The sequence below is a fragment of the Nonomuraea sp. NPDC049709 genome, assembly GCF_040674815.1.
Taxonomy (GTDB): domain Bacteria; phylum Actinomycetota; class Actinomycetes; order Streptosporangiales; family Streptosporangiaceae; genus Nonomuraea.
On record NZ_JBFANM010000092.1, the window covers coordinates 1 to 43,207 of the forward strand.

39 protein-coding genes are annotated in these 43,207 nt (G+C 72.0%); 21 read left to right on the plus strand and 18 right to left on the minus strand.

The window, feature by feature from the left end; translation table 11 throughout:
• On the plus strand, positions 1 to 473 hold a 473-nt coding region (locus AB0J69_RS52415), incomplete at its 5' end, for a helix-turn-helix domain-containing protein (RefSeq protein ID WP_364134580.1).
• Positions 474 to 666: 193 nt separating this feature from the next.
• Here the strand turns inward: AB0J69_RS52415 and AB0J69_RS52420 are convergent.
• Positions 667 to 792, minus strand: a complete 126-nt coding sequence (locus AB0J69_RS52420) for a hypothetical protein (RefSeq protein ID WP_364134583.1) — start codon at positions 790 to 792, stop codon at positions 667 to 669.
• Positions 793 to 1,039: 247 nt separating this feature from the next.
• Positions 1,040 to 1,327 carry an STAS domain-containing protein gene (locus AB0J69_RS52425; RefSeq protein WP_364134586.1) on the minus strand — a complete coding sequence of 96 codons (288 nt, stop codon included), beginning with the start codon at positions 1,325 to 1,327 and terminating at the stop codon, positions 1,040 to 1,042.
• A 599-nt stretch (positions 1,328 to 1,926) separates the two neighbouring features.
• Between AB0J69_RS52425 and AB0J69_RS52430 the strand changes: the two genes are divergently transcribed.
• Both AB0J69_RS52430 and AB0J69_RS52435 read left to right on the plus strand, forming a co-directional pair.
• Entirely contained in the window at positions 1,927 to 2,133 is a 207-nt protein-coding gene (locus AB0J69_RS52430) for a cold-shock protein (RefSeq protein WP_364134589.1), read from the plus strand.
• A 285-nt stretch (positions 2,134 to 2,418) separates the two neighbouring features.
• Positions 2,419 to 3,642: a DUF5994 family protein gene (locus AB0J69_RS52435; protein ID WP_364134592.1), complete on the plus strand. Its 1,224-nt coding sequence runs from the start codon at positions 2,419 to 2,421 to the stop codon at positions 3,640 to 3,642.
• An 82-nt stretch (positions 3,643 to 3,724) separates the two neighbouring features.
• Here AB0J69_RS52435 and AB0J69_RS52440 read toward each other — a convergent pair whose 3' ends face one another.
• On the minus strand, positions 3,725 to 5,266 hold the full coding sequence (locus AB0J69_RS52440; protein ID WP_364134595.1) for an endonuclease/exonuclease/phosphatase family protein: 1,542 nt from the start codon (positions 5,264 to 5,266) through the stop codon (positions 3,725 to 3,727).
• 220 nt (positions 5,267 to 5,486) lie between these two features.
• Positions 5,487 to 6,554, minus strand: a complete 1,068-nt coding sequence (locus AB0J69_RS52445; RefSeq protein ID WP_364134598.1) for a hypothetical protein — start codon at positions 6,552 to 6,554, stop codon at positions 5,487 to 5,489.
• Positions 6,555 to 6,889: 335 nt separating this feature from the next.
• On the opposite strand from AB0J69_RS52445, the gene AB0J69_RS52450 reads away from it, so the two are divergent.
• Positions 6,890 to 9,463, plus strand: a complete 2,574-nt coding sequence (locus AB0J69_RS52450) for a tetratricopeptide repeat protein (RefSeq protein WP_364134601.1) — start codon at positions 6,890 to 6,892, stop codon at positions 9,461 to 9,463.
• Here AB0J69_RS52450 and AB0J69_RS52455 read toward each other — a convergent pair.
• On the minus strand, positions 9,382 to 10,758 hold the full coding sequence (locus tag AB0J69_RS52455; RefSeq protein WP_364134604.1) for a PP2C family protein-serine/threonine phosphatase: 1,377 nt from the start codon (positions 10,756 to 10,758) through the stop codon (positions 9,382 to 9,384). The two genes, AB0J69_RS52450 and AB0J69_RS52455, sit on opposite strands and share 82 nt — an antisense overlap.
• A gap of 137 nt (positions 10,759 to 10,895) precedes the next feature.
• Here AB0J69_RS52455 and AB0J69_RS52460 point away from each other — a divergent pair, with 137 nt between their 5' ends.
• Both AB0J69_RS52460 and AB0J69_RS52465 read left to right on the plus strand, forming a co-directional pair.
• Complete coding sequence (locus tag AB0J69_RS52460) at positions 10,896 to 12,014, plus strand: S1 family peptidase (RefSeq protein ID WP_364134606.1); 1,119 nt, start codon at positions 10,896 to 10,898, stop codon at positions 12,012 to 12,014.
• Positions 12,015 to 12,066: 52 nt separating this feature from the next.
• A complete protein-coding gene (locus tag AB0J69_RS52465; protein WP_364134609.1) occupies positions 12,067 to 12,624 on the plus strand; it encodes an ABATE domain-containing protein in 558 nt (185 codons plus the stop codon).
• A 10-nt stretch (positions 12,625 to 12,634) separates the two neighbouring features.
• On the opposite strand, the gene AB0J69_RS52470 is transcribed toward AB0J69_RS52465, so the two are convergent.
• Together AB0J69_RS52470 and AB0J69_RS52475 are read right to left on the minus strand one after the other, a co-directional pair.
• Positions 12,635 to 14,059 (minus strand): FAD-binding protein, encoded by a 1,425-nt coding sequence (locus AB0J69_RS52470; protein WP_364134612.1) that lies wholly within the window; start codon positions 14,057 to 14,059, stop codon positions 12,635 to 12,637.
• Positions 14,060 to 14,183: 124 nt separating this feature from the next.
• Entirely contained in the window at positions 14,184 to 15,536 is a 1,353-nt protein-coding gene (locus tag AB0J69_RS52475) for a family 43 glycosylhydrolase (RefSeq protein WP_364134614.1), read from the minus strand.
• 276 nt (positions 15,537 to 15,812) lie between these two features.
• Here AB0J69_RS52475 and AB0J69_RS52480 point away from each other — a divergent pair, with 276 nt between their 5' ends.
• A complete protein-coding gene (locus AB0J69_RS52480) occupies positions 15,813 to 16,775 on the plus strand; it encodes an endonuclease/exonuclease/phosphatase family protein (RefSeq protein ID WP_364134617.1) in 963 nt (320 codons plus the stop codon).
• Here AB0J69_RS52480 and AB0J69_RS52485 read toward each other — a convergent pair.
• Positions 16,765 to 17,451 (minus strand): FadR/GntR family transcriptional regulator, encoded by a 687-nt coding sequence (locus tag AB0J69_RS52485; RefSeq protein ID WP_364134620.1) that lies wholly within the window; start codon positions 17,449 to 17,451, stop codon positions 16,765 to 16,767. The genes AB0J69_RS52480 and AB0J69_RS52485 overlap by 11 nt on opposite strands.
• Positions 17,444 to 18,955 carry a malate dehydrogenase (quinone) gene (mqo, locus tag AB0J69_RS52490; protein WP_364134623.1) on the minus strand — a complete coding sequence of 504 codons (1,512 nt, stop codon included), beginning with the start codon at positions 18,953 to 18,955 and terminating at the stop codon, positions 17,444 to 17,446. The genes AB0J69_RS52485 and mqo overlap by 8 nt, the downstream gene beginning before the upstream one ends.
• A gap of 157 nt (positions 18,956 to 19,112) precedes the next feature.
• Between mqo and AB0J69_RS52495 the strand changes: the two genes are divergently transcribed.
• From AB0J69_RS52495 to AB0J69_RS52530, 8 genes are all read left to right on the plus strand, one after another.
• Positions 19,113 to 21,350 carry a glycoside hydrolase domain-containing protein gene (locus AB0J69_RS52495; RefSeq protein WP_364134691.1) on the plus strand — a complete coding sequence of 746 codons (2,238 nt, stop codon included), beginning with the start codon at positions 19,113 to 19,115 and terminating at the stop codon, positions 21,348 to 21,350.
• Entirely contained in the window at positions 21,347 to 22,621 is a 1,275-nt protein-coding gene (locus AB0J69_RS52500) for a glycosyltransferase (protein ID WP_364134626.1), read from the plus strand. The genes AB0J69_RS52495 and AB0J69_RS52500 overlap by 4 nt, the downstream gene beginning before the upstream one ends.
• Before the next feature lie 171 nt (positions 22,622 to 22,792).
• The gene (locus tag AB0J69_RS52505; RefSeq protein WP_364134629.1) at positions 22,793 to 23,935 is read left to right on the plus strand and encodes a DUF418 domain-containing protein; all 1,143 of its coding nucleotides are present in this window, start codon (positions 22,793 to 22,795) and stop codon (positions 23,933 to 23,935) included.
• 37 nt (positions 23,936 to 23,972) lie between these two features.
• On the plus strand, positions 23,973 to 25,199 hold the full coding sequence (locus AB0J69_RS52510; protein ID WP_364134632.1) for a sensor histidine kinase: 1,227 nt from the start codon (positions 23,973 to 23,975) through the stop codon (positions 25,197 to 25,199).
• Positions 25,196 to 25,831: a response regulator transcription factor gene (locus AB0J69_RS52515; RefSeq protein WP_364134635.1), complete on the plus strand. Its 636-nt coding sequence runs from the start codon at positions 25,196 to 25,198 to the stop codon at positions 25,829 to 25,831. The genes AB0J69_RS52510 and AB0J69_RS52515 overlap by 4 nt, the downstream gene beginning before the upstream one ends.
• A gap of 105 nt (positions 25,832 to 25,936) precedes the next feature.
• Positions 25,937 to 26,764 carry an SAM-dependent methyltransferase gene (locus tag AB0J69_RS52520; RefSeq protein WP_364134638.1) on the plus strand — a complete coding sequence of 276 codons (828 nt, stop codon included), beginning with the start codon at positions 25,937 to 25,939 and terminating at the stop codon, positions 26,762 to 26,764.
• A gap of 382 nt (positions 26,765 to 27,146) precedes the next feature.
• Complete coding sequence (locus AB0J69_RS52525; RefSeq protein ID WP_364134641.1) at positions 27,147 to 27,914, plus strand: hypothetical protein; 768 nt, start codon at positions 27,147 to 27,149, stop codon at positions 27,912 to 27,914.
• A gap of 151 nt (positions 27,915 to 28,065) precedes the next feature.
• On the plus strand, positions 28,066 to 28,611 hold the full coding sequence (locus tag AB0J69_RS52530; RefSeq protein ID WP_364134644.1) for a dihydrofolate reductase family protein: 546 nt from the start codon (positions 28,066 to 28,068) through the stop codon (positions 28,609 to 28,611).
• Positions 28,612 to 28,695: 84 nt separating this feature from the next.
• On the opposite strand, the gene AB0J69_RS52535 is transcribed toward AB0J69_RS52530, so the two are convergent.
• Positions 28,696 to 29,286 carry a helix-turn-helix domain-containing protein gene (locus tag AB0J69_RS52535; RefSeq protein WP_364134647.1) on the minus strand — a complete coding sequence of 197 codons (591 nt, stop codon included), beginning with the start codon at positions 29,284 to 29,286 and terminating at the stop codon, positions 28,696 to 28,698.
• 98 nt (positions 29,287 to 29,384) lie between these two features.
• Between AB0J69_RS52535 and AB0J69_RS52540 the strand changes: the two genes are divergently transcribed.
• Positions 29,385 to 30,116, plus strand: a complete 732-nt coding sequence (locus AB0J69_RS52540; protein ID WP_364134650.1) for an SDR family NAD(P)-dependent oxidoreductase — start codon at positions 29,385 to 29,387, stop codon at positions 30,114 to 30,116.
• Between the two features lie 60 nt (positions 30,117 to 30,176).
• On the opposite strand, the gene AB0J69_RS52545 is transcribed toward AB0J69_RS52540, so the two are convergent.
• Both AB0J69_RS52545 and AB0J69_RS52550 read right to left on the minus strand, forming a co-directional pair.
• Positions 30,177 to 30,647 carry a hypothetical protein gene (locus tag AB0J69_RS52545; RefSeq protein ID WP_364134653.1) on the minus strand — a complete coding sequence of 157 codons (471 nt, stop codon included), beginning with the start codon at positions 30,645 to 30,647 and terminating at the stop codon, positions 30,177 to 30,179.
• Positions 30,648 to 30,932: 285 nt separating this feature from the next.
• Complete coding sequence (locus AB0J69_RS52550) at positions 30,933 to 31,718, minus strand: MOSC N-terminal beta barrel domain-containing protein (RefSeq protein ID WP_364134656.1); 786 nt, start codon at positions 31,716 to 31,718, stop codon at positions 30,933 to 30,935.
• 79 nt (positions 31,719 to 31,797) lie between these two features.
• On the opposite strand from AB0J69_RS52550, the gene AB0J69_RS52555 reads away from it, so the two are divergent.
• Together AB0J69_RS52555 and AB0J69_RS52560 are read left to right on the plus strand one after the other, a co-directional pair.
• Positions 31,798 to 32,097, plus strand: a complete 300-nt coding sequence (locus AB0J69_RS52555) for a hypothetical protein (protein WP_364134659.1) — start codon at positions 31,798 to 31,800, stop codon at positions 32,095 to 32,097.
• Positions 32,094 to 33,821: an amidase gene (locus tag AB0J69_RS52560; RefSeq protein WP_364134662.1), complete on the plus strand. Its 1,728-nt coding sequence runs from the start codon at positions 32,094 to 32,096 to the stop codon at positions 33,819 to 33,821. Before AB0J69_RS52555 ends, AB0J69_RS52560 begins: the two co-directional genes overlap by 4 nt.
• 322 nt (positions 33,822 to 34,143) lie before the next feature.
• Here AB0J69_RS52560 and AB0J69_RS52565 read toward each other — a convergent pair whose 3' ends face one another.
• Positions 34,144 to 34,557 carry a DUF5713 family protein gene (locus tag AB0J69_RS52565; protein ID WP_364134665.1) on the minus strand — a complete coding sequence of 138 codons (414 nt, stop codon included), beginning with the start codon at positions 34,555 to 34,557 and terminating at the stop codon, positions 34,144 to 34,146.
• A complete protein-coding gene (locus tag AB0J69_RS52570) occupies positions 34,554 to 35,012 on the minus strand; it encodes a hypothetical protein (RefSeq protein WP_364134668.1) in 459 nt (152 codons plus the stop codon). The genes AB0J69_RS52565 and AB0J69_RS52570 overlap by 4 nt, the downstream gene beginning before the upstream one ends.
• 462 nt (positions 35,013 to 35,474) lie before the next feature.
• Here AB0J69_RS52570 and AB0J69_RS52575 point away from each other — a divergent pair, with 462 nt between their 5' ends.
• Positions 35,475 to 35,684 (plus strand): hypothetical protein, encoded by a 210-nt coding sequence (locus tag AB0J69_RS52575; RefSeq protein WP_364134671.1) that lies wholly within the window; start codon positions 35,475 to 35,477, stop codon positions 35,682 to 35,684.
• Here AB0J69_RS52575 and AB0J69_RS52580 read toward each other — a convergent pair.
• Positions 35,668 to 36,819: a low temperature requirement protein A gene (locus AB0J69_RS52580; protein ID WP_364134674.1), complete on the minus strand. Its 1,152-nt coding sequence runs from the start codon at positions 36,817 to 36,819 to the stop codon at positions 35,668 to 35,670. The genes AB0J69_RS52575 and AB0J69_RS52580 overlap by 17 nt on opposite strands.
• 292 nt (positions 36,820 to 37,111) lie before the next feature.
• On the opposite strand from AB0J69_RS52580, the gene AB0J69_RS52585 reads away from it, so the two are divergent.
• On the plus strand, positions 37,112 to 38,485 hold the full coding sequence (locus tag AB0J69_RS52585; RefSeq protein ID WP_364134677.1) for an alpha/beta hydrolase domain-containing protein: 1,374 nt from the start codon (positions 37,112 to 37,114) through the stop codon (positions 38,483 to 38,485).
• A gap of 4 nt (positions 38,486 to 38,489) precedes the next feature.
• Here the strand turns inward: AB0J69_RS52585 and AB0J69_RS52590 are convergent, their stop codons facing one another.
• The 3 genes from AB0J69_RS52590 to nhaC are packed head-to-tail and all read right to left on the minus strand — an operon-like array spanning position 38,490 to position 42,600.
• On the minus strand, positions 38,490 to 39,743 hold the full coding sequence (locus AB0J69_RS52590) for an arginine deiminase (protein WP_364134680.1): 1,254 nt from the start codon (positions 39,741 to 39,743) through the stop codon (positions 38,490 to 38,492).
• Positions 39,744 to 39,752: 9 nt separating this feature from the next.
• Positions 39,753 to 41,150 carry a basic amino acid/polyamine antiporter gene (locus tag AB0J69_RS52595; protein WP_364134683.1) on the minus strand — a complete coding sequence of 466 codons (1,398 nt, stop codon included), beginning with the start codon at positions 41,148 to 41,150 and terminating at the stop codon, positions 39,753 to 39,755.
• A complete protein-coding gene (gene nhaC, locus AB0J69_RS52600) occupies positions 41,134 to 42,600 on the minus strand; it encodes a Na+/H+ antiporter NhaC (protein ID WP_364134685.1) in 1,467 nt (488 codons plus the stop codon). Before nhaC ends, AB0J69_RS52595 begins: the two co-directional genes overlap by 17 nt.
• A 311-nt stretch (positions 42,601 to 42,911) precedes the next feature.
• Between nhaC and AB0J69_RS52605 the strand changes: the two genes are divergently transcribed.
• Positions 42,912 to 43,061, plus strand: coding sequence for a hypothetical protein (locus tag AB0J69_RS52605; protein ID WP_364134688.1), 150 nt, complete (start codon positions 42,912 to 42,914; stop codon positions 43,059 to 43,061).
• Positions 43,062 to 43,207 lie beyond the last annotated feature (146 nt).

Genomic DNA, 43,207 nt, shown 5'->3' on the forward strand with positions numbered 1-43,207 from the left:
CCCCGGCCGCCGGCGGCCGGGGCCGTGACCCGGAGGCGGTGCGCGACTTCGAGCGGCGCTTCGCCGGCATGATGATCCAGACCGGCGTGCCCGCGATGGTGGCCAGGGTGCTCGCCACGCTGTTCACCGCCGACGCGGGAAGCTGCACGGCCGCGGAGCTCGCCGCGCTGCTGCAGGTGAGCCCGGCCTCCATCTCCAAGGCCGTCGGCTGGCTGGCGGCGCGCGGCCTGATCAGGCGCGAGCGCGACGGCCGCCGTGAGCGCTACCTGGTCGACGACCACATCTGGTACCGGACGTGGCAGGCCAGCATCCAGTCGATGACCATGTGGCGGGACTTCTCCCAGGAAGGCGCCGAACTGCTCGGGGACAACAGCCCGGCCGGCGCCCGGCTGCGCACCACGAGTCAGGTGTTCCAGGTGCTCGCCCATGACATGGCCGAGTCGGCCGAGCACTGGCGGCGAACCCTGCGCTGAGCTCCACCTGGCCCGTATGGGGGGCGACGGCGGCCCGTGCGGCCTGCGTGCCGTCGTTCACCGTCACCCGCGAACGGGGCGAAAGGAGGAGGAATGAAGGGGTGACCTCGACTTCGCCGGCAGTTCCTCCTCGTTGCTCGCTTACGTGCCGGACCGCATCAGAGTGCCGGTCGGCGGGGTAGGGGCGCGATCGTCACAGCTTCACGAGCTTCGCGTAAGGTGCGACGATGCGGTACGTCTCCGAGCCGAAGTCGACGAGAATCGCAAGGTTCTGCTCCACGGCGATGACCCGGCCGAGGCCGTATTTGTCGTGGCTCACCTGGTCTCGCACCTCGTACTGCTCGACAGGAGGCGGAGGGGCTTCGGGGACGTTGAAGGGGCTTCCGGGGAGTCGGCGCCGGGACGCGGCTTGAGTAGGCCTCATTAGTGCAAGTATGCGCCCTATCTCCTAGTAAAGCGACCGTTGACGTGGGATGACATCGGGCTCCCGAGCCGGGACGGCGGGGGGAACACGTCGTCGCCAGCAGCAGCGTACAGCGCGGACCTGCGATCCGGCCGGGTGTTCGTCACCCTTCTATCAAGAAGCCTCTGCCCAGCCCGGTGATGCGCAGCATCGTGGACATGCGGGGGGACGGCGCGGTCAGGACGACGGTGATGCCCATGGATCGCGCGCGACGTTGCACCCCGACCAGCACGGCCAGCCCGGAGACGTCGCTGAACGCCAGGCCTGACACGTCCAGGACGAGGAACTCGCGGCTCCGGTCCAACTCGTCCATCAACCGGGTGCGCAGAGCCTTGCTGGTGAAGATGTCGATCTCGCCGGACAGGTGAACGGTGGTGCATGGCTCGACCATGCTGGGAGGCGTAGCGCCAAGGATCGTCATGGATGCTCCGATCGTAGGAGTGGAAGCCGGGGCGGCGACAGGATCGGGCATGTGGGTGTCGAACGCGCCTGCCCGCATGCGGATCGGGGTCGCGTGCCTCGCGCCTGAAGGTGGTGCCTGAGCCTCTGAGGGTGGTGGCTGAGCCGCACCACGGAATGGAGCCCGGAATGGAGCCCGGAATGGAGCATGGAGGACACGTGGCGGCTTGTGGTGGATGCGAGATGCCGGCGCCATGATCGCCCGCCCGTCCAGACCCCTGCGGGGCCACATGCTGTCTTTCGCCGTGGGCGACGCCAACCCGAATGCCAACGCACGAAGTGTCCTCGGTAGCCCCAGACTACCCCTCCAGGGTCCGCCTGTGGGTCTCATGTCGCGGTTCGCTGCGAGGGTGTGCTAGGCTGAAGGAGTTGCAGTTGTGGTACCCATAAAGACTTCGTGTGCGCCTGGGAGATTACAATCTTCTGGGCGCTTTTTGTTTGCCGGTCATTTCCGGATGGGCTCATCGCGGGCGACACGGGTTTCGCACGGTGCGAACCCTGTGCTTATGCACGTATCTGAAGGAGATAGACATGGCTACTGGAACCGTGAAGTGGTTCAACTCGGAAAAGGGCTTCGGCTTCATCGCGCAGGACGACGGCGGCGCCGACGTCTTCGCTCACTACTCCAACATCGTCGCCAACGGCGGCTACCGTGAGCTGGTCGAGGGGCAGAAGGTTTCCTTCGACGTCGTGCAGGGCCAGAAGGGCCCGCAGGCGGAGAACATCGTCACCGCCTGACACCGGCGCGTGGCATGAGATCGGGCCCGCATCCCTCCGGGGGTGCGGGCCTGACCCATGTCCGGGCGATCCCTCGCGCCGGGCGGGCAGGCGCGCCGCGCCCCCCGAGGCCCCATGGGACGGATCGGGCGGCGTAGGCTGAATTCACCTGGGATATTTTGCACGCCGGCAGCCGCGTCGGCGTCGCCTCAGGCCCAGCCGGCCCCTTCACGCCGGAGACAGGCGGCACACGAGATGCCGAACCACCAGCCATCGGTCATACCCATCGCTCTCCAGCCGGCCCGGGTGTTCCTGGAGCCCACGCTGACCAGGGATGGAACGCTCGACGGGGCCTGGTGGCCGTACTCCACCGACCTCCACCACGAACTTCCCGCTCTCATCCGCCTCCTGCAGGACCGGCTCGGCCCGATCCTCCGGGTCCGGCTCGACGTGGCGGCATGGGACGAGGTCCCGCTCCACCTGTTCGTCGATGGACGATTCCTGCGCATCAGCGGCCTGTCGGCGACCCCCAACACGATCAGGATGATCCGCGGCAACGAGGACGGATTCCTGCTCCTGGTGATCCCACCGGACACCGCCGTCCCCGTGGCGACCGCCGCGATGAGAAGCGCCGCCCGTACGGGCAACACGCTGTCCGCGCACGAGATCCTCACCAACTGCCGTCCGGCCTCCTCCGCAGGGGGCACGAGGATGCGCCGCTACCGCGACTCCGACGGGGAAGCCGTGCTCGCGCTGATCGACGCGGACCGCCTGCCCGGCCAGCCGGCCTGCACGCCCGCCGAGCTCGACGAGGCCATGGCCGGAACGTCCCGTCGTGACCCCGTTCCCTGGGCCGATCTCGAACACCCCAGAACCGACGTCCTGGTCGATCCGGACGGCCGCGTCATGGGTGCGGTCTCCCACACGGTGCACCGGGACGACGGCAGCGGGCAGATCCTGTGGTTGCACGGGCGGGAGATCCTCGACGTGGTGGACGAGCTCGTCGGCCACGCCCTGCGCGAACTCGACGCCAGGACCGTCGTCCACGCCTTCACCGCCGCGGTCGGACTGGGGGTCGCCGCGCTGCCGGTGGGCCGCCGGCCGATCACCACGAAGGTGCTGGAGCACGCCGGCTTCACGGGGCGGAACACCTGGCGATACCTGCGCCGCACCATGCCGCGCGACCCTGATGCCACGGCATCCCCGCTGGTGGAGGTGGTCAGGAGCGAGACGCCGCCCGGATGGTGGCTCAAGGCCCGGGGCGACGGCTGCTCGGCTGAGCTCGTCGTCCAGGAGCCCGTGGGAGGTCTCGGGATCCTGTGGTGGTTCGGCGCGGACGCGTGCCAGGCCGACGAGACGCTGGAGCACGATCTGCTCCAGGAGGCGGATCGCCTCCTCCGCGACCATGGCGCGTCAGAGACGATCCTGTACGTGGCCGGCACCCCCACCTGGCCTCTGTTCGAGGCCGCCGGCTTCGCGGAGATCGACCACCTCGTCTCCTACGTCCGCCGGACCGTCCCCACCGGCTGACCGCCCGGCCCGGTACGCCCCGACGGGCCCGTGCCGCATCGGGGCGCCTGCCGGCCCTGGCGACCTGACCGGGGAGACGTGGTCAGGAGGGGCGGAACGTGGTGAGCACGGCGGCGTGGTCGGAGGTCCAGTCGTTGCCCCGGTGGTCGGGTACGGCCGTCGGCGTGCCCTCGACCACGGCCTCGGAGCCGGTCACCCGCAGCGGGCCCGCGTAGTAGACGAAGTCGATCCGGTCCTGCGGCTCGGGCTCGCCCTTGTGCGAGTCGTGGCCGTAGCCGCCGGTGAACACCGGATAGATCGGCGACCAGGTGATCCCCGGCGCGGACACCGAGTCAGGGTTCGCCACCCGGTAGGAGTCCCGCAGCCCCGCCTGCGCGGGCAGCACCGAGGTCGGCCACGGGACCGTGGTGTAGCCGCACCGGCGCGTGGCCGCGGTCCAGTCAAGGTGGGACGGGGCGTTGAAGTCGCCCGTCAGCAGCACCGGCGTGCGCCCTGCCGCGGCCAGGTCCGGGCGCATCTCCTGCAACACAGCCTCGATCTGGGGCGTGCGGCCGGAGCGCTCCTCGTTGGCCAGCAGCTCTTCCTGGGTCATCTTGCCGAAGCACGCGTCGTAGGGGCCGTACGGGGTGTAGCCGAGGTGGACGTTCCACACCACCACGTCCTGGCGCTCGCCGATCCGCACCCGGACCTTCGTCGCCACCGACAGCGGGCCGCCGTCCACGGGCGCCTTGCGCTCGGTGATCGGGTACCGGCTGATCACGCCCAGGTCGGTGCCCGCCTGGTGGTAGTCCCAGCCCAGCGCTTCGGCCAGCTCGCGGGTGGAGGCGGCCGAGGTCTCCTGGAGACCCACGACGTCCACGTCGGACCGGAGCAGGAACCGCAGCTCCTTCTCCCGGCCGCCGTCGACCTGGCTGCCGCCGTGCCACAGGTTGAAGCTCATCGCCTTGAGCTCGGGCACCAGGTCCTCGCCGGGCCGGCGGACGTCGATGCCGATCGTGGCCGTGCTCGTCTCGGCGCGCGCGTTGCGGGCCTCGACGCGCAGCGGCTCCGGGCGCAGCGAGTCGCGTACGCGCGGCGTCCCGGTGACCTTCCCGTCGGCCGACACGGTGGCCCACTGCGGCCCGGCGATCTTGCGGAAGGTGAGGCCGTCGGTGTCCCCGCGGACCAGGCCGCCCACCGTCGCCTCGTACGGTTCGAGGGCGCGGGCGTTGCGCAGGCCGAAGGCGTCGGTGATGAAGTGCAGCGGGGCGTTGCTCATGATTCGTACCTTCACCGGTGTGGCGAGCCACTGGTAGCCGTCCTTCGCCAGGGCGAAGACGATGTAGTTGCCCGGCTCCAGCCCGTCGGTCGGCAGCGTGGCCGCACCGCTTCCGCCGGTGATGTAGGTCCAGCGCAGCGAGGGGCCGACGAACTTCTCGTCCACCGGGCCGTTGCCGGGGTCGGTGTAGAGGCCGAGCCAGTTGGTCGGGTCGGGGGTCGGGGTGGTGTACGTCGCCGTGATCGGCTCCCCGCTGCGTACGGCCGGTGAGGCGACCGTCAGCGTGCCGCCGGGCGATGCCGACGCGGGGATGACGTAAGTGAACAGGACGAGCATCGCTGATCCGAGCGACGTGAGCCAACGCATCCGTGCCTCCTTGACTGACATCGAGAAGCGTGGACCGGACTGGTGACGATCATGTGTACGGGCCGTGGCACGTCGTTTGCGCCCGGAGGAAACCATAGCTATGGCAGGGTCTGGGGTGAATCGTCCGGCTTCTGACGGACCCTGGCATGACCACGAGACCGACGAGACCGCCGGCCGAGCGACCCCGCCCCGGTCGTTCTCCGGGGCGAGGGTGTCGCGGTCAGCCGGGGGTCTGCGGCTTCCAGAGCACGACGCGCTGCTCGTTGCCGGGGTACGTCGCCGCTCCCACGATCTCGCCCCCGAGGTTGATGGCGTTGACGGCCGTCGCCGTGCCTCCCGCCGGGTCCGGCAGCCGGACCGGCGCCTGGGCGGGGTCGGTCCACACCGCCGGGTGCGCGGTGCCGGCCGGGTCGCAGGCGTGGGTTCCGACGACCACGCCGTCGTCGTTGATGGCCGTCGGCCGGGCCAGGCCGCCGCCGTCCTCGACGCGGCTCATGCCCGTCGCGCTGCTCCACACGAACCCGGCCTGGAGCACGCCGTCCGCGCCCAGCGCCGACTGGCCGACGACCTGGCCGCCGTTGTTGAGGCCGGTGGCCTGGCTCCAGATGCCGCCCAGCGTGCCGAGCTCCGTGACGGCGCCGTTCGCCCAGAGGAAGGCGCGCTGCGTCTGCTGGTTCGCGGGCAGGCCCGGCGTCTCCGTACGGCGATGGGTGCCGGCGATCTGACCGGCCGTGTTGACGTCCACGGCGCTGCTGCCCGTGACGACATTCAGGTCCGTCTTCACGCCGTTCTCGAATTTGAACGCCCTGGTACGCAGGACGCCATCGGGCCGCGTGGAGACATATTCCCCGACGACGACGCTCTGACTGACGTCCTTGGGCGAGGTGTACCCGCCGAAGCTGCCCAGATCCTGAATGACCCCGTCGTGCCACAGGAAGGCGTGTCCCTTTTCCTCGGTCGTGTAGCTGTTGCCGACGACCCGGCCGTCCTCGTCGATGGCCGAGGCGCCGCTCGTGGGGCCGCCGAGCGTGCCCACGTCGATGACCTGGCCGTCGTCCCAGACCATCGCCTGGGGGCGGCCGAGCACGTTCCTCGTCCAGCCGGTGATCTGCCCCTGGTCGTTGATGTCGAGCGCGGAGCCGGCCACGCCCAGGTCGATGGCCTGCCACTGGTCGGTGGTCACCGGGCAGGCGCTCGCCGCGGCCTGGCCCGGGTCGAGTGTCTGCCCTGCCGACGCCACGATGAGAGCGCCTGCCAGGACGGTGATGCTCTTGCGTGTGGATCCCATGATCACCCCGTTGGCGGAGGAACAAAGCGATCACAACGTAAATGCGCCACCGGTCTTCGCCAATACTCCGAATGCGCGAGAAATCTGTGAATAAAGGCACAGGACAAATGGGGTTGGCGGCATTTTGTCCGGGCAGAATTCGGGTTCTGCGGACAAGTATTAGCGGGTTGAAAGCGGAACGTCGCAATCCGCCTCGCCGGGCAGGGCCTCGGGGCGGATCGGTAGCGGCCGGATGATCGTTTGCGATATCGGTGTGTGCCGGTTCAGTTACTGACTCGTGAGCTGATGGCGTACGTACGGCTGGATGACGGGCGGGCGGCGGCGGGCGGCGGCCGATGAGGCGCCGGGTGTGGGTGCTGGACGCCGCCTCCGCGGTCCTGGTGGTGGCGATCGGGGTCGCGACCAACCAGGTGCTCAACGACGGTCAGTGGGCCTGGTGGTGGCTGGCCGGGGACCTGGTGCTGGCCGGGGTGGCCGCGGTGGTCACCCACAGGATCGCGGTCGCGCGGGGCGAGGGTGACGCTCCGGTGTTGTGGCCCGCCCTCGCCGGCCCCGACGGCAAGCCCAAGCCCCTGGACCAGGTGACCCCGCGCGACCTCGGGGTGCACGCCAGCCGCTTCGCCACGGACGGCCGGGCCGCCCCGTACATCCCGCGCGAGATCGACGGCGTGCTGGCGGCGGCGCTCACCGGCGGCGACGGCCGGCGCCTCCTCGTCGTACGCGGGCCACGGCTGGCCGGCACCACCGCCGCGCTGGCGCACGCGGTGCTGACCCACCTGCCCGGCCGCTACCGGATGGTGGCCTACCACGACGATCCCCGCCAGCCGATCAGCCGGATGATCGAACACGCCGCCCGCCACGCCGATGACGGCGGCGGCGCGGTGCTCTGGCTGGAGGGCCTGCCGGAGCACCGCGTCAACGAGCTGGCGGCGACCTCGCCCGAGGACCTCCCGCCGCGCCTGTGGCTGGCGGTCACCCTCGCCGACGGCACCGCGCTGCGGCAGGTGGTGGCCGACTTCCTCGACCGGTACGCGGTGCGGGCCGAGCTGCGGGCGATCACGCCGGGCGAGCGCGGCGCGCTGGTGGCCGCCGACGCCTACGCGGACCTTCGCCCGGTCCTCGCTGAGGGGCACGACGTGCTGATGGGGCGGCTCATGGTCTCCTGGGAGGAGATCCGCGACGCCCTGAACCGCGACGGGGAGCAGGCCACCGACCGGGTGGCGTTGCTGCGCGCGGTCGCCGACTGGTACCGCCTGCGCCTGGACACCTGGCGCCTGCTCACCGGCGACATCCTGGACCACCTGTTCCAGGGCTACCGGCGCGAGATCGCCGGCCTGCCGCCCGGCGCTCCGGTGCCCGTGACCGGCTACCGCCCGGCCCTGAAGTGGGCCATGGCCACCGGCAGCCGCCGGCCTCGCCTGATCCAGCGGAAGTCCTCCGGCCCGGGCCGTTTCTACGCCCCGCACCCGCTGCTGACCGCCATCGCCGACGAGACGTCGGATCCGGCCCGCTGGCCCGTCCACGACGCCCTGTGGGACTACGTCGACCGGTACTTCGAGGGGGATCAGCGCCGCGACGTCGGCTACCTCGCCGTGGAGCGGGAGGCGTATCCGGCGGCATGCAGGTTGCTGGACCACACCGACACCACCGGGCTCGACCCGGCGATCCTCTGCCGGCTCAGCTTCCGGTTGAAGGAGACCGGTGAGATCGATCAGGCGCGACGCTGGTTCGTCAGGACGATCGAGACGGAGCACGATCACTACGCGCCGGAGGCGATGTACGAGCTCGGCCTGATGGAGAAGCAGCACGGCAATTTCGATGAGGCCCGCCACTGGTACCGCGAGGCGATCGCCGACGGCCATCCCGAGCATGCGTCACGGGCGAAGTGCAGCCTCGGGCTGCTGGAGAAGCAGCAGGGCGATCTCGATCAGGCCCGGCACTGGTTCGGCGAGGCGATCGCCACCGGGCACCGCGACCACGCCCCCTGGGCCATGGTCCATCTCGCCCTCTTGCTGATGGAGCAGGCTGAGTTCGACGCCGCTCGCCTTTGGTCCCATGAGGCGATCGCCACCGGCCATCGCGACCACGCACCCAACGCGCTGGTCAACCTCGGGTGGCTGGAAGAGCAGCAGGGCGATCTCGGGGAGGCGCGGCGCCGGTATCGGGAGGCGATCGCCACCAGGCACGCCGACGAGGCACCCGTAGCGATGCGCAACCTCGCAGTGCTCGAGTGGAAGGACGGGCAGCTCGAAGAGGCGCGGCACTGGTATCGCGAGGCGGTCGCCACGGGGCATGCCGAGGAGGCGCCCAAGGCGATGATCAGCCTCGCAGTGCTGGCCAATGCCCAGGAGGACATCGGAGAGGCCAGGCGCTGGTACCGCGCGGCGGTCGCCACCGGGCACGCCGACGAGGCGCCCGCCGCGATGCGGACCCTCGGGTGGCTGGCGGAGCGGTGGAACGACCTCGAACAGGCGCGGCGCTGGTTCCGCCGGGCGATCGCCACGGGGCATGCCGAGGAGGCGCCCAAGGCGATGCGCAACCTCGGCGCGCTCGAAGCGGACCGAGGGGATCCGGAGCAGGCGCGCCACTGGTACCGCGCGGCGATCGCCAGCGGCCACCCCGAAGAGGCGCCCCTCACGATCTACAACCTCGCGTTGCTGGAGGAGCGCCGGGGGGACGGCGAGCTGGCGCGGTGCCTGTACCGCGAGGCGATCGCCACCGGCCATCCCGAGGCACGGGAGCTGGCCGAGCAGCGGCTTCGTGACCTGGGGCGGCAGGAGGAGGAGCTGCGACGGGCCACGCACCACGCGGAGTACGGCTACCTGGCCTACGCCGACCCGTCGATGATGCGCCCATCCGCGCCCGACCCCGAGGAATCCCTGCCGGAGGCCGAATCGCCGCCGCAGTAGCCACCGGACGGTGCACCGTCGTGCTCCGGGGGGAGGCCGGTCAGCGCCTCGGTCTCCCTCCGGGAATAGGGGGAGCCGGGCCATTCGACGAGCACGACGGTGGCGTCGTCGCGGAGCCGGCGTTCGTGGTAGTCGAGGTGGTGGTGGATCAGGCGGCGCAACGTCTCGGGCACCGGGAGCTCGTCGGCCTGGTGCCGGATGAGGAAGTCGGTGAACCGCTCCATGCCGAACTCCTCACCGTGCTGGTTACGCGCTTCGGTGATGCCGTCGGTGTAGAGCAGGAGCCGGTCGCCGGGTTGCAGCTGCGCGTGGCACACGGTCACCGGCAGGTGCAGGCCGGTGCCGGTCGGCGAGCCGGGCGGGCACTCCAGCTCGATGGTGGCGCGTCTGCGGACGATGACCGGCGGATGGTGGCCGCAGTTGACCCAGGCCAGGTCACCGCTGGGGATGTCCAGCTTGGCGATGACGCCGGTGGCGAACCGCTCGCCGCCGAACTGCCCCGTGAGAGCCTCGTCGATCTTGGCCGCCCCCAGGGCGAGCCCGTCGCCCTCGTGGCGGCTGTTGCGCAGGGTCGTCAGCGCGAGGTTGGCGGTCAGGCCGGCCGCGGTGTCGTGTCCCATCGCGTCGAATATCGCCAGGTGTGCGGTACGGCCCTCGAACGCGTAGTCGTACACGTCGCCGCTGACGTCGTACGCGGGCTCCATCACCGCGCTGATCACCAGCCGGTCGGTGGCGAACGTGCGCTGCGGCATGAGCCGCCACTCCATCTCCGCCGACACGCTCATCCGCCGGCGCCGTACCAGCCTGGCGTAGGTGTCGCTCAGCGGGCGCTTGGAGACCACCAGCAGGGCCACCAGCCCGGCCAGGCGCTCCATGTCCAGCAGCACCTCGGGATCCACCGCGGGAACCGCGATCCGCAGGACGCCCAGCCGGTCGGTGCCGTCCACCAGCGGCACCCACCACTGCTCCGGGTCGCGCACCGTGGCCGGCAGGATCTTCCCGTGCTGGAACGCCCGGCCCGCCACCGTCCCCTCGATGCCGATCTCGTCCCGCTCGGGCGTCCCGGCGGGGGCCGGCTGGGAGACCAGCGGGGAGAGCACCTCCTGTTGCAGGTCCGCCAGGTAGATCAGCACCTCGCGCAACCCCACCCGGCGGGCGTGCTCGGAGACCAGCTCCGGGATCTGCTCCAGCGTGGAGGTGTGGCTCGCGGAGATCAGGGCGCCGAACATCGCCGCCCGCGCCGCCGCCGACCCCGTTGTCTCGGAGCCGGAAGCCGAAGCATTGTGAGCGGTCATGCACCTACCGTAACCATTCGGGTCGCGGCGGGCGGGCGTCCGCCCCCCATATCACCGTGACCCGGGGGCAAATGGTAGGTCCGGCGGGGCGGCCGTCCGGCTTACGGTGGCGGCAGGGCTTGGCTCAGGAGGTCCGCATGAAGTCCTTCCGCTCGGTCGCCGCCGCGGTGGCCGCCACGCTCGTCCTCACCGGCACGCCCGTCCGCGCCGCACCCGTCCCCGCCGCATCCCCCGAGATGGTGCGGGCCATGCGGCGCGATCTCGGGCTCACCGCCGAGCAGGCCGCCTCCCGCCTGGTCGCCGAGGAGCGCGCCCGCCGGGCGGAGCCGGCCCTGCGCGGTCTGCTCGGGCCCCGCTTCGGCGGCGCCTGGCTGGCGGCGGACGGATCGTTCGTCGTCGCCACCGCCGACGCGGCCGACGCACCGGCCATTGCCGCCTCGGGAGCCCGGCCCAGGGTCGTCGCCCGGCCGCTCGCCGCGCTCGAAGCCACGCGGGACCTCCTCGATCGGGCCGCGCATCGGGCCGGCCCCGGGGTGCACGGCTGGTACGTGGACGAGCCCGCCAACGACGTCGTGGTGCTGGCCGCCGACCAGGCGAGCGGCGCCGCCTTCGTCTCCGGCAGCAAGGCCGACCCCTCCGTCGTACGCGTGCGGACCTCGGCCGCCCGCCCCGTCCCGTACGCCGACATCCGCGGCGGCGACACCTTCGTCGTCCAGGGCAAGGGGCGCTGCATCGTCGGCTTCACGGTACGGCGCGGCACCACCGGCGGGTTCCTCACCGCCGGGCACTGCGGCCAGCGGGGAGACGTCGCCCTGACCGGCTACGGAGGCACCCCGATCGGCGTCTTTGAGGCATCCTCCTACCCGGGCGACGACTACGCCTGGGTGTCGCTCCACCCGGGCTGGACCCCACGCGGCACCGTGGTCGGCCTCGGCGCCGAACGCCCCGTACGCGGCGCGGCGCCGGCCCCGGTGGGGTCGTCCGTCTGCCAGGCCACCCCGGCCACCGGCTGGCACTGCGGCATCCTCCAGCAGCGCAACGTCACCGTCGTCTACCCCGGCGGCACCGTCACCGGCCTGGTGCGCACCAGCGTGTGCGCGGAGCCGGGGACGTCGGGTGCGCCGTTCCTGTCCGGGGACCAGGCCCAGGGCATGACCTCCGGCGGCTCCGGCAACTGCTCAACCGGCGGCACCACGTACTTCCAGCCGGTCGCGGAGCCCCTGTCGGCCTTCGGGCTCACGCTGGTCACCAGCTGAGCGGCGGTCCCGGCGATTGCGCGGGCTTCGCATCACCTGTCAAACTGGTGATGTGAAGCATGTGTTCCTTTGCGGCAACCCCGCGCTCGACCTCGCCTGCACGCTCCGGGCGCGCCGCACGGAGCGCTTCGAGACGCTCGACGCCCCCGACCGGCTCGACGCCTGGTACCTGGAGTCCGGCCTCGTCGACGCCGTCTCCCCCTGCCGGGACACGGATCTGGCCCGGGCCGTGGCGGTTCGGGAGGCGATCTACGCGCTGGTCACCGCCCGGCTGGCCGGTGACGGATATGACGGCGAGGCGCTCGCCCTGGTGAACGAGGCCGCCCGCGAGCCCGCGGCGGCGCCGCAGCTGACGGCCGAGGGGCGGTGGGTCGAGGCGACCCCGGCCCAGGCGCTGTCCACCGTGGCCCGGCATGCCGTCGAGCTGCTCAGCGGGCCGGACGTGCCGCTGATGAAGGAGTGCGCCAACCCCGAGTGCACCAAGGTCTTCATCGACCGGTCGCGGGGCGGGCGGCGGGAGTGGTGCGGCATGGAGTCGTGCGGCAACAAGATCAAGGCGGCTGCGTACCGGGCGCGCAAGAAGGAGGCCCAGGTGGCGGGCACGCGCTGACGCCGGCCGGTCAGGCGGGTCGCGGGGGACGGATGGCGTGCGGGAAGTGGAAGAGGTCGCCGGGGTCGTAGCGGGCCTTGACCGTGCGCAGGCGATCGAGGTGCTCGCCGTAGTAGGCGCGTGCCCAGTCGGGCTGGCGTGCGGAGACGTGGTTCTGGTACGCCTGCCCCGTCGCCCACGGCCGCAGGTCGTGCCACAGCCGGGCGGTCCAGTCGCGCGCCGCCAGCGTCGCGCCGAGACCCGTGCGGGCGTCCGCCCAGGCGCGGACCCACATGCCGAACCGGCAGTCGCGGTGCGCCCAGGCCGTCCCCTCGGCGCGGCCGAGCGCCCCGCCCTGCAACTCGATCACGCAGTCCCGCCGCCCGCCGCCCTCGGGCTCGGCGCCGCGGGCCAGCGCTCGTGTCAGTACGCCCACCGCCTCCGGGGGCAGCGGCCGGTCGAGCAGGTGGTCGGCCTGGAAACAGGGCCCGGACGCCCCGGCCATGCCCTCCCGGGAGAAGCACCACAGGAGCTCGGTCGCCTCCGGATACCGGGACGAGTGCGCCCTGACCCCGGCCGGGCCGGTCCCCATGGCCCGGGTCAGGCCCACCAGCAGGTGCGCGGCCTCCCGCCTCGGGCCGCACCACACGGCCGCCACGACGGCCTGCCCGGGGCCGGGCCGCAGGACGAGCTGGGTGAACATGCGGTCGGGCACGGTCAGCGCCCAGTCCTGCCACGCCGCCACCAGGTCCGGGCTCCAGGGCCATTCGAGCAGGAACGTGTGCACGTCGGGAGCCGGATGGGTGCCGAACACCAGCGACGTGACGATCCCGAACCCGGCCGTCCCCGCGCCGCGCAGCGCGAAGAACAGGTCCGCGTGGGCGTCCGGGCCGCACGTCTCCATGCGGCCGTCGGCGAGCACCACCTCCGCCTGGAGCAGGTGGTCCATCGTCAGCCCGTAGGCGCGGCCGACCGTCCCGATGCCGCCGCCCAGCGTCAGCCCCGCGATGCCGACGTCCGGGCACGTGCCCAGGGGCAGCAGGCGGTCGTGCCGGTCGAGTACCCGTGCCACCTCGCCCGCCCTGGCCCCCGCTCCCACCCGGGCGACGTCCTGGTCCACCGTGACCCCGGACATCGGGGAGACGTCGATGACCAGCCCGGGTCCGGTCGAGTAGCCGGCGTAGCCGTGGCCGCCGGAGCGGGGGTGCGGCCGCAGCCGGTGCCGGCGCGCGAACAGCACCGCCTCGCGCACGTCCCGGGGGTCGGCGCACCGCACCACCCCGAGCGGCCGGACCAAGCCGAACCGGGGATCGGCGATCCGCCGCGCCTGCTCGTAGCCGGGGTCGCCGGGCAGGAGCACCGGCCCGCGTACGCGTCTCCGGAGCGCCTGCCAGTCATCCGCCGCGGGCCGGCGCGACCTCGTCACGGCCACCCCCATGACCTGTGTCCGTTTCATTACTTTCAGCAATCATACGGACACAAGGGGTGCCGTCCGGCTTCAGGGCGCGCTCTGCCGGAGGAGGCGGCGGGGGCTCGGAGGCGACGAGGCCGGAGCCCTTGCGGGCGGCCGTCCCCGACGGTCAGTCGTTGACCGTGTGCCCGTGGTTGCGGCGCTGGACGTACAGGCGGTTGCCCTCGGGGCCGGTCCATTCCACCCGTACGACACCGGCCACCGCGGCGTCGCCGATGCGCGACGGGTCGGACCAGTAGCCGAAGTTGGGGTTGCGGAAGAACGTCGCCCACACCTGGCCGCTGCGATCGGCGAAGAAGTTGTTGTGGCCGGCGCCGACACCCGCGGTCCACCGCCTGGAATAGGGGCCCTCGAAACTGTCCGCGACGGCGACGACCGCGTCGTACTGGTACTGCACGCGGCCGGCGCCGGGCGTGGCGTAGGCGTATCGCGTGGTGCCGTCGGGGTCGGTCGAGGAACGGTTCCACGCGGCGTGCAGGAGGTAGTACTTGCCGCCGTGCTTGAACACGTACGCGCCTTCGAGGTACGGCTCGGGTGCGTACGGCACCTGCTGGAACGTGGGCAGGTCGGTCGTCGGGACGATGTCCTCCATGTCGTCCCGGAACTTCGCGTACAGGTGGTTGTGCAGCACCAGCCAGGCGTCATCGCCCTCGGCGTAGAGGCTGCCGTCGATGTGGTGGTAGGCGCCCGGCTTGATGAAGGCGGGCCCGCCGATGAAGGACTCGCCGAAGGGCTTGTCGAGGTTGCCCTCCACCAGCCGGTACGGGCCCTCGACCCCGCCCTCGCTCACCAGCATGAACGAGCCGACCTTCTGGGAGTGGTCGCCCATGCACGCCACGATGTACCACTTGCCGCGGAAGTAGTGCACCTCCGGGGCCCAGGCCTCGCCCCGCTTGCCGAACCGGTCGTCGGTCCAGTACTCCTGCCACGGGGCCACGACCGTGCGTCCCGGCCGGTTCTCGCCCACGAACTCCGGCGACCACACCTTGCCCTTCTCGGCGCCGGGCCGGATGCCGGTGGTGTCGGCCAGCCGCCACGGCCCCCGCAGGGACGGGGACACCCACACGAAGATGCCGTCGTTCCACGGGGCGGCGGCTTCGAGGCCGGGCACCCGCGTGGTGCCGGTGGCGACATAGACCGGGCGGCCGTTGACGACGAAGCAGTTGACGTAGGTGTCCCGCATCCAGACCCGGCCGAGCGCCTCGTCACGGGGGCGCAACTCGAGCGGGAGGATGAAGGAGTTGTCCTCGCGCGGCCACAGGTCCAGCCGGGTGTCGGCGAGGCCGTAGGGCTCCGGCTCGGGCCAGTTCGGCGGGTAGCGCCGCTTCGCCGCGGCCTCGGCGGGCGCCGCCTGCGCCGCCTGGGCGGCGGCCATGGGAAGCGCCGCCGCTCCCAAGAAACCGGCCGCACCGGTCAGCAACGACCGCCGGTTCACGTGCAACCCGTTCTCAGAATCAGCCATCTGTCACGTCCTCCTGCAATCGACGCCTGCCGGGCCCGCTCCCGCTGAGCGGCTGGGGCGCCGTGCCGCTGCGCAGAGTCTGCCGAAGTCGCGCAAATTACGTCAATAACCCGGAAGAAATCCCCGAACGGCCGCCAATTCAGGTCGTTACAGGAGGAATCGCAGGTCAAGCGGCTATGAGTGGAAACTGAGGCATGATCCTCCCCGTAACGTTCACGTAACGGGCTCTTCGCCGGGGTTCGGTGGGGGCGGGCGGTGAGCCGTACGGTCGGGCGTATGAGCATCGAAGATCGGCGGGCTCGCGGGGGTGACTCGCCGTGGCGGCACGGGCGGGTTCTCGCGGCGCTCGCCGTGCTGGTGGCCGGGCTGCCGGCGTTCCCCCGAGCCGTGCCCAACGCCGTGGGGAGCCTCGGGAGCCTGCTGGAGACGTTCCTGCCCTGGGTCGGCCTGGCGGTTCCGGTGCTGCTGGTCCTGGCGCTGCTGCGCCGCTCGGCGATCGCGATGGTGTCCCTGGTGCTGCCGGTGGCGGTCTGGGCCGCCGTCTTCGGCGCGCGGCTGTCGCCCGCCGACGGCGGGGCGGCCCACGACCTGACCGTGCTCCAGCACAACGTCGGCGAGGAGAATCCCGATCCGGCGGGCACCGCGCGAGCCCTGACCGGGGCCGGGGCCGACCTCATCGCCCTGGAGGAGGTGATGCCCGCCGCCCGGCCCGTCTACGAGGCGGCCCTCGCCCCCGGCCATCCCCACCACGTGGTCGTGGGCACCGTCGGGCTCTGGTCCAGACATCCCCTGACGGACTCCCGGCCGGTGCGCATCAGGCCGGAGGGGGTCACCGGGGACTGGAACCGGGGGATGCGGGCCACCGTGCGGACGCCGTCCGGTGACCTGGCCGTGTACGTCGCCCACCTGCCCTCGGTCCGGATCCGGCTGCCGGACGGCTTCGGCACCCGGTGGCGGGACGAGAGCGCCGCCGCGCTGGGCGCGGCCCTCGCCGCCGAGCCGCTGGACAGGATCGTCCTGCTGGGCGACCTCAACGCCACCCTCGACGACCGTGGCCTGGCGCCGGTCACCTCCCGGATGACCCCGGCCGTGGCGGGGTTCGGCTTCAGCTGGCCCGCCGCGTTCCCCCTCGCCCGGATCGACCACGTCATGACCCGCGCCGCGACGCCCGTCGCGACCTGGACGCTGCCCGCGACCGGCAGCGACCACCTGCCGGTCGCGGCCCGCATCAGGCTCTGAGGGTCAGCCGGGTCCTGGACGCGTCGAGGTGGGTGCGCATGGCCGCGGCCGCGCCCAGGGGGTCCCCGGCCGAGATCTGGTCCCGGATCTTGCGGTGCTCGCCGAGCACCTGGTCCAGGTGGCCGGGGTCGTGCTCGGTCCCCGCGTACGGCCGGGTGATCGCGGCGGCGCCGAGCGTGTCGAGCAGGTCGAGGTAGAAGCGGTTGCCGGTGGCGACGGCGATGGCGCGGTGGAAGGCGAAGTCGGCCTCCACCGCGTCGCTGGCGCTGCCCCGGACCGTGGCCATCCGGCGCAGCGCGGCGTCGACGGCGGCCAGGGCGGCGGGCGTGGCGCGGGCGGCGGCCAGCGCCGCGGCCTCCACCTCGATGCCACGGCGCAGCTCGAGCAGGTGAAGCCGGTCGTCCAGGCTCCGTACGGTGCCCATGGAGTGCGTGAAGTCCTGCGCCGCCGGCCTGGCCAGCACGAACGATCCGCGTCCGCGCCGGGTCTCCACCAGCCCCGCGGCACGCAGCCGAGAAATGGCCTCGCGTACGACGGTGCGGCTGACCTCGTACCGGCCGGCGAGGTCGCCTTCGGCGGGCATGAGGTCGCCGGGCTGCCAGGTTCCGTCCCCGATGGCGCGCCGGAGCTCGCCCTCCACCCGGTCGGCGAGGCTGGGGGTGTGATCGTCAGCCACGGACGGCTCCGCGCGTGCTCTCCGCCAGGCCCAGCGCGAGGGCGCTGCGTCGCGTGACCTCCTGGAGCAGGTCCGGGTGCTCGGACAGGCGGGTGCCGTACGTGGGGACCAGGGTCCGGAGCGCCCCGCGCCAGGCCGGCACGCGCTCGGGGAAGGCGCGTTCGAGCACGTCCAGCATGATCGAGGCCGAGGCGGAGGCGCCCGGGGAGGCGCCGAGCAGGGCGGCGAGGCCACCGGAGGTGACGACTTCGGTGCCGAACCCGGCGATCGAGCCACGGCCGTCCACCCGCTTGACCACCTGCACCCGCTGGCCGGCGGTGACGAGCTCCCAGTCACCCGGCCGCGCGTCCGGGACGAACCGGCGCAGCGCGCGCATCCGGCCGCGGTGGGTCTGCGCCAGCTGGCCGACGAGGTAGCGCAGCAGGTCGAGGTTGTCGCGGGCCGCGCCCAGGAGCGTCCCGGCGTTCCACGGGGTGACCGACCGGGGCAGGTCGGAGCGGCGGCCCCGCTTGAGGAAGCGCGGCGAGAACGCGGCGAAGGGGCCGAACATGAGGTAGCCGCGGCCGTCCACGACGCGGGTGTCGAGGTGCGGCACCGACAGCGACGGCGCGCCGGGCTCCGCGTGGCCGTAGACCTTCGCGTGGTGACGGGCGAGCAGCTCGGGCCGGTCCGTACGGAGGAACTGCCCGCTGATGGGGAAGCCGCCGTACCCCCGGGTCTGCCGCACCCCTGCGCTCTGGAGCAGCGGCAGTGTCCCGCCGCCCGCCCCGAGGAACACAAACGAGCCGCGCACGCCGTAATCGCGGGCCCCTTCCAGATCGCGCACCCGCAGCCGCCAGGACCGGTGGTCACGGGAGAGGGTGCGCACCTCGTGGCCGGTCCGCACCTCGACGCCGTCGCGCGCGAGGGCGTCGAAGAGCCGGCGGGTGAGCACCCCGTAGTCGACGTCGGTGCCGCCATGCGTGCGGCAGACGGCGACGTGCCCGCCACCGGGACGGCGGTCGAACATCAGCGGAAGCCAGCGCGCCATGACGTCCCGGTCGCGGGTGAACTCCATCCCGTCGAACAGCGGGTGCCCGCGCAGCGCCTCGTGCCGCAGGCGCAGGTGCTCCACCCCGGCGGCGCCGTGGGCGAAACCGAAGTGGGGGACCGAGCGGATGAAGCCGGCCGGGTCGCCGAGCGTGCCCTCCTCGACCAGCCCCGCCCAGAGCTGCCGGGACAGCTGGAACTGCTCGTTGACGGCGATGGCGCTGCCGACGTCGATCGAGCCGTCGCCGCCGAGCGGGGTGTAGTTGAACTCGCAGAGCCCGGCGTGGCCGGTGCCCGCGTTGTTCCAGGCCGACGAGCTCTCCAGGCCGAGCCCGTCCAGCCGTTCCAGCACGAGGATCGACCAGTCCGGCTGCGCGCGGCGCAGCAGCACGGCGAGGGTGGCGCTCATGATCCCGCCCCCGACCAGCACCACGTCGTAGTCGGTGCCGGTCGTCGATCCGCGTTCGGCGCTCACCTGATGTCTCCTCGCTACTGCAACCTGTATGACAGGGTTCTGTCCTGTATAACAGGTTTGTCCATCTTGCTCGCGCACGCCCTCCGCCCATGCTCCCGAGGAGATTTCACCTGGCGGAAACCTAAGGCGCGATCGCGGTGGGTAGATTCCCGCCATCCTGGACAACGTTGACCCCTTCATCGGCACAGCGGCGACCGACCTGCCTCCGGCTCGTGGTCTGGCCGCCACTTGGTGGTGGCCGAAACCACAGGTGGGCAACACCCACCCCGGTGCCACGTCGCCGCTGGGCATGGTGTCGGCCTGCGCCTACTCCGGCGCGTACCCCACCGGCTACGGCCGGTACGCGAAGAACACCGAGGGCGTGCCCGAGGAGATGTTCGAGCAACTGCAGGCGTCCGGGTTCACCCACTTCCAGCAGTCCGGCACCGGCGCGATCCGCAAGTACTACAACTACGTGAGGGTCACCCCGATGGTGCAGTCGCTGGACGAGCTGGGCGAGTCCTGGCCGCTGCACGACGAGGTGGCGGAGGCGGGCTACTACGCGGCCACCCTGGGCACGGGGGTCCGCTGCGAGCTCACCGTGGGCACCAAGGTCGCCGTGCACCGGTACACGTTCCCGGAGCACAGCAGCGCCCGCGTGGTGGTCGACCTGTCCTGCGGCGGCCTGGCCATCGACCTCGGCCAGACCGTGCCGGTGCGGGCGCAGGTGGAGAGCATGGGGCGCGGCCGGGCCCAGGGCACGGTGGTGATGGAAGGCGTCCCGCTCTCGGTGTACGTGGACGTCGACAGCCCGGGCTGGCGGCAGATGCTCTGGTACGACCGGCGCCTCATCGACGGCGGCACCCGCCTCGACTTCGACAGCATCCGGCACACCACGTTGCGCCCGTTCGGCATGCTCTTCATGGGCCCGACCACGCCGGGGCAGACCATCGAGGTGCGGCTCGGGTTCTCGCTGCGCGGGTGCGACCAGGCCCGGCAGAACCTGGAGCGCGAGTGCGGCCACGCCCAGCCGGCGTTCGACACCGTACGCTCGCGCACCCGGGCCCGATGGAGCGAGCACCTCGACCGGGTGCAGGTCGAGGGCGGCACGCCGGCCCGCCGTACCGTGCTCGCCACGGCGCTCTACCACGCGCTGATCAAGCCGTGCTTCGCCGACGACGAGAGCCCGTTCTGGCCGACCCCCGGGCCGTTCGCGTTCGACGTGTGCACCATGTGGGACATCTACAAGACGCAGCTGCCGCTGCTCGCGGCCATCGCCCCCGACCGGGCCTCGGACCTGCTGGAGTCGCTGATCCGGGTCTGCGAGGAGGAGGGCAACTTCCCCATCGGCTACCGGATGGCCCGCGGCGCCGACCGCTTCTTCCGCCAGGCCAGCGCGCTCGTGCACACCGCGCTGGCGGACGCCCACGCGCTCGGCCGGGCGGCCCTGGACTGGAGCTGGGCGCTCGTGCACATGGTCGGCGACCTGCGCCGCATGTACGGCGAGGACTTCTTCGAGCACGGACTCGTGCATCCGATCACGCACACCCTCGACCTCGCCTACGCCCACCACTGCACGGCACAGGTGGCCCGGTCGCTGAACGACCGCCGCCTGGCCGACGATCTCGAGAACCGCGGCCTGCAGTGGTCCAACGCCTTCGACCCGGACACGGGGCTGCTGCGCGACTCGGAGTTCTACGAGGGCGGCAAGTGGAACTACTCGTTCCGGCTGCTGCACGACATGGCCGCGCGGATCGCCCTGGCCGGCGGCGACTCGGGCTTCATCGACAAGCTGGACCGGTTCTTCGGCTTCGGCGCCGCGCCGGTGAAGCAGCCCGGCCGGCGCCCGCCGGCGGCGGAGATGGCGGCCGGCTACGCGCTGAACCGGTTCGAGGGGCTGAACAACGAGCCGGACATGGAGGCGCCGTGGGCCTACCACTACGCCGGCCGTCCCGACCGTACGGCCGAGATCGTGAACGCGGCGTTGACCTGGCAGTTCGGCACCGGGCCCGGCGGCCTGCCCGGCAACGACGACTCCGGCGGCCTCAGCTCATGGTACGTGTGGGCGTCGCTGGGGCTGTTCCCCATCGCCGGGCAGAACCTGTTCCTGGTGAACGCGCCGGCGTTCGAGCGGGCCGTGCTCAGGGTCGGCGGAAACGAGTTCGTGATCGAGACCAGCGGGCACCGCGAGCGGCCGATCGGCGTCGACGGCCTCGACCGGGACCTGCCGGCACAGTACGTCCAGTCGGCGACGCTCGACGGCAAACCCCTGGACGCGACCCACCTGAGCGCCGCCACCGTGCACCGCGGCGGCCGGTTGCACCTGCGACTGGGCCCGGAGCCGTCGGCGTGGGGACGGGGGATCCGCCCGCCGTCCCTTTCCGATCCGCCCCCGACACCGGAGGTAGCGCGATGACCCACCCCCGTCGCCGTCTCGTCATCGTGGTCAGGGCCGACCCGGTCATCTGCGGCCACTCCGGCGAGGCCCGCAATCTCGCCGAGGTGGCGCTGACCCGCGGGTTCGACGACGTACGGCTGCTGACCTGGCCGATCCCGGCGCTGCGGGCGGCCGGGCTGCCGCTCAAGCCGCTGGACCGGCTGCTGCCGTACAGCCCGGGGATCACCGTGGAGCGGCCGGAGCCGGTCGGCGACTACCGCGTGCCGGACGGCCGTCATCAGGCCGGTCTCACCGGCCGGCTCGTCGAGCTGCTCGCCGAGCTGGTGCCCACGGTCTGCCTGTCCATGTACCTGGCCCCGCACACCGCGGTGGTCGTGGACGCGGTCGCGGCGGCGCGGGCGGCCGGGTTCGCGCCCGACGTCCACACCGTCGCGAAGGCGGTCGGCTCCGACGTCACCAACGTGATCCGGTCGTGCCTGCGGGAGGGCCGGTTCGGGGCCGCGACGGTGCTGTTCACCACGTTCCTGGCCAACGACGAGGTCGTCGCGGTCTCCGAGTACACCCGGGAGGAGATCGTCGCCTCGGCCGAGCAGGTGGACGCCCGCTGCGGCACCACGTTCGCCGAGCAGTGCCGGCGCCGCGTCACCGTCAGCTACCCGCCGATCGACTCCGCCGCCTTCCTCGACCCGGAGCCGGCGCGGGTGGACGCCGCGCTCGCCCGACGCGGCCTGGAGCGGGACGGTTACGTCCTGTTCCTGTCCCGGGTGACCAAGGCCAAGGGCATCCACGACCTGGTGCTCGCCTACCGCCGGATGCGCTGCCGGTCGAGCGTGCGGCTGGTCGTCGCCGGCACCGGTACGGCCCTGGACGAGGTGCGCGCGCTGGCCGAGGGGGATGACCGGGTGGTCTTCCTCCCCGACGTCGACGACCAGGAGAAGACGCTGCTCATGCGCGGCTGCGCGGCCTACGCGCTGCCCACCAAGCCCGAGCCCGACTTCGTCGAGACCTTCGGCATCGCCCTGGCCGAGAAGATGCTGGCCGGCGGCGGGCCGATCGTCACCACCCCGACCGGCGGGACCCTCGAGGCCGTCGGCGACACCGCCGTCGTGGTCGCGCCCGGGGACGTCGGCGCCCTGGCCGCGGCCGTGGACCGGGTGGTTCTCGACATGTCCGCCGCCGAACGGCAGGACCTGGAGCTGCGCGCCCGCGCCCGCGCGATGTCCTTCGACCGGGCCGCGGTGTTCGACGGCCTGTTCCCGCAGGAGGCGCCCGCCGTCGGGGTGCTCTGAGGGAGGGTGCTGAGGGAGGGCGCTGAGGGCGTGTTCTGAGGGGATCCTCCGATCGGACGACCGGCCGCATCGTCCGTCCGGTCGGCCGGATCGAGCCCTGACGCACGATTCGGCGGGCCGCCTCCGCCTCGCAGACTCGGTGGGAGTCCATCGAGTCTGCGAGGAGGAAATGTGGTTCCCACCCTGGAGCTGCGGCCGATCGAGGAGCGGGCGCGCCTGCTCGCCCCCGATCTGGCCAGGGGCGTCATGCTGGCGCTGATCGCGGTGGCCAACTCGGCCATCTACCTGTACGACCGCCCGTACGGCATCAGGCAGCACGTCATCGAGCACGACCTGCCCGACCGCCTGACCTCGGCCCTGGCCATGACGTTCGTGGACGCGCGGGCGTACCCGATGTTCGCCGCGCTGTTCGGCTACGGCATGGTGCAGATCTGGAACCGGCGGCGCGACGACGCCGGGGGGCGGCGGGTGCTGAAGCGGCGCAGCCTGTGGTTGCTGGTCTTCGGGGCGGCCCATGGCGTGCTGCTGTTCTCGGGGGACGTGCTCGGGGCGTACGGGCTGCTCGGGCTCCTGCTGGTCCGGTTGCTGCGGGTGCGGGACCGGACGCTGCTGATCCTGGCCGCGGGCTGGCTCGTCCCCGTGGCGGTGTCCTCGGCGCTGGCCTACAGCACGCCGCAGGGCTCGGCCGAGCGGACGTTCTTCTGGTCGTTCGCCGTGGCCGACCCTCTGGAGGCGCTGGCCCTGCGGCCGGTCGAATGGCTGATGACGCCGTTCGGGCTGATGGGCGTGGTCACGGCCGCGGTCGTCGGACTGTGGGCCGGGCGGCGGGAGCTGATGGCCGTACCGGACCGTGTCGTGCGGCGGGCCGCCGTGTGGGGGCCGCTGGTCGGAGCGCTCGGCGGGTTGCCCGTGGGGCTGGCCGCCGGGGGGTTCCTCGTCGTGGACGGGCCCGTGGCGGTGCCGGCGCTGAACGCCCTGCACGTGGTGAGCGGCATCGCCGGCGGGCTGGGGTACGCCGCGCTGATCGCCCTGCTCGCGCAGCGCATCGGGACCCGGCGCGGGCCGGTCGTCACCGCCCTGGCGGCCTGCGGGCAGCGGTCGATGACCTGCTATCTCCTGCAGTCGGTGGTGTTCGTGGCGCTGCTGTCCCCCTGGACGGCCGGGCTCGGCGGCACGCTGGGCGCCACGGCGACGCTCGCGCTGGCCCTCGCCACGTGGGCGGCGACGGTGGCGCTGGCCGAGCTGATGCGCCGGGCCGGGGCACGTGGCCCCGGCGAGACCCTGCTGCGCCGGCTGGCCTATGGGCGAGGATGAAGGACGTCCGATTCGCGAGGATGACAGGGGGCACGGCGTGCTGCGGGAACTCGGCTGGGACGGGGCCTGGCGCGTCCTCCTGCCGGCCCTGCTGGGCGTGGCGACCCTGATGGCGGCGTTCGATTCGGCGGCGCCGCCGGGGGAGCGGGCCGTCACGGTCGCGTTGTCCGCCGCCCTGGCGGTGTGGCACTGGTGGATGGTGCTGGCGCACCCCCAGTGGCCGGAGCGGGCGCTGGCGCCGATGGCGCTCTATTTCGCCGGGCTGCTGGTACTGGCCGGGGTGCTGGCGGCCCGCCATCCGGCGTACGCGCTGGTCATGCTCGGCTGTTTCCCCATGGCGTTCGTCGCCCTGCCCGGCTGGTACGCCTACGCCGGGGTGGTCGTCACGGCGCTCGTCGTCGCGGGCGGCCCCATCGCGTTCCGGAACGGCGGCGAGCCCTGGCTCGGGCTGCTGCCCGCGCTGGCGGGAGCGGCGTTCGCCGCCTTCCTCGGGTGGATCATCAGGGCCATGGAGACCGAGGTCGAACGCCGGCTCGCCGCCAACAGGGCTCTGGAGGACGCCAACGAGCGCCTGGTCAGGCTGGGCGAGGAGAACGCCGAGCTGCAGGGCAGGCTGCTGGCGGCGGCCCGGCAGACGGGGGTCGCGGGGGAGCGCGGCCGGATGGCCAGGGAGATCCACGACACCGTCGCCCAGGGCCTTTCGGGCATCGTCACCCAGCTGGAAGCCGCCGAAGAGGCCGCGCACGACCCCGACGCCGTACGCCGCCGGCTGGCCGTCGCCCGGAGCCTGGCCAGGGAGAGCCTGACCGAGGTGCGCCGCTCCCTCGACGAGCTGCGTCCCGGCCCGCTGGCGGAGTCCAGGCTGCCCGAGGCGCTGGCGTCGCTGGTGTCCGGCTGGAGCGCCGCGCACGAGGTGCCCGCCGATCTGACCGTCACCGGCCCGGCCAGGTTGCTGCATCCCGAGGTCGAGCTGACGCTGTACCGGGCGGTGCAGGAGGCGCTGGCCAACGTGGCCAGGCATGCCGGGGCCGGCCGGACCGGTGTCACCCTGTCGTACATGGAGGACGTGGTGGTGGTCGATGTCCGGGACGACGGGGTGGGGTTCAGCCCCGGGGAGAGCGGCGGGTTCGGGCTCACGGCGATGCGGCAGCGGGTGGTCAGGCTCGCCGGGAGCGTCGAGGTGGAGTCCGCGCCCGGCCAGGGGACGGCGATCAGCGTGACCGTCCCCGCCATCCCGAGCACGGCCGGGCAGGAGGCGACGTGAGCGTACGACTGGTGATCGTGGACGACCATCCCGTGGTGCGCGACGGCCTGCGCGGCATGTTCGCCGAGCAGCCCGACCTGGAGGTCGTCGGCGAGGCGGGCGACGGGGAACGGGGGCTGGCCCTGGCCGAGCGGGAGCGCCCCGACGTGGTGCTCACCGACCTGCGCATGCCCGGCCTGAGCGGGGCCGAGCTCATCCGGTCGCTGGCCGAGCGGGTGCCGTCGGCCCGCGTGCTGGTCCTGACGACGTACGACGGGGACGAGGACGTGCTGCCGGCGCTGACCGCGGGCGCGATCGGCTACCTGCTCAAGGACTCGCCGCGGGATGAGGTCTTCCGCGCCGTGCGGGCGGCGGCCATGGGGGAGTCGGTGTTGTCCCCGGCGGTGGCCGCCCGGGTGCTGGACCGGGTCCGTACGTCCGCGCCCGCGTTCGCCCCCGCCGAGCTGAGCGAGCGCGAACGTACCGTGCTCGGGCTGGTCGCGAAGGGCTTCACCAACAAGGACGCGGCGGCGGCGCTGTTCATCAGCGAGACGACCGTGAAGACCCACCTCGCGCACATCTACACGAAACTGGGCGTCTCCGATCGCGCGGCGGCCGTGGCCGCCGCCTACGGCCGCGGCCTGCTGCCCTGATCCGGAGCACATGAAAGTTTCATCCGGATCTGTGCCCTTTGCGGGATCGTCGCTATGCTGCCGCGCATTCGGTGTCGATCAAACGTGACGCGGCGGAGGGCGACCATGGGCGACGGGCTTCCCAACTGGACGCATCAGGACCCGGACTACCTGCCTCCGGAGATCGACACCAGCAAGCCCAGCATCGCCCGCGTGTACGACGCGTTCCTCGGCGGCAAGGACAACCTCGCGGTCGACCGGGCCGTCGCGATGGAGGGCATGAAGCACTTCCCCGACGGCGGCCAGGGCGCCCGGGAGAACCGCGCGATGTTGTTCCGCGGCGTGAAGTTCATGACCGAGCAGGGCATCGACCAGTTCCTCGACGTCGGCTCCGGGCTGCCCACGATGGACAACACGCATTCCGTCGCCCAGCGGATCAACCCGGACGCGCGGGTGGTCTACGTGGACAACGACCCCATCGTGCTCGCCCACGCCCGGGCGATCCTGCAGACCAACGACAACACCCGTGTCATCACCGCCGACATGCGCGAGCCCGAGGCGATCTTCCACCATCCGAAGGTCGAGGGCTTCCTGGACTTCTCCCGGCCGATCGGGCTGCTCCTGGTGGCCGTGGTGCACCACCTGGGCGACGACGAGGGGCCCGAGGAGCTGGTGGACACGTACAAGTCGCGCCTGGCCCCGGGCAGCTACCTGCAGCTCACGCACTTCTGCTCGTGCGCGCCGGAGGTGCGGGCCCTGGAGGGGGTCCTGCTCACGATGCTCGGCACCGGCCGGGCCCGGGACATGAAGGAGATCGTGCACTTCTTCGACGGGCTGGAGCTGGTCGAGCCGGGCGTGGTGCACCTGCCGGAGTGGCGGCCGGAGCAGCCCGTCCGGCGGCCGCTGGGGCTGGGCGGGATCTGCATCGCGGGCGGCGTGGCCAGGAAACCCTGACCACGAGCACGGTGCGGACGTCGGCGCCCGAGATCGTCAGGCAGCCCGGGACGACGCTGCCCAGCGAGGAGTTCTCGCTCCGGTAGGTGATCTCCGCCGTGGCCGCGTCGTACGACACGACGTTCGCCACGCCCGTGCCCACCACCTGGGACCCGCCGGGGCTCACCGCGTCGGCGCGGCGGGAGACCGAATGGATGGGCCGTAGTCATCCACCAGCGCCCCGCGTACGCACCTCGTACGCACCTCGTCCTTGACGAGGAAACAGCATGGGCCGGTTGTATCCCAGACGCCCAGATCAGGGCAACGGCAGACTGTGACCATGCGGCCACCTCGAGCGAGATACTTCAACACCACGGGCCCGTGCAGCCCTCAGCATCACTACATGCTGCCCCCCACGCAACGGCTCCCGCAGGCGCGCGTGCTCATCGAGATGGACCGCTACTTCGTGCTGCACGCGTCCCGGCAGACCGGGAAGACGACCGCGCTGCACACCCTGGCCTCCGAGCTGACCGCCGGAGGCGACATCGCCGCCCTGACGTTCTCCTGTGAGCGCGCCAAGGCGGCCGGCGACGACTACGCCGCCGCGGAGATCGCCAACCCGATATATCAAGAGGTTTTGCTACGGGTCCTGGGCGATCGCACGGAGCGGTTCGTGCGGGCCGATCCGCACAGCTTCGTGCTGCCGGACGGCCGTTTCGACCTGCCGCGCCTGCTGCGGGAGTTCGTCGTGTTCTGGCGGGAGCACGGCGAGGTGCTCATCCGGCAGGAGGGCTACCACGATGCCGTCTGCCAGATCATTCTCATGGCCTTCCTGCACCCGCTGGTCAACGGCGGCGGCCAGCTCGACCGGGAGTACGCCGCGGGCAGCAAGCGCCTGGACGTGCTGGTCCGCTGGTCCTATACCGGGCCTGAAGGGGAGCGGTTGATCCAGCGGGAGGCGATGGAGCTGAAGGTCTGGCGAGCGAGCGAAAACGACCCGATGCCCGACGGTCTGGCACAGCTCGACCGGTATCTGGACCGGCTCACCCTTTCCACCGGCGTGCTGGTGATCTTCGACCGGCGTCCCGAGGCGCCACCCTGGAAGGAACGAGGTGGTTTCGAGCAGGCGACCACACCGTCCGGCCGCGAGGTCACCGTTCTGCGCGTTTGACGGGCGGTCGTCCGGCCTCCGTCGGCTCCGTGAAGGAGGTTGGTCGTCCAGGATCGGCAGGGCAGCCGGCGGTTGTCGTTTCTGTACAAGACTCGGGCATACGAGCCGGACTAATGTCGCGGACAAGCCCGATGACTAAGGAGCGAACACGATGGCCAAGATCATTTCCAGTTTCTTCATCTCCGTGGACGGCGTGGTCGAGTCCCCGGACCAGTGGCACTTCCCGTACTGGAACGACGAGATGGGTGCCGTGGTCCAGGCCGGCATGCAGAGCGCGGCCGGGTTCCTGATGGGGCGCAAGCTGTACGAGGAGTGGTCCTCGTACTGGACGACCACCGACGCCGACCCGGAAATCGCCGCGACGTTCAACAGCGCCCGCAAGTACGTCGTGTCGAACTCCCTGGAGAAGGCCGAGTGGAGCAACACCACCCTGATCCGCGGTGACGTCGCGGCCGAGCTGACCGAGCTGAAGAAGCAGCTCGACGGCGACCTGCAGATGTCCGGCTCCGCCACGACCGTACGCTGGCTGCTGGCCAACGGGCTGCTCGACGAGCTGAACCTGCTCGTCCACCCGATCGTCGTCGGCCACGGCCAGCGGCTGTTCGAGGACACCCCGACCCACCCGCTGAAGCTGGTCAAGTCGGACACCTTCGAGACCGGCGTGCTCAGCCTGACCTACGTTCCGGCCGCCGGCTGAGCGCGCGGGTGCGGCGGGGCCGGGAGCTCGGGTCCCGGCGATGCGGCGGTGTACGGGGGTGCCCCGCGGCGTTCGAGGTGATCGTCAGCGGAGGGCGGTGCGGGCCGCTTCGGCGCGCAGGCCGTCCACGAAGAAGGCCAGGCAGCGCCGCCACGTCTCCGGAGCCGTCTCCATCGACTCCCTGATGACCTGGGACATCGCCCACACCAGCGTGACCAGGTCCTGGGACCCGAAGTCGGCGCGCAGCCGGCCGCTGGCCTGAGCCCGCTCGATGATGCGTTCGGCCTGCTGGAAGCCCCCGTGGCAGGCCTGGCTCACGTCGGTGGACAGGGAGAAGCTCTGGACGAGGGCGTCGTTGAGGCTGTGGTCCTGGGCCTGCAGGGCGAAGAGCCCTTCGAGGAAGCCGGCGAACCCGTTCCAGGGATCGGGGTCTGCCAGGGCCGCCGCGCTGATCTCGTCGAGGGCGGCCAGCCGCTGCGGGAGGATCGCGGCGAGGAGCGCCTCGCGAGTGGGGAAGTGGTTGTAGAGCGTGCCGATGCTGACCCCGGCTCGGCGGGCGATGTGGTCGAGGGGGGCGTCGAGGCCGCGTTCGGCGAACACCTGGGTGGCCGCGACCAGCAGTTTGTCGCGGTTGCGCGCGGCATCAGACCGCAGCGGCTTGGGTCCGGCTGCCATGTGCCCATCATACGAAATCGAGGATGCCCTCAAGTTCGTGGTACGGTCTGCGTCATAAGTTGAGGGTGTCCTCGATTTCTAACGCGAAAGGCACAGCCATGTCCGGAACAGCGCGCAAGACCGCCGTCGTCATCGGTGCCGGGCCGGGGCTCGGCATGTCCGTCGCCCACCGGTTCGGCCGCGAGGGGTACGCCGTGGCCCTGGTCTCCCGTACGGACACCCGGCACGCCGCCTACGTGGCGTTCCTGGCCGGGGCGGGGATCGACGCCGCGGCCTTCGTCGCCGACGTACGCGACCGCGACCGCGCGGCGTCCGCCCTGGACGCGATCGCCGAACGATTCGGGACGATCGACGTCCTCTATTACGGCCCGGGCGCCGCCGACCTGGGCTCCCCACCGAAGCCCATCACCGAGTCCGCCTCCGAGGACGTCCGGGAGGCGATGGAGATCGTCTATCCGGCCGTCGACCTGGTCGGCAAGGTGCTGCCCGGCATGGTCGGCCGGGGCGAGGGCGGGCTGCTGTTCGCGGGCGGGCTCAGCGCCGTCATGCCGATGCCGGCCCTCGGGAGCCTCGCCGTCTCCTCGGCGGCCCTGCGCAACTACGCCCTGACGCTCAACGCGGCGCTGGCCGAGCAGGGCGTCTACGCCGGGAGCCTCATCATCGGCGGACTGGTCGAACGGGGCGACATCCACCAGCTGGTGACGTCGCAGCCGGACCGGTTCGGCGACGTGGGCGGCAGGACCCTGGACCCTGACGTGATCGCCGACACCGCCTGGGAGCTGTACACCAAGCGCGACCGCCCCGAGGTGACGTTCAGCGCCTTCGGGTGAGCGCCGGTCGGTCCGCCATCGACGCGACGCTCGGTTCGTCCCCTCGATCGGTGCCGCCGGTCACGAACCCGTCGTGCCCGTCGCCTTCTCGGCCGAATGGAGCTCGCTGAACAGCCTGAGCCGCACCGTTCCCGGCCGGCGCCACCACGCGGACGGCAGGAGCAGGGCTTTCGACGGGAACTCCGTCTCCAGGACGATCTTCACGTACGGATGCTCGCCCGGGATCTCGGCGCATACGACGGACACGGCGCTGGACACCTCCTGCTCTCCGAGCCGCAGCGTCGCCGGCTCGCCGAGCTCGAGGTTCGCCGACTCCCACACCAGCACCGGCGGGACGGCACGGCGCGACGACAGCGGCAGCCGCAGCGAGAACCCCGCCAGCCCGCCGCTCGGACGCAGGAAGAACGAGCCGATGACTTCGGGAACCTTGTCCAGGAGCCGCAGCTTTCGCGGCGTGTCCATGGTCAGCGTCGCCTCGGTGACGTTCATGGCGATTCGCCATGCATCGGGGTCGGTGTAGGAGAAGGCCATCAGAAACACCCCCTGTGCGGTACGGGCACTTCGCCCGCCTACCACTCATGACTAAATAGGGCGGTCAAATGTGACGATCTGCCGCCTAACTGGTGTGGTGTGATGCCCCACACAGTGCCCCCCGGTCGAGTGTGTGATCGGTCCCCTGCGCGCCTGCCCTCTCGCTGGTGCGCAGGGGGAGGCGCTCGACCTGCTTCCCGGCGCCGGGGTCTGACTTCGGCCTTCCCGCGACGCCGACCACCCGCGACCCGATTTCACCTTCGTCCGTCCGGGTGAGTCAGGCGATCAGCGGGTCGCCGAGGCGGAGCCGGCCCGCGTTCTTGGGCACCAGGCGGATGCCGAACCAGTCTTGCCGTCCCAGCGGCGGTGCTTCGCCGGGGTACGGATCGGCTCCTTGCCCTTGACCAGGGTCACCGGGTCGATGGTGGTGACCGCGCACCGGTCGCACAGCTCGGAGACCCGGAAGTCGATCTCGCCGATCCGAACCTCGGTCCAGGAGTCCTCGGCGTACGGCTCGACGTCGTCGATCACCACGTTGGGCCGGAACCGCGCCATGTCGAGCGGGCCGTCCCCGCCGATCTGCCCGTCCAGGACGCGGAGTGACGCGGCGGAGGTCAGCAGCAGCGGCGCGTCCCACGCGAAGCTGACCACCTCACCCGGCAGCCCGCCGTGGGAGGGATCGATCGTACGGCGGCCCGGATCGTCCAGCCAGACCAGCCGGGCGGGCCGCCCCAGGAGCCGGGTGAACCAGTCGTGCGCGTCGCCGCCGGCGTCGATCGCCCGATCCAGCCCGGTGAACCCCACCGGCGCAGCCTCCCCGGCCGCCGGGGGGACGTGGAGGCCGGGCATGCCGGAGGCGGACAGCAGCAGACCGCCGTCATCCGCGTTCCGCGCCCGTACGGAGGCCATCCGTGGATACTCGCCGAGCCAGAGATTGTCACCCGCCTCGTCGACCACCGCCCACCGCCGATCCCCGGCCAGCCCCCAACGCTCGACGGCCGCCTCGGGGACGGGAGACCCGGCACCTGATTTGAGCGGATAAATCCGAGCCCACACCGGGGAGGTTTTCACATGTATGTGATCTTGGGGACATTCGTGTGACACGCGGTGCTTCGAGTGTGGTCTGACTCCCTCACCCCTGGAGATCGCCGTGACGCCCGCGCCCCCCTCTGACGCCGAGCTCAACACCATGATCAGGACCCGGCTGGCCATGCTGGGCATAGACCTCGACCAACTCCCCGCCGGTACGGCGGCCGATCCCGAGACGGGCGCGCCGGGTCGCGACACCGCGCTCGCCTCCCTGCGTTCGTTCATGCGCGGTACGGTCACTCCGCTCGCCGCCTACCAGCTCCCCGCGCCCGAGGGGACCGGCGCACCGGCCGACCCGGCGCTGTCCCAGCAGCGCGCCCCCATGATGTACCCGTCCATCAGCGTGGAGTGGCGCAAGTGAGCCCCCGCAGGCACCAGCACCCCCACCCCCTCCCGCTCGACCATCCCCTTCCGATCGACGCCGACGGCCCGCAGCCGCTCGACCGTACGGTGGACCGGCGCGCGTTCCTGGCCAGGGCGGCGGCGGTGAGTGCGGCGGCCGGCATCGCCGCGACCCTCCCGGCATCCGCGGCGTCCGGGTCAGCGGCCTCCACCGGGTCAGGCGGTCTCGCCGGGCCGGCCGCCGCGCCGGCGGGGCTTGCCGGGAAGGATCGGCCCGGCCTGGACGTGGCGAGCGCCTATGCCAAACCGCGGCCGGCGGCCATGGCCGACCCCACCGAGCTCACCCTCGCCGAAGCCGCGTGGATGATCCGCAACCGCCAGATCAGCCCGCTGGAGCTGGTCGACGCCTACCTGGCCAGGATCGGCGCGTTCGAGGCGACGTACCAGGCCTTCAACACCGTGCTCGCCGACGCCGCCCGCGAGGCGGCCGGGGCGGCGGGCCGGCGGCAGCGGCGCGGCCCGCTGCACGGGATGCCGCTCGCGATCAAGGACAACTACTACACGCAGGGCGTGCCCACCACGGCGAACTCGTTCCTGTTCAAGGACTTCGTGCCGGCCTTCGACGCGACGGCCGTGGCGTCGCTCAAGGCCGCGGGGGCGATCGTGCTGGGCAAGACCCAGATGGGCCCGCTCGCCACCACCCGTGCCACGACCCCGGCCGGCGTGATCACCACGGTCAACGCGTGGACGCCGACCAACCCGGGCGTCAACCCCGGCGGCTCCTCCACCGGTACGGCGACCGCGGTGGCGGCACGGCTGGCCGCCGCCGGCACCGGTACGCAGACCGGCGGCTCCATCACCGCCCCGTCCAACGCGCAGAACCTCACCGGGCTCAAACCGACCATGGGCCGGGTGTCGTTGTACGGGATCATCCCGCTCAGCTACACGCGCGACCATCCGGGCCCGCTCGCCCGCGACGCCAAGGACGCGGCCATCATGCTCACGGCGATGGCCGGCGAGGACCCGGCCGACCCGCGTACCGAGGGCCTGCCCAAGGTGCCCGACCTGATCGGCGCCGCCACCCCCGTACACACGGGCGGCCGGCTCCGGCTGCGCTGGAGCACCCGCATCGGGGTGCTGCCCGGCTACTCCGACGGCACCTCCGAGACCGCCGCCGCGCGCCGCGCCTTCCTGTCGGCCATGGCGGCGATCCGGGGCGTGACGCTCATCGAGGTGCCGTTCCCCGACGAGTGGGACCTGCTGACCGGGAACGAGTTCAACAACGTCCGCCTGCCGGAGCGCAGCGAGCCGTTCATGCCGTACCTGCGGTCCGATCTGCGGGGTTTCGGGGTTTCGGTGATCGGCTGGCTCCAGGGGGCGCTGATGGGGGCCAACGAGTACGTCACGGGTCAGCGGGCCAAGCTGTTGCTGCTGGAGCGGGTGCTGGACCAGGTGTTCGACCGGTGTGACGTGGTGGTGCAGACCTCGCCGACGCCGTTCGACGCGATCGGGCTGCCGGAGATCGGGTTTCCGATCGGGTTCACCTCGGCGGGCGAGCCCGTCGGCACCATCCTCGGCGGCCTGCCGTACGGGGAGGACCGGCTGCTGTCGGTCGTCGCCGCCTACCAGGCCGTCTCGGACTGGCACTGGCGCCGCCCCGCCGACCCGCCGGCCGCCCAACTGCGCACCCCGGCCGGCCGCGGCCGGATCTCGGCGGAGGAGGCCGCCGAACAGTCCCAGTGACCGCGACTACCAGGGGACGCCGTCGCGGAGCCGGGCACCGCAGCGGTCAAGTCTCGCCCTGTCGGGGGACGAGGCAGCGACAGGCCTTTCGCCACCCGCCTGGCCGGGTGGCGCACCGACGGGCTTCCCCTCGGGGGCCTGCCCGGTGACGTGCGGCGACTGGCCTCCCGCCACCCGCCCGGTTCCGAACGGCGCCCCCATCGCCCGGCCCGGCCGGGTAACGCAGCGACCGCCCGGCCCGGCCGGGTGGTGGCTCGCCCGCGCCGTCGGGAGTCCGCTCGCGCCGTCGGGAGTCCGCTCGCGCCGTGGGAGTCCGCGCGCGTCACCAGTCCCGGTCGGCGATCAACGTCTCCACGTCGGCCTCCCCGAACCCGTACGCCGACGCCACGAACCAGAAATCCTCGGCGATCACCTCTCGCGCGACGGTCTCGATCTCGCTGCCTGCCGCCACGAAGTCCTCGTCCAGCGCGTTGAACTCCTCCGTCGCCACCGCCGTGAGCGCGTACAGAGCCGCCAGGTCGGCGGGCCGCTCGGCCTCGATCCGCTCGCACAGCCGTAACAGGATCGCCTTCCCCTTGTCCACGACGTGATCGGGGAAATAGCCGTCGGCATACATGCCCCGCAAAAAGGCATGGTCCACTACCTGCTGATTCGTGGGCGGCACCGCGCTGTCCCTTCCCCGTCGACGATCTGGCAGGTCGATCCTGCACCGCGCCACCGACAAAAACCCGGTCACGCCCCCGCGTCGAGGCGGATGAAGGTGGCGCCGTCGGAGACCGCCCGCGCGCCGAGTACGTGCCCGTCGCACATCCTCGTCTCCGTCCCCGCCCGGTCGATGACCTTCCACGTCACCGGCTCCGGACACGGCAGCCCCGGCCGGTCGTACTTCCAGGTGCGGCCGCACACCCGGCAGGTGGAGACGCCGGCGCGGGAGTCGAGGGTGTTGCCGTGCTCGGGGCAGACGCTCCACGGCAGGCCGCACGGCTCGGCCTGGGCGGCGGCCACGTCCGCGGCCGCGCGCTGCAGGTCCTCGGCGCCGCGGGCCAGCCAGTTCGCGGCGTGCCGCGCCGCCGCGAGGTGGTCGCGTTCCGGCGATCCGTTGGCGGTGCCGTCGCAGAGCGCCCGGACCTCGGCGGTGAGTGCCTCGGCACGGCTCACGAGGGCGCGCAGTTGCGCGGGAGTGACGGTCATGAAGGCTCCGTTGAGGCCGATGTGGTCGTGACCGGGGAACCGGTTGCTGATCTGGACCCTACGTCGTGGCCGCCCGGGTCGTACGGACACGACTGAGGGCAATATTCCTCCTTGCCGGACGTCCCGCCGACACCGTTGGCCCGGTGAGCAGCCGCACCTGCGCCTGACAACGCCCGGTGCGCCGCCCGGCCCGGCCCGCGCCCGGTCGTGCGGGACGCCCGGCGGTCCCCGGCTCGGCCGCCGCCGTACCACCCGGAGACCGACGTCCTCGTCCCGCTGGACAGCGTCGCCGACCACAGCGACACCCCACGCCGGAACCCGTGGCGGCCGTCCGGGGCATCGCCGTCGCGGTCCGCCTGTGGTGGCTCTCATTCGACGTGGTGGCGCTCGCGGCCGAGTACCGGCTCGTCCGTACGGGCGGCGCGGAACGGGTGCGGATGGTCGTGGTCGCCTGCACGCCCTGTGAGCGTCCCACGGCTGGTGGCCACGGGGGCGCTCCTGGCGGGCGTGCCCGCCGCGATCTTCCTGCCGCCGCTCGCCGCGCCGGCGGGCCTGGTGCTCGCCCTCACCGCGCTGATCGCCGTCGAGACCAGGCGTACGCCGAGCAGCGCCGCGACCTCCGCGAGGCCTGACCGGGCGGTACCGCAGGGCGAGGTCAGCGGCCGGCGATGACGAGCGCGACCAGCACCGCCGCGATCAGCGGCAGCGGCAGGCCGGTGAACGGCGTCGCCAGCACCGCGACCGTGCCCGCCAGGTAGGCGGCCCGCACCCGGGCACGCGGGCGATGCGGCCGCACGTGCACCAGCCACAGGCTGGCCAGGAAGACGGCCACCGGCACGGCGACGGCCGCCCCCGCCCCGAGGGCGCCGACGTGCGCCCGGTTGCTGTCGTGGTCGACGTTCACCGCCAGGCCCGCGCCGATGGCGGCGGCGGAGGCGAAGACGAAGTAGTGGCCGTAGCCCCAGACGAAGGCGGTCTTTCCCGAGGCCAGCAGCCTGTGCGCGGGGCGGGCGAAGTACAGCCACCACATGGCGAAGACGATGACCATGCCGCTGAAGGCCGCCGACAGCAGCGCCGCCGTGTTGATCTGCCGCTCCAGCCCGGCCTGGACGGCGACGGTGGCGGCGAGGATGGACTCGCCGAGGACGATGATCGTGAACAGGCCGTAGCGCTCGGCGATGTGATGCGGGTGCCAGGCGGTGGTGCCCACCCGTTCCGCCCAGACGGGCACCGCCAGGTCGGCCACCGCCAGGACGCCGAACGAGAGCAGCTCCAGCTCGTCGGGGAGGACCAGCCGCACGACCCAGCCGAGCTGGACCAGCGTGATGCCCAGCGCGTACCGCAGCGCGGGCGACCGCCCTTCGGGATGCCCGTGGGCGGCGCGCAGCCAGAGCGGTACGAGGGCCATGCGCATGACGACGTAGCCGAGGGTGACCAGCCCGAAGTGCCGGTCCTGGAAGGCCGCGGGAACCCCGGCGGCGAGGATGAGCACCCCGGCCATCTGCGCGAAGATCAGCAACCGGTACGCCGTGTCGTCGGTGTCGTAGGCGGAGGCGAACCAGGTGAAGTTCATCCACGCCCACCAGATCGCGAAGAACACCATGGCGTACCCGAGCACGCCGCTGCCCGCGTGCCCCTCCGCCAGCGCGTGGTGGAAGGCCGCGGCCGCCTGCGCCACGGCGACCACGAAGCACAGGTCGGACAGCAGCTCCAGCGGGGTGGCGACACGATGGGACTCGCCGGGGTCCCGCCCGGCCATCCTGCGCCACAACGGCCTGCGCCCCTCGCCGTCATGCGAATCGGCCATGATCCTCCCTTACCCCCGTCCCGGCCCCCTGCTCGCTGGTGTGAAAAGTGGGAAAAGTAAGTAGAGACCTGCCGGGTCCGCGAGCTCGCCCCCATACCGTCTGCCGCCGGATCGACGCCAGGCACGTCATCCACGACGACAAGCCACGGGAGTTTCGTCAGGGCCCTGACCGGATTCGCCGGCGATCTCCATGAGGTGACACGGGGACGGTGATTTCACCGATGCCGGACGGGCGGGGAGGGGAGACGATCTGAGGTGGCCGGTCGGGCCCGGCCCGGAAGGAGCTCGCGCCATGACGCCATTCCCCAGCACGGCCGCGGCACTGCTCGCGGTGACCCTGCTGCTCACCCCCGCGGCGGCCGCCGGCGAGGCCGGGACGGCCGCCGTCCCGGCCCCGATCGCGGTGCCCCAGGTCGAAGGGCCGCTGCCGGGAGCCCCGCCGGGTGACCCGGCCTCGCCGGACGTGGCCGAGACCTACCCGTGGCTGGCCACCGACGCCGACCTGGCCTCTCTCGGCTACGTCGAGCAGGAGTTCCACCTGTCGGGGAACGCCGACGCCTACAGCGCGACGGGGCAGCTGCTCGCCTCGGACGTGCCGTACCGGACCCGGGTCCTGGTGCGCCGCCCGGCGAGCCCCGCCAGGTTCAACGGCACCGTCCTGGCCGAATGGCAGAACGTCACCGCCGGATACGACCTGGACGCGCTGTGGAGCACCGAGCAGATCACCCGGGCGGGGTACGCCTGGGTGGGCGTCTCCGCCCAGCGGGTCGGCGTGAACCAGCTACGCCAGTGGAGCCCCGCCAGGTACGGCGACCTCGACGTCACCGGCGGCGGGCAGTTCATGACCGACCAGCTCTCCTACGACATCTTCTCCCAGGCCGCCAAGGCGCTTCGGACACCGCCCGCCGGGGCAGCGCCGCTCGGCCGGCTGCGCCCCCGTACCGTCCTGGCCATCGGCGCCTCACAGTCCGCCGGCCGGCTCACCGTCTACTACGACGCCGTGCTGCCCCAGATCGAGAGCGTCTTCGATGGCTTCGCGCAGATCGTCGGCAACGCCCCCACCCGGGCCGGCGCCGAGCCGGTCTTCCAGGTGTTGTCCGAGACCGACGTGCGCACCCCCGTGCGACCACCCGACACCGAGCGGTTCCGGCGCTGGGAGGTGGCCGGCAGCGCCCACTCCGGCTGGCACGGCTACCGCAGCCGGGTGCCGCTGCTCACCCGCGACCTCGGCCAGGCCCCCACGTACACGTGTGCCCGCCCGCCGTTCAGCCGCGTCCCGCTGCACCACGTCATAGCCGCCGCCTACGACCACCTGACCCGCTGGGCCGAGCGCGGCGTCGCGCCGCCCGCCGCGCCGCCGCTGGAGTTCGCCCCCGACGGCACCAAGGCCCGCGACGAGCTGGGCCTGGCCCGCGGCGGCATCCGGCTCTCGCAGGTCGCGGCGCCCACCGCGCTGAACACCGGCGACAACTCCGGCGAGACCTTCTGCGTGCTGTTCGGCACCCACATCCCCTTCGACCAGGCGCGACTCGACGAGCTGTACCCCTCCCACGGCCGTTACGTCGCCGCCGTGGCCCGCGCCGACGCCCACAACCTCAAGGCGGGCTACCTGCTCCCGGCCGACGCCAGGCAGAACCTCCTCGACGCCGCCCGCCCCGGATCATGACCCGCTAGTAGACGCCGTCGCGCTCGATGGGGCACGTCATGCAGTGCGCGCCCCCTCGGCCCTTGCCGAGCTCGAATCCCTCGATCTCGATGACCTCGACGCCGTGCTCGCGCAGCTTGCGGTTGGTGAACTGGTTCTTGTGGTAGCCGACGACCACCCCCGGGGCCAGGGCGAAGAAGTTGTTGCCGGAGTCCCACTGCTCGCGGGCCTGCTGGTAGTCGTCGCCGCCGGTCGGGATGACCTCCAGCCGGCTCAGGCCGAGCGCCTCCTCCAGGGCGGTGACGAAGCCGGCGTCGCGGTGCACCTCCAGCGTGCCCGGCTTGTCGCCGGGGCGCAGCGAGTAGGTGGTGGCGGTCTCCAGGAACGGCGGGTAGACGGTGGCCTTGTCGACGTCGAGCAGGGTGAACACGGTGTCGAGGTGCATGTACGAGCGGCGCTTCGGGATGTTGACGGCGATCACCCGCTCGGCGGCGCCGGCGGCGAACAACGACAGTGCGACGTGCTCGACCGTGCGGGCGTTGGTGCGCTCGGACAGGCCGATGGCGACCGTCCTGTTGCCGATGGGCATCATGTCGCCGCCCTCCATGGCGGCGGTGCCGTAGTCCTCCTCGTCGAAGCGCGCGTCCTCCCCGGCGGCGGGGTACCAGAAGGCGAAGTCCTCGTAGGCGAACATCGGGTGGTGGTGGTAGATCGTGGACTGGTTCATGGTCTCCAGCAGGCGGGCGTGGAAGAACATCGGGTTGAGCGAGACCCCGCCGTACAGCCAGGCCGACGGGTCGCGCTGGTAGAGGGTGTTGGGCAGCGGCGGCAGGATGAAGTCGCCGGGCGTGGCCGAGGCGGCGACCAGTGACCTGTCGTCGAGGGCGGCGATGCCGTACTCCCGCTTGCTGAGCCCGCCGATGAGGTGGGTGGCGAGCTTGTCGCCGCTCCAGCCGGAGAGCGTCTCGCGGACGGTGTCGACCAGGGCGGGCCCCACGGTCAGATGGGTGACGGCCTGCTCGACCGCGTGCTGCCTGGCCGCGAAGCCGGAGTCCAGCGCCTCGGCCAGCAACTGCTGGTGGTGGAAGACCTCGATGCCGCGCTCGCGCATCATGGCCACGAACGCGTCGTGCTCGCGTTGCGCCTGCTCGACCCAGAGGATGTCGTCGAACAGCAGCCGGTCGTTGTTGTCGGGTGTGAGCCGCTTCATGCTCAGCTCGGGCCGGTGCACGATGACCTTGCGCAGTGTGCCGACCTCGGAGTGCACGCCGTACGACATGGAAGCCTCCTAGATGGTGATGAACCCGGTGACCAGGCCGATGACGCCGAGGACGGCGCCCACGGCGACCACGGCGAACAGGACGAGCTCGGCGGGGGAGAAGACGCGCCTGCCGCGCTCGCGGCGGGTCAGGGCGAACAGGACCGTGCCGGGGGCGTAGATGACGCACGACAGCAGCAGGAACTCCAGCCCGGCGGCGAAGATGAGGAACGCCGTGTAGATCACGGCCAGCGCGGCCACCAGGACCTGCCTGCCGGTGCCGCCGAGCTTGAGCGCATACCCGGCGGCCAGCAGATAGGGCACCAGCGACAGCGCGCTGGTCAGCTTGAGCGTGAAGGAGAAGGCGTCGTCGGAGAACAGCGTGATCGCCAGCACGGCGGTGATGAGCGCGCTGGTCATCACCAGGGCGGCCACCGGGGTGCCGTGCCGGTTCTCGCGCCGCAGGAAGGCCGGCATGTCGTCGTCCTTGGCCGCCACGAACAGCACCTCGGCCGCCATCAGCGTCCAGGCCAGGTACGCGCCCAGCACCGAGACGATGAGCCCGACGCTGATCAGCACGGCCCCCCAGGTGCCGACGACGGATTCGAGCACCCCGGCCATGGACGGCTGGCGCAGCCCCTCCATCCGGGCCTTGGGCAGGGCGGCGTACGACAGGAGCGTGACCGAGGCGAACAGCGCCAGCACGCCCAGGAAGCCGAGCACGGTCGCCCGGCCGACGTCCTCGCGCCGGCGCGCGTACCGGGAGTAGACGCTGGCCCCCTCGACGCCGAGGAACACGAACACCGTCACCAGCATCGTGGCCTTGACCTGGTCGAACAGCCGCCCGTCGCCCCACAGGTTCGCGGTGAAGACGCCGGACCGGAAGGCGACGGCGAGGATCACCACGAACAGCAGGATCGGCAGGACCTTGGCCACGGTCACGATCTTGTTGATCGCGGCCGCCTCCTTGACCCCCCGCATGATCATGAGGTGGAAGGCCCACACGCACACCATGGACACCAGGACCGCCAGGAGCGTGTTCCCCTCGCCGAAGCCGGGGATGACGGCCCCCAGCGTGGACTTGATCAGCACCCAGTACGAGACGTTGCCGACGCAGGCGCTGGCCCAGTAGCCGAAGGCGGAGAAGAAGCCGGGGAACTCGCCGAACCCGGCCTTGGCGTAGGCGTAGACGCCGGCGTTCAGGTCCGGCTTGCGCACGGCGAGCGTCTGGAAGACGAGGGCGAGCATCAGCATGCCGGCCCCCGCGACCACCCAGGCGACGACCGCGCCGAGCACGCCGGTGGCCTGGGCGAAGTTGCGCGGCAGGGAGAACACGCCGGCGCCGACCATCGAGCCGACGACCATGGCCGTCAGGGTCGGCAGCGACAACCCCTGGGCGGCCTGCCTGGTGTCAGTGGTGCTGCTCATGGGTGACCTCCGACGCGGCTACCCGCTCGATCCTGAAACCGGTGAACCCGTACAGCACGCTCAGCAGCGGGCTGAAGATGTTGAAGAAGCAGAACGGCAGGTAGGCCAGCGTGGAGACGCCGAGCACGGCGCTCATGAAGGCGCCGCAGGAGTTCCACGGCACCAGGGGCGAGGTCACCGTGCCGCTGTCGGCGGTCAGCCGCGACAGGTTGGCCGGCGCCAGGCCGCGCCGGGCGAACTCGGCCCGGTAGACGCGCGCCGGCAGCACCAGCGCGATGTACTGGTCACCGGCGATGACGTTGAGCCCGAACGCCGACGCGAACACCGTCAGGAACAGCCGTCCGGTGCCCCTGGCCGAGCGCACCATCGGCGCGATGAGCCGGTTGATCAGCCCGAACTCCTCCAGAACGGTGCCGAACGTGACCGCGCCGATGATCAGCCACAGCGTCGTCAGCATGCTCTCCATGCCGCCGCGCGACAGCAGCGCGTCGACGTCGGCGATGCCGGAGTTCTTGTCGAACCCGGTGGCCATGGCCTGCCATACCGCCTTGACTCCGCCCAGGACGCCGCCCTGGCCCGCGAATTCGGCCACCACCGCGGGCTGCGTGAACGGGCCGAGCAGGCCCGCGAAGAGGGTCGAGGCCACCAGGGCCAGCGTGGCGGGGGTCTTGCGGATCGACAGCACCACCAGCAGCAGCAGCGGCAGCAGGTTCAGCGGGGTGATCCAGAAGATGTCGCCCAGCGCCTTCAGGTCGACAGCGGTCTCGCCCTCCTGCGCCGGCGACGGTCCACGGCCGAGGCCGAGCAGCAGGAACAGCACGAACCCGAGCACGAAGGCGGGCACCGAGGTCCACGCCTGCCGCTTGATGTGCTGGTAGAGGTCCACCTTGACGAGCTGGGCGGTCAGCACGGTGGTCTCCGACAGCGGGGACAGCTTGTCGCCCAGGTAGGCGCCGGAGATCACGGCGCCCGCCGTGATGGCCGGCGAGACACCGAGCATGGTGGCGATGCCGACCAGCCCCACCCCGATGGTGCCCGCGGTGGTCCACGAACTGCCGATCGACATCGCGATGAGGCCGCAGATCAGCGCGGAGGCCGCGTAGTACCAGCCCGGCGAGAGGACCTGGATGCCGTAGTAGACCAGGGTGGGAATGGTGCCCGACATGTTCCAGACGCCGATGAGGGCGCCGACCGCCAGCAGGATGAACATCGCGCTGGTGATCGAGGACAGGGCGCGCTGCCCGCTGGCCTGGACGTCCTCCCAGGGATGACCGTTCTTCAGCACCACCAGGGCGGCCACCAGCGCGCACAGCACCAGCGCGACCTGGATCGGCCCGTTCAGCGCGTCCAGCCCGAACAGCGCCAGCGCGCCGCCGATCAGCACGACCAGGGCGACCATCGGGATCAGCGCATCGATCAGCGACGGCTCGCGCTTGCGGTCGTTCGCCATGATCTCTCACCAGTCGGAGTGGCACGCAGCCCGGCTACCTGCGATTACTCCACCATTCCCGCATCAGGCAGGCGAACGTGCGACGAACCGATGGTTTTACCGAATATCGCCGCAAGAATGCTTTTACGGTCTCCCGCGGAGTTTCTGCGACAGGTGGTACGCCTGCGCCTCGGGCGGCGGCAGTTGGGCCGCATTTGACGCCGTGACGGGATGGCCCTGCCCCGCACCGGGGCAGCCCGACCCTTGACTGCCGGGCGACGGCCGGCCCCAGGGACGGCGTCGCGAACAAGCAGGAACCGGGGGTACCCGCAATGCGGACAACCATCATCAGCTCAGCCCTCGCGGCCGCCGTGGGCGTCACAGCCCTGTTCGGCGTGGCGGCCGCCGCAGCACAGGCCGACACGCGGGTCCCGACGCAGGTGACCCAGTCCATACCGGTGCCGGACGACGATGACGACTGACGGACGCGGGCTGAGGCCCGGGAGCGGGGGGGGGGGCCCGGCCGGCCCCCCGCCCGGCCCCGACGCAATGATAGAGCACGCCCGGACCCCCAACCCCGCGCAGCGCAGGCGGGGGCGCGCCGCAGGCAGGCGGTGCATCCCCGGCC

What these genes read in the sequence shown, in the direction of transcription:
- AB0J69_RS52425 (WP_364134586.1), bottom strand. Translation starts at nt 1,327, where the DNA reads ATGGTCGAGCCATGCACCACCGTTCACCTGTCCGGCGAGATCGACATC.
- AB0J69_RS52430 (WP_364134589.1), top strand. Translation starts at nt 1,927, where the DNA reads ATGGCTACTGGAACCGTGAAGTGGTTCAACTCGGAAAAGGGCTTCGGC.
- AB0J69_RS52440 (WP_364134595.1), bottom strand. Translation starts at nt 5,266, where the DNA reads ATGCGTTGGCTCACGTCGCTCGGATCAGCGATGCTCGTCCTGTTCACT.
- AB0J69_RS52445 (WP_364134598.1), bottom strand. Translation starts at nt 6,554, where the DNA reads ATGGGATCCACACGCAAGAGCATCACCGTCCTGGCAGGCGCTCTCATC.
- AB0J69_RS52450 (WP_364134601.1), top strand. Translation starts at nt 6,890, where the DNA reads ATGAGGCGCCGGGTGTGGGTGCTGGACGCCGCCTCCGCGGTCCTGGTG.
- AB0J69_RS52455 (WP_364134604.1), bottom strand. Translation starts at nt 10,758, where the DNA reads ATGACCGCTCACAATGCTTCGGCTTCCGGCTCCGAGACAACGGGGTCG.
- AB0J69_RS52460 (WP_364134606.1), top strand. Translation starts at nt 10,896, where the DNA reads ATGAAGTCCTTCCGCTCGGTCGCCGCCGCGGTGGCCGCCACGCTCGTC.
- AB0J69_RS52470 (WP_364134612.1), bottom strand. Translation starts at nt 14,059, where the DNA reads ATGAAACGGACACAGGTCATGGGGGTGGCCGTGACGAGGTCGCGCCGG.
- AB0J69_RS52475 (WP_364134614.1), bottom strand. Translation starts at nt 15,536, where the DNA reads ATGGCTGATTCTGAGAACGGGTTGCACGTGAACCGGCGGTCGTTGCTG.
- AB0J69_RS52480 (WP_364134617.1), top strand. Translation starts at nt 15,813, where the DNA reads ATGAGCATCGAAGATCGGCGGGCTCGCGGGGGTGACTCGCCGTGGCGG.
- AB0J69_RS52500 (WP_364134626.1), top strand. Translation starts at nt 21,347, where the DNA reads ATGACCCACCCCCGTCGCCGTCTCGTCATCGTGGTCAGGGCCGACCCG.
- AB0J69_RS52520 (WP_364134638.1), top strand. Translation starts at nt 25,937, where the DNA reads ATGGGCGACGGGCTTCCCAACTGGACGCATCAGGACCCGGACTACCTG.
- AB0J69_RS52525 (WP_364134641.1), top strand. Translation starts at nt 27,147, where the DNA reads ATGCTGCCCCCCACGCAACGGCTCCCGCAGGCGCGCGTGCTCATCGAG.
- AB0J69_RS52530 (WP_364134644.1), top strand. Translation starts at nt 28,066, where the DNA reads ATGGCCAAGATCATTTCCAGTTTCTTCATCTCCGTGGACGGCGTGGTC.
- AB0J69_RS52535 (WP_364134647.1), bottom strand. Translation starts at nt 29,286, where the DNA reads ATGGCAGCCGGACCCAAGCCGCTGCGGTCTGATGCCGCGCGCAACCGC.
- AB0J69_RS52540 (WP_364134650.1), top strand. Translation starts at nt 29,385, where the DNA reads ATGTCCGGAACAGCGCGCAAGACCGCCGTCGTCATCGGTGCCGGGCCG.
- AB0J69_RS52545 (WP_364134653.1), bottom strand. Translation starts at nt 30,647, where the DNA reads ATGGCCTTCTCCTACACCGACCCCGATGCATGGCGAATCGCCATGAAC.
- AB0J69_RS52570 (WP_364134668.1), bottom strand. Translation starts at nt 35,012, where the DNA reads ATGACCGTCACTCCCGCGCAACTGCGCGCCCTCGTGAGCCGTGCCGAG.
- AB0J69_RS52580 (WP_364134674.1), bottom strand. Translation starts at nt 36,819, where the DNA reads ATGGCCGATTCGCATGACGGCGAGGGGCGCAGGCCGTTGTGGCGCAGG.
- AB0J69_RS52585 (WP_364134677.1), top strand. Translation starts at nt 37,112, where the DNA reads ATGACGCCATTCCCCAGCACGGCCGCGGCACTGCTCGCGGTGACCCTG.
- AB0J69_RS52590 (WP_364134680.1), bottom strand. Translation starts at nt 39,743, where the DNA reads ATGTCGTACGGCGTGCACTCCGAGGTCGGCACACTGCGCAAGGTCATC.
- AB0J69_RS52595 (WP_364134683.1), bottom strand. Translation starts at nt 41,150, where the DNA reads ATGAGCAGCACCACTGACACCAGGCAGGCCGCCCAGGGGTTGTCGCTG.
- nhaC (WP_364134685.1), bottom strand. Translation starts at nt 42,600, where the DNA reads ATGGCGAACGACCGCAAGCGCGAGCCGTCGCTGATCGATGCGCTGATC.
- AB0J69_RS52605 (WP_364134688.1), top strand. Translation starts at nt 42,912, where the DNA reads ATGCGGACAACCATCATCAGCTCAGCCCTCGCGGCCGCCGTGGGCGTC.